This window comes from Paenibacillus sp. PastF-3, from assembly GCF_029893135.1.
GTDB lineage: Bacteria > Bacillota > Bacilli > Paenibacillales > Paenibacillaceae > Paenibacillus_AQ > Paenibacillus_AQ nitricinens.
Genome location: NZ_JARXWM010000001.1, coordinates 1 through 57,671, shown reverse-complemented (window position 1 = coordinate 57,671; position 57,671 = coordinate 1). Strand labels below are relative to the sequence as shown.

The 57,671-nt window shown below is 44.3% G+C and carries 48 protein-coding genes (1 of these 48 running past the window's edge); 7 read left to right on the top strand and 41 right to left on the bottom strand.

Features of this window, described 5'->3' with window-relative positions; translation table 11 throughout:
• Positions 1-979 carry the 5' portion of a copper amine oxidase N-terminal domain-containing protein gene (locus M2444_RS00240; protein ID WP_280785938.1) on the bottom strand. The gene continues 542 nt to the left of window position 1, outside the view, so 979 of the gene's 1,521 nt are visible here — the first part of the coding sequence; it begins with the start codon at positions 977-979; the stop codon falls past the left edge of the window.
• Between the two features lie 93 nt (positions 980-1,072).
• Positions 1,073-1,741 carry a TraX family protein gene (locus tag M2444_RS00235; RefSeq protein ID WP_280785937.1) on the bottom strand — a complete coding sequence of 223 codons (669 nt, stop codon included), beginning with the start codon at positions 1,739-1,741 and terminating at the stop codon, positions 1,073-1,075.
• 473 nt (positions 1,742-2,214) lie between these two features.
• On the opposite strand from M2444_RS00235, the gene thrS reads away from it, so the two are divergent.
• Entirely contained in the window at positions 2,215-4,128 is a 1,914-nt protein-coding gene (thrS, locus tag M2444_RS00230) for a threonine--tRNA ligase (RefSeq protein ID WP_280785936.1), read from the top strand.
• A 99-nt stretch (positions 4,129-4,227) separates the two neighbouring features.
• On the opposite strand, the gene M2444_RS00225 is transcribed toward thrS, so the two are convergent.
• The 12 genes from M2444_RS00225 to M2444_RS00170 all read right to left on the bottom strand — a co-directional run bounded on the left by M2444_RS00225 (position 4,228) and on the right by M2444_RS00170 (position 17,963).
• The gene (locus M2444_RS00225) at positions 4,228-5,217 is read right to left on the bottom strand and encodes an aldose 1-epimerase (protein WP_094868565.1); all 990 of its coding nucleotides are present in this window, start codon (positions 5,215-5,217) and stop codon (positions 4,228-4,230) included.
• 85 nt (positions 5,218-5,302) lie between these two features.
• Positions 5,303-6,019, bottom strand: coding sequence for an MgtC/SapB family protein (locus tag M2444_RS00220; protein ID WP_042126933.1), 717 nt, complete (start codon positions 6,017-6,019; stop codon positions 5,303-5,305).
• A 180-nt stretch (positions 6,020-6,199) separates the two neighbouring features.
• Entirely contained in the window at positions 6,200-6,991 is a 792-nt protein-coding gene (locus tag M2444_RS00215; protein WP_042187431.1) for an SDR family oxidoreductase, read from the bottom strand.
• A gap of 103 nt (positions 6,992-7,094) precedes the next feature.
• Positions 7,095-8,207, bottom strand: coding sequence for a rhamnogalacturonan acetylesterase (locus tag M2444_RS00210; protein ID WP_094875670.1), 1,113 nt, complete (start codon positions 8,205-8,207; stop codon positions 7,095-7,097).
• Positions 8,208-8,237: 30 nt separating this feature from the next.
• On the bottom strand, positions 8,238-9,077 hold the full coding sequence (locus tag M2444_RS00205; protein ID WP_094868562.1) for a carbohydrate ABC transporter permease: 840 nt from the start codon (positions 9,075-9,077) through the stop codon (positions 8,238-8,240).
• Positions 9,078-9,080: 3 nt separating this feature from the next.
• Positions 9,081-10,001 (bottom strand): carbohydrate ABC transporter permease, encoded by a 921-nt coding sequence (locus M2444_RS00200; RefSeq protein ID WP_280786327.1) that lies wholly within the window; start codon positions 9,999-10,001, stop codon positions 9,081-9,083.
• A gap of 142 nt (positions 10,002-10,143) precedes the next feature.
• On the bottom strand, positions 10,144-11,481 hold the full coding sequence (locus M2444_RS00195; RefSeq protein ID WP_094868561.1) for an extracellular solute-binding protein: 1,338 nt from the start codon (positions 11,479-11,481) through the stop codon (positions 10,144-10,146).
• Positions 11,482-11,601: 120 nt separating this feature from the next.
• Positions 11,602-13,170: a response regulator transcription factor gene (locus M2444_RS00190; protein WP_280785935.1), complete on the bottom strand. Its 1,569-nt coding sequence runs from the start codon at positions 13,168-13,170 to the stop codon at positions 11,602-11,604.
• Positions 13,163-14,938 carry a sensor histidine kinase gene (locus M2444_RS00185; RefSeq protein ID WP_280785934.1) on the bottom strand — a complete coding sequence of 592 codons (1,776 nt, stop codon included), beginning with the start codon at positions 14,936-14,938 and terminating at the stop codon, positions 13,163-13,165. Before M2444_RS00185 ends, M2444_RS00190 begins: the two co-directional genes overlap by 8 nt.
• A 182-nt stretch (positions 14,939-15,120) precedes the next feature.
• Complete coding sequence (locus M2444_RS00180) at positions 15,121-15,915, bottom strand: ABC transporter ATP-binding protein (RefSeq protein WP_042187421.1); 795 nt, start codon at positions 15,913-15,915, stop codon at positions 15,121-15,123.
• Positions 15,908-16,831 (bottom strand): ABC transporter permease, encoded by a 924-nt coding sequence (locus M2444_RS00175; RefSeq protein ID WP_094875664.1) that lies wholly within the window; start codon positions 16,829-16,831, stop codon positions 15,908-15,910. Before M2444_RS00175 ends, M2444_RS00180 begins: the two co-directional genes overlap by 8 nt.
• Positions 16,832-16,892: 61 nt before the next feature.
• Complete coding sequence (locus tag M2444_RS00170; RefSeq protein ID WP_280785933.1) at positions 16,893-17,963, bottom strand: ABC transporter substrate-binding protein; 1,071 nt, start codon at positions 17,961-17,963, stop codon at positions 16,893-16,895.
• 324 nt (positions 17,964-18,287) lie between these two features.
• On the opposite strand from M2444_RS00170, the gene M2444_RS00165 reads away from it, so the two are divergent.
• Complete coding sequence (locus M2444_RS00165) at positions 18,288-19,223, top strand: C40 family peptidase (RefSeq protein ID WP_094875662.1); 936 nt, start codon at positions 18,288-18,290, stop codon at positions 19,221-19,223.
• A gap of 94 nt (positions 19,224-19,317) precedes the next feature.
• Here the strand turns inward: M2444_RS00165 and M2444_RS00160 are convergent, their stop codons facing one another.
• Both M2444_RS00160 and M2444_RS00155 read right to left on the bottom strand, forming a co-directional pair.
• Complete coding sequence (locus M2444_RS00160) at positions 19,318-22,044, bottom strand: calcium-translocating P-type ATPase, SERCA-type (RefSeq protein ID WP_280785932.1); 2,727 nt, start codon at positions 22,042-22,044, stop codon at positions 19,318-19,320.
• 97 nt (positions 22,045-22,141) lie between these two features.
• On the bottom strand, positions 22,142-22,555 hold the full coding sequence (locus M2444_RS00155; RefSeq protein ID WP_280785931.1) for a DUF2500 domain-containing protein: 414 nt from the start codon (positions 22,553-22,555) through the stop codon (positions 22,142-22,144).
• A 185-nt stretch (positions 22,556-22,740) separates the two neighbouring features.
• On the opposite strand from M2444_RS00155, the gene M2444_RS00150 reads away from it, so the two are divergent.
• Both M2444_RS00150 and M2444_RS00145 read left to right on the top strand, forming a co-directional pair.
• Positions 22,741-23,136 (top strand): hypothetical protein, encoded by a 396-nt coding sequence (locus tag M2444_RS00150; protein ID WP_280785930.1) that lies wholly within the window; start codon positions 22,741-22,743, stop codon positions 23,134-23,136.
• Positions 23,137-23,257: 121 nt separating this feature from the next.
• Positions 23,258-24,118, top strand: a complete 861-nt coding sequence (locus M2444_RS00145; RefSeq protein WP_280785929.1) for a YitT family protein — start codon at positions 23,258-23,260, stop codon at positions 24,116-24,118.
• Positions 24,119-24,332: 214 nt separating this feature from the next.
• Here the strand turns inward: M2444_RS00145 and M2444_RS00140 are convergent, their stop codons facing one another.
• From M2444_RS00140 to M2444_RS00125, 4 genes are all read right to left on the bottom strand, one after another.
• Complete coding sequence (locus M2444_RS00140; RefSeq protein ID WP_042187408.1) at positions 24,333-24,620, bottom strand: stage VI sporulation protein F; 288 nt, start codon at positions 24,618-24,620, stop codon at positions 24,333-24,335.
• A gap of 66 nt (positions 24,621-24,686) precedes the next feature.
• On the bottom strand, positions 24,687-26,738 hold the full coding sequence (gene recG / locus M2444_RS00135) for an ATP-dependent DNA helicase RecG (RefSeq protein ID WP_149644193.1): 2,052 nt from the start codon (positions 26,736-26,738) through the stop codon (positions 24,687-24,689).
• Between the two features lie 9 nt (positions 26,739-26,747).
• The gene (locus tag M2444_RS00130) at positions 26,748-27,611 is read right to left on the bottom strand and encodes a DegV family protein (protein WP_094868551.1); all 864 of its coding nucleotides are present in this window, start codon (positions 27,609-27,611) and stop codon (positions 26,748-26,750) included.
• 84 nt (positions 27,612-27,695) lie between these two features.
• Positions 27,696-29,480, bottom strand: coding sequence for a DAK2 domain-containing protein (locus M2444_RS00125; protein WP_094868550.1), 1,785 nt, complete (start codon positions 29,478-29,480; stop codon positions 27,696-27,698).
• Between the two features lie 191 nt (positions 29,481-29,671).
• Here M2444_RS00125 and rpmB point away from each other — a divergent pair, with 191 nt between their 5' ends.
• Positions 29,672-29,860: a 50S ribosomal protein L28 gene (gene rpmB / locus M2444_RS00120; protein ID WP_042187400.1), complete on the top strand. Its 189-nt coding sequence runs from the start codon at positions 29,672-29,674 to the stop codon at positions 29,858-29,860.
• 108 nt (positions 29,861-29,968) lie between these two features.
• Here the strand turns inward: rpmB and spoVM are convergent, their stop codons facing one another.
• The 16 genes from spoVM to M2444_RS00040 all read right to left on the bottom strand — a co-directional run bounded on the left by spoVM (position 29,969) and on the right by M2444_RS00040 (position 47,004).
• A complete protein-coding gene (spoVM, locus tag M2444_RS00115; RefSeq protein WP_020431362.1) occupies positions 29,969-30,049 on the bottom strand; it encodes a stage V sporulation protein SpoVM in 81 nt (26 codons plus the stop codon).
• Positions 30,050-30,225: 176 nt separating this feature from the next.
• A complete protein-coding gene (rpe, locus tag M2444_RS00110; RefSeq protein WP_280785928.1) occupies positions 30,226-30,891 on the bottom strand; it encodes a ribulose-phosphate 3-epimerase in 666 nt (221 codons plus the stop codon).
• Between the two features lie 3 nt (positions 30,892-30,894).
• Positions 30,895-31,800, bottom strand: a complete 906-nt coding sequence (rsgA, locus tag M2444_RS00105; protein ID WP_094868548.1) for a ribosome small subunit-dependent GTPase A — start codon at positions 31,798-31,800, stop codon at positions 30,895-30,897.
• Between the two features lie 101 nt (positions 31,801-31,901).
• Positions 31,902-34,169, bottom strand: coding sequence for a Stk1 family PASTA domain-containing Ser/Thr kinase (gene pknB / locus M2444_RS00100; RefSeq protein WP_094875655.1), 2,268 nt, complete (start codon positions 34,167-34,169; stop codon positions 31,902-31,904).
• A complete protein-coding gene (locus M2444_RS00095) occupies positions 34,169-34,942 on the bottom strand; it encodes a Stp1/IreP family PP2C-type Ser/Thr phosphatase (RefSeq protein ID WP_094868546.1) in 774 nt (257 codons plus the stop codon). Before M2444_RS00095 ends, pknB begins: the two co-directional genes overlap by 1 nt.
• Positions 34,943-34,948: 6 nt before the next feature.
• Positions 34,949-35,989, bottom strand: a complete 1,041-nt coding sequence (gene rlmN / locus M2444_RS00090) for a dual-specificity RNA methyltransferase RlmN (protein WP_042187390.1) — start codon at positions 35,987-35,989, stop codon at positions 34,949-34,951.
• A gap of 151 nt (positions 35,990-36,140) precedes the next feature.
• Positions 36,141-37,541: a 16S rRNA (cytosine(967)-C(5))-methyltransferase RsmB gene (gene rsmB, locus M2444_RS00085; protein ID WP_280785927.1), complete on the bottom strand. Its 1,401-nt coding sequence runs from the start codon at positions 37,539-37,541 to the stop codon at positions 36,141-36,143.
• Positions 37,538-38,473, bottom strand: coding sequence for a methionyl-tRNA formyltransferase (gene fmt / locus M2444_RS00080; protein ID WP_280785926.1), 936 nt, complete (start codon positions 38,471-38,473; stop codon positions 37,538-37,540). The genes rsmB and fmt overlap by 4 nt, the downstream gene beginning before the upstream one ends.
• A gap of 4 nt (positions 38,474-38,477) precedes the next feature.
• Positions 38,478-38,963 carry a peptide deformylase gene (gene def, locus M2444_RS00075; RefSeq protein ID WP_094868543.1) on the bottom strand — a complete coding sequence of 162 codons (486 nt, stop codon included), beginning with the start codon at positions 38,961-38,963 and terminating at the stop codon, positions 38,478-38,480.
• An 84-nt stretch (positions 38,964-39,047) separates the two neighbouring features.
• Entirely contained in the window at positions 39,048-41,579 is a 2,532-nt protein-coding gene (gene priA, locus M2444_RS00070) for a primosomal protein N' (RefSeq protein ID WP_280785925.1), read from the bottom strand.
• Positions 41,579-42,814, bottom strand: a complete 1,236-nt coding sequence (gene coaBC, locus M2444_RS00065; protein ID WP_094868541.1) for a bifunctional phosphopantothenoylcysteine decarboxylase/phosphopantothenate--cysteine ligase CoaBC — start codon at positions 42,812-42,814, stop codon at positions 41,579-41,581. The genes priA and coaBC overlap by 1 nt, the downstream gene beginning before the upstream one ends.
• A 235-nt stretch (positions 42,815-43,049) precedes the next feature.
• Positions 43,050-43,250, bottom strand: coding sequence for a DNA-directed RNA polymerase subunit omega (gene rpoZ / locus M2444_RS00060; protein WP_094868540.1), 201 nt, complete (start codon positions 43,248-43,250; stop codon positions 43,050-43,052).
• 52 nt (positions 43,251-43,302) lie between these two features.
• Positions 43,303-43,872, bottom strand: coding sequence for a guanylate kinase (gene gmk, locus M2444_RS00055; protein ID WP_094868539.1), 570 nt, complete (start codon positions 43,870-43,872; stop codon positions 43,303-43,305).
• A 19-nt stretch (positions 43,873-43,891) separates the two neighbouring features.
• The gene (gene remA / locus M2444_RS00050) at positions 43,892-44,152 is read right to left on the bottom strand and encodes an extracellular matrix/biofilm regulator RemA (protein ID WP_006209218.1); all 261 of its coding nucleotides are present in this window, start codon (positions 44,150-44,152) and stop codon (positions 43,892-43,894) included.
• 48 nt (positions 44,153-44,200) lie between these two features.
• On the bottom strand, positions 44,201-45,094 hold the full coding sequence (locus M2444_RS00045; RefSeq protein WP_280785924.1) for a YicC/YloC family endoribonuclease: 894 nt from the start codon (positions 45,092-45,094) through the stop codon (positions 44,201-44,203).
• Between the two features lie 38 nt (positions 45,095-45,132).
• On the bottom strand, positions 45,133-47,004 hold the full coding sequence (locus tag M2444_RS00040; protein ID WP_280785923.1) for a bifunctional homocysteine S-methyltransferase/methylenetetrahydrofolate reductase: 1,872 nt from the start codon (positions 47,002-47,004) through the stop codon (positions 45,133-45,135).
• 177 nt (positions 47,005-47,181) lie between these two features.
• Here M2444_RS00040 and M2444_RS00035 point away from each other — a divergent pair, with 177 nt between their 5' ends.
• Complete coding sequence (locus tag M2444_RS00035; RefSeq protein ID WP_280785922.1) at positions 47,182-47,439, top strand: hypothetical protein; 258 nt, start codon at positions 47,182-47,184, stop codon at positions 47,437-47,439.
• Here M2444_RS00035 and M2444_RS00030 read toward each other — a convergent pair.
• The 5 genes from M2444_RS00030 to M2444_RS00010 all read right to left on the bottom strand — a co-directional run bounded on the left by M2444_RS00030 (position 47,412) and on the right by M2444_RS00010 (position 55,364).
• Positions 47,412-48,518 carry a GerAB/ArcD/ProY family transporter gene (locus M2444_RS00030; RefSeq protein WP_094868535.1) on the bottom strand — a complete coding sequence of 369 codons (1,107 nt, stop codon included), beginning with the start codon at positions 48,516-48,518 and terminating at the stop codon, positions 47,412-47,414. The genes M2444_RS00035 and M2444_RS00030 overlap by 28 nt on opposite strands.
• 26 nt (positions 48,519-48,544) lie before the next feature.
• Complete coding sequence (locus M2444_RS00025; protein ID WP_280785921.1) at positions 48,545-49,753, bottom strand: Ger(x)C family spore germination protein; 1,209 nt, start codon at positions 49,751-49,753, stop codon at positions 48,545-48,547.
• Positions 49,743-51,392, bottom strand: coding sequence for a spore germination protein (locus tag M2444_RS00020; RefSeq protein WP_280785920.1), 1,650 nt, complete (start codon positions 51,390-51,392; stop codon positions 49,743-49,745). Before M2444_RS00020 ends, M2444_RS00025 begins: the two co-directional genes overlap by 11 nt.
• Before the next feature lie 178 nt (positions 51,393-51,570).
• A complete protein-coding gene (dapF, locus tag M2444_RS00015) occupies positions 51,571-52,407 on the bottom strand; it encodes a diaminopimelate epimerase (RefSeq protein WP_280785919.1) in 837 nt (278 codons plus the stop codon).
• Between the two features lie 137 nt (positions 52,408-52,544).
• A complete protein-coding gene (locus tag M2444_RS00010; RefSeq protein WP_280785918.1) occupies positions 52,545-55,364 on the bottom strand; it encodes a calcium-translocating P-type ATPase, SERCA-type in 2,820 nt (939 codons plus the stop codon).
• Between the two features lie 293 nt (positions 55,365-55,657).
• Here M2444_RS00010 and M2444_RS00005 point away from each other — a divergent pair, with 293 nt between their 5' ends.
• The gene (locus M2444_RS00005; RefSeq protein ID WP_280785917.1) at positions 55,658-57,547 is read left to right on the top strand and encodes an Rqc2 family fibronectin-binding protein; all 1,890 of its coding nucleotides are present in this window, start codon (positions 55,658-55,660) and stop codon (positions 57,545-57,547) included.
• The last annotated feature ends 124 nt before the right edge of the window (positions 57,548-57,671 follow it).

The following is a 57,671-nucleotide window of genomic DNA, read 5'->3' as shown; positions in this document are numbered from 1 at the left end:
TATCTTCTGTACCTGGAAGCGCCACTTTCAGATCAACATTCTGTTTACGAACATGTAGTCCACTGTCTACAAAAATATCGACAGCAAGCTTCGTATCCTTACTCAGGACCGTCTTAAGCTCAGGGGTTGATTTATAAAGACTGTCTAGTTGATTGTCATAAACCAGTAGTAAAGCATCCACAGCCAATTTTGCTGCATCATGCAGTACGGTTACAACAGCTTCTTTATCACCCAGAGGAATGACTCCAATACCTGGAATTTCATAATCACCGGAGCCTTTTTCGTCCATAGCTTTGATTACTGGATACAGATAGTCATATAGACCACCAACTAATTCTGTAAAGCCTTCCGTATCTTTAGAGATCGATTTCAGGAATCCTTTTAACAATGCCGGAAGCTCATCACCCGTCACTTCGGTATGTAACTTCGTCATATTCACCTGCTGGCCATAAACAGCCTCACTAACTGGTGTTACGCTAATTGCACTTGGATTAGGAAGATTCTTCACCACAAACTTCGTTAGCAGCTTACTAAGATCTTCAGCTTTAGTCAGATCCAATCCAACTTCAGCTAAGACCTCATCATAGCCTTGAACCGGGAAGTAAAATGGTTGTTTTGCTCCTTCAACCGTAAAGACTAAAGTTTGTTTGTCCATAAACAATGAGAATGGAATATTCAATTGTTTATAGCCGATCGTTCCATCGGCAGATACATTACCATTCTCTTGCAACTTTGCATGGCTAATACTCAGGGAAAAAGAATTTATGAGATCTACCATTTCCTTATCTTCTGCGCTCAGTCCTTCTGCAGGCTCAGCGTTCATAGAAAACGTCATGCTGGATTCTGATGATTTAACATCGACATCCCCGATCAATGCCTTATTAACATCGAAACCTCCAACCGATTGACATCCGGCCAGAACAAGCAGCAGCGCGACAAAAGGAATAAACCATTTTGTTCTAGCTATCATTTTCCTCATAGCAAGTCTCCTTTTTAAGAATTTTTTAAAATCAATCCATTATCTCAGCAAAGGTAACATTTGTAAATCAAAGGATGAGTTATTGTAAAAATACTATAAATTCAACAAACTTCGCCATTCGATAGAAACCCATTCATTGTAAATCAAGCCTTTTAATACTGCCAAAATCAGTAAATGCGCAGGATAAAAAGACCACCAAACCCAGCGTTTCACCCGGTGACGCTCTAAATATCCCCAAAGTGCAGGTATCAAAGCAATCAACAATGTCGGTAAAATACTAAGCATTTGGACCACCCAATAGTTATAGAACATGTAAAACAAGTTTAATGCCAGATGTGCCATAACAAGCCAGTATGACCTCGTATAACGGAATATCAATACTAGCAGCAGGCCGTACGCATTATAATCTATCGGGAAGTAATCCATTAACGCGATAGCTGCAATGACAACAGGTATACCAAGCCATAGAGTAGGAAGTTTATCTAAAACAACTACTACAATTCCAGATAATAAAAGCGTAAACACCACATTCCATCCACCAGGATTAATCGCTAAATTGTATGGGATCTGAGCAATAATAGCGATTATAAGCAGTCGGAATAAATATTTCGGTCTGGATGATGTATGGATATGCCCCTGCACAAGCCCGTAACAGTAGATTGGAAAGGCTATTCTTCCTACATATCTCCAAGCGATATCCTCTGGAAAAAAGATATAGCCAATATGATCGATTAGCATCGTCAGCATAGCGAGAATCTGCATATCAAACCTCCATAAAATAGGTTGATATCATACATTCGCCAAAGCCTACTTCATCTCCTTCGCTAATACACAAATGATGACCGCAATAAAAGAGATCTGAATTTCTGGCTTCTCGCCTCTTGACTTTATGGGGTGCAATTGAGTACTATGAACGAGCAACATCATATGGCAATGATCAAAGACAAGATTTCCTATACGAACTGTCCAGAGAGAGAGGTCTAGGCTGAAAGCTTCTCCAGTAAACGATTGTGGAGTTACCCCTTTGTAGCTGTGGCGCTGAATCCGTAGATCTAAATTTTACGGTAGTATGTGGCACCGACTTATCCACGTTAAAGGATACCAATGAGGTCCTATCCTTGTGATAGGTCGAATTAGGGTGGAACCACGAGCTGAACGCACTCGTCCCTTTCTGGGAGAGATGCGTTTTTTTGCGTTCACCACTAACAATTTTTGAGAACTGGAGGCTAACAATCATGGAGATCAAGGTAACACTGCAAAACGGAACAATTAGAGAGGTACTACAAGGAACGACGATTAAAGAAGCAGCAGGTGTCATAAGTACCAGTCTGAAAAAAAGTGCTGTAGCTGGAATAATCGATGGAAGATCCGTTGACCTAAACCAAACGATCGATCATGATTGCCAGCTCGAAATTGTTACGTTGGATAGCAAAGAAGGCCTGGAAATTTATAGACACAGTACAGCACATATCATGGCACAGGCCATAAAACGTATATATGGAGATAAGGGTGTCCAGCTTGGCATAGGTCCAGTAATCGAAGATGGCTTTTATTATGACATTGATATTGAAACACCTCTATCCACGGATGATCTTGTAGCAATCGAACAAGAGATGGCGAGAATTATTCAAGAGAATCACCCGATTGTCCGCCGTGTCGTTCCCCGCGCTGAAGCAATCAAGCTTTATGAAGCGATGAATGAGCCCTTAAAGCTGGAGCTTATCCGTGATCTACCTGAAGACACAGTATTATCTATTTATGAACAAGGTGAATTCTCGGATCTCTGTCGAGGCCCGCATCTTCCCTCAACTGGATTGGTCAAGGCCTTTAAGCTGTTGAATGTAGCAGGTGCCTACTGGCGTGGAGATTCCAATAATAAAATGCTGCAACGTATCTACGGAACTGCTTTTCCTAAGAAAGCTCAACTTGAAGAGCACCTACTCTTTCTTGAAGAAGCAAAGAAGCGTGATCACCGTAAGCTTGGCAAGGAACTGGAATTGTTCATGTTCTCTGAAGAAGCTCCAGGCATGCCCTTCTATCTTCCAAAGGGAATGACTATCCGTACAGAGCTTGAGAATTTCGCACGTGAACTACAAAGACAGAGAGATTACGATGAAGTTCGTACACCGCTGATGATGAATAATCGGCTTTGGGAGCAATCCGGGCACTGGGATCACTATAAAGACAATATGTATTTCACCAATGTAGACGAAACAAAATTTGCACTCAAGCCGATGAACTGCCCAGGTCATATGATGATCTATAAAAATAATCTACATTCTTACCGAGAGTTGCCTATCCGTATTGCCGAATTTGGTCAAGTACATCGCCATGAATTCTCTGGGGCACTTAACGGGATGATGCGTGTTCGTACTTTCTGTCAGGATGATGCCCATCTCTTCGTATTACCAGAGCAGATTGAGGATGAAATAAACCGGGTAATCTCACTGATTGACCATATTTATCAAGTGTTTGGCTTTGAGTATAAGATTGAATTATCTACTCGCCCGGCAGATTATATGGGATCAAAAGAACTATGGGATCTAGCTGAACAATCTTTACAAAGTGTATTAGACAATCTCGGGATCGAGTATCGTGTGAATGAAGGTGATGGCGCGTTCTACGGACCAAAAATTGATTTCCATATCTTAGATGCGCTAAAACGAAGCTGGCAATGTGGAACCATCCAACTAGATTGGCAAATGCCAGAGAAATTCGATCTTACTTATATCGGGGAAGATAACCTTAAGCATCGCCCGGTCGTAATCCATCGCGCCGTTTATGGGTCAATTGATCGTTTTATGGGGATTATTACGGAGCATTATGCCGGCGCATTCCCGCTATGGCTAGCACCCGTTCAAGCGAAGTTATTGCCCGTCTCTGAGAACTACGTTGCTTATGCATTTCAGGTGAAACAATCCTTAGAACAAGCTGGCATTCGTGTAGAGGTTGATATCCGAAATGAGAAGCTAGGATACAAAATTCGTGAAGCTCAGCTGGAAAAAGCACCCTATATGCTCGTTCTCGGTGAGAATGAGAAAAACTCTGGCAGTGTATCTGTAAGAAAACGTGGTGAGGGGGATCTTGGTTCAAAGAGTATCCAAGAGATTATTGAACAGATTAATAAAGAAATAGTTAGTAAAAAATAAAGTTCTGCTCCTAATTAAACGTTAAAGGGCTGTCTATTCGTAGAAATCTACGAACAAGACAGCCCTTTCTTTGATCACATATTATTATTCAAATGAACACTATTTCACGTACAGACGACTGCTTTCTTCCCAATATTCGCCTGGTTTGAGGCTGAACAAGCCAATCTCATCAGCCGGTAGATCCACCATTGGTGCGTTAACCAAGTTAATTTGCGGTTCAGGACAGAAGAACTGTTCTGTAGCACCATTGTTCCAGATCATCCATTGTTTGTACGAAGTCCCTACATCGTATACCAAGGTTATTCCAGCTTTACTGTCAGTAAGCTCCATCCGATTGCGTCCGTTCTGAGGTACAGCGGTGTAGTGATTATCCATCGATGCAAAATATGGACTCACACCTTCATCACGAAGCTGAACTTCTCCTGGCTCCAGCGCTTGGAATTTACCTGTTGGCAGCATGCGGTCATCCAGTTCCCAACGCTCGCCGATAGTTGCTTTTACACGGTAATCTTGTGGAGAACTTTCCGGTGCGAATGGTGCATTAATCGCGGTATGGAATGCCAACAAGCAAGGCATCACATCATCACCATCATTATGCACTTGCACCTGTTGAGATAAGCCACCTTCACCAAGGGTGTAACGTAGTTTCATCGTATATTTATGTGGCAAGTATTGATAAGAAGGATGATTCTCATCCACTTTAATGAATACGGTTACGAAGCTTTCTGTCTTACCGCTACCGAACTCTTCCACTTCCCAAGCTGCCGTATGTAAAAAACCATGCAAATGGTTGCCCGTAGCGACTTCATTTACTGGGAATTGATAAGTTTGACCATTCCATGGGAATTTGCCATCCTCATAACGATTCGGAGGAAATAATACAGGAATTCCATGGATGCCTGGACTTGCCTTGAAGGCTTCCATTTCCTCAGCTCCCGGTTCATGCAAGAAACGGTAACCGTTTTCGGTATCACGGAAACAGATCAAGTTGCCACCGATACCCGGTAGTATAGCTGCCTCATAACGGCCAGCTTTTAACCAGATGGCTGCTTCTCCTTCATATTGTCCTTCATAGGCTGTGATAGACATAATAATATGTTCTCCCTTCCAGTGTCTGATAATTGTCTCTACTTGATAGATTACCACATCTGGTCATGACGTGACATGCCCTTTTTTACAGCTGTTCCACTTCAACGCTCATGACATGATCAATTTTCTTCACATCATAATAGATTTCTGTTGCGTAATCTTTATCCGGTGCTGAAATCACCATATCGATCATTTGCCTTCCATCTTCCAAATCCTTAATTTTCATTCTGCGGATCGCTCGGGAGGGGCTTCTAGTACTTCGTTGGGTACTAACCTGAGGCCGCTCGATTTTTTGGATCACTTCAGTAAGTACAAAATTAGCTTCCATGATGATTCTCACCGAAACTTCATGCTTGTTAAGCACCTCAGGGCCAATCGAACGAATTAAATGAGGAACCAAATTCACCGCAAACATCAAAAGAATAACTGCATACGCAGCTTCAATATAGAATCCTGCACCCACAGCTATCCCAATTCCAGAAGCTGTCCAGATGAGTGCTGCTGAGGTCAAACCTGATATCGCATCTCCACCTCTACGCAATATAACCCCGGCGCCCAAGAATCCTATTCCACTGACAATTTGAGCAGCGAGGCGCATCGGATCCATATTCGGATGCTCTGGACCCGCAAACTTATCAAAGGCATGAATGGACACTACGGTTACAAGACACGAGGCAATGCTTATGACCATACTGGTCCGAATCCCCAGCGGTTTCTGCTTGATCTGTCGGTCAATCCCGATGAACAGCCCGAACAGCATGGCCACTAGCAGCTTAATTAATGATTCAATATGAAAATCCATCATTCATTCTCCTTTCTCCAAGATACTCCATTATAACGGAAAACAGAGATAAAGATTAGCTTTATTTTACAGCAAAAAACGGCACTCCTATCCTCAATGTATATGCGCTCTAGATCAATTAGATCCCGCATAACAAAGAGGATAGAATCCGTTTTAAAGGAAGTGATTATTTACGAATATTTAACCATGAAGCAACGATTCAGCACCGTCACAATAAATCTCAGTTCCTGTAATATGATCGGAATCCTCGGAGGCCAGAAAAAGTGCCAGCTTCGCAACTTGATCAGGACGCCCGGGACCTTCTTCTAGCGGTTGATCCCCTTCCGGAAATTCAACAGGGATCTTTACCTCTTTCAGATCCTCGGATGGAAAAGTGTTGTCATCTATATTGGTCTTAATAGCTCCAGGACAGATCGCATTTACGCGAATTTGAAATTGAGCCAGTTCTAATGCTGCCATTTTCATAAAAGCAACCTGACCTGCCTTTGTCGTACTGTAAGCAGAAAAACCGATGTTAGAAAATACACGATTTCCGTTAATGGAGCTGTTAATCAGGATGCTGCCGCCGCTTTCTTTTAGATGCGGTATCGCATATTTAACCGTCGCGAAGGTTCCACGAAGATTGATGTGAATCGTCTGGTCCCAAGACTCAATATCCATCGTTTCAATGGGGGTCATGGCTCCATTAATCCCTGCATTAGCAAAAACAACATCAAGACGCCCCCATTTTGCGGCCGCCTTGTTTATAGCAGCTTCCACTTGCGGGGGTTCAGCAACATCGCATTCAATTACAAGTGCTTCTCCGCCTTCTTTCTCCACTTGTTTTCTAACCTTTTCTGCGTTCTCAACAGTTCTATCCAGCAACACAACTTTGGCCCCGTTACGGGCAAACTCAAGCACAGTTGCTCGTCCAATGCCGGAACCACCTCCTGTTACAATCGCTACCTTACCTTCCAGCTTCTTATCTGCCATGTTTAAGTATCCTCCTTCTTGTCATGCAAGCCTTTCCAGTTAAGTTCTTTCCTTAACCTTAACCTCGCATACAGAAGTTGAATCGGTAGATCTTTACTTATCCTTATTCGCCTTGTCGAAGATGAATAATAAGATCATTTAATCCGGCCTCACGGATACCTTCTACGATTAAATCAGCAAGCAGACGCGCTCCTAAAATCTGAAAATGTGTATTGTCCTGTACACCGACTGGATGCAAGATATATTCTCCAGGATAACTCCACATGAACAGATCCTTCGTTCCTTCCACACCGTATGCTTCAAATAGCTTACGACTCTTCTCCGCCAAATCGATCAGTGGGATTTGCTCATTCTCGGCCAGCTCCTTCATTGCCGTTAAATAATCACCATGGCTGTCTACTATAGCTTCTAGATGATCAAATCTTCGGCGATGTACAGGAGTTACAAGTACCGGATAGGCTCCCGCTTCCCTAGCGACTGTAATCATCTGTAGCAAATATTCTTTATATGTAGTGAAAGGTTCGGTATGTCTACCTTCATCCCCTTTCGAATCGTTATGTCCAAACTGTATGAAAATATAATCTTTTGGCCGAAGCGCAGTAGAAATATTGTCCAAATGCCCTTCCTCAATAAAGCTCTTGGAGCTTCGACCAGAAATGGCTCGATTGTCCACTACAAGACCTGCTTTGAAGCTGCGAGGCAGCAACTGGCCCCAGCCAGCATAGGGATAACCAGCTTCTCCTTGATCGGTCACCGTAGAATCACCAGCCAAATATAAGACGAGCGCTTCGTTGTCAGGCTCAATGTCGAGAGCATTTATTCGAGGCGCAATACCTGAGAAGGAGAGCTTTAGCTGACCATCCATGATTCGCATCGCAAATGATTCACGTACATACTGACCTGCCGGAACATTCAATATGTCTAAAACGTACTTCCCAGCGCCTGCTCGAATTACTGTACTCGTATCTGCTAAGGAATCACCAAGTACCAAAGAAATCCGGTAAATCCCATCAGGAATATCTAACAGGAAGACTGCCTTCTGCGGAATGCAGAAATCACTTCTTAATGTCTCTGATCCTCCCCTGGAACGCCCGAATACTGTCGAGTCTGAAGTAAAACCAAATCGCGTTTCCGGAGAGTATCGTGAGTCCGGCCGAATTTTGGTGTAGCCGGGCGCTGTATCTTTAATCCCAAAGTCAAAATGATAGCTATCCAAATTCAGTCGCACCTTTCTTCATTAGATATTTTATCCTTTCAAACCACTGGTGCTGATTCCTTCCACAATCTGCTTTTGAAAGAGAAAGAAAATAATCATGACAGGTGCCAAGCTAAGAACGGACATGGCGAACATGGGCCCCCAGTTGGACACGGACTCACTGTCGAGGAACATTTTCAGCCCCATAGAAACTGTATATTTAGATGGAGAGTTCAGGTACAACACTGGCCCAAGCAGATCTTCCCAGCGCCAATAGAAGGAAAAGATCGCTGCAGTAGCCATAGATGGACGGATGAGTGGGAGAATGATTCTGAAGTACAGACCAAATTTCCCGCACCCATCAATCGTAGCCGCTTCGTCAAGTTCAACAGGTATCGTCCGAATAAACTGCAGCATTAGGAAAATAAAGAACGGAACACCGAAGAACTGTGGAATCACGATCGGCTTGATACTATCGAGCCATTCCAATTTGGCATAGATAATATATTGCGGGACTAGTACTACATCTGAAGGAAGCATAAGCGTCATCATCATGATGCCGAACCATAAACCATGCCCTACAAACTTATTGCGTGCAAATCCGAAGGCCACTAGTGAAGAAGAGATCACTGCCCCAAGCGTTGCTACAACGACGATAATTAATGAATTCTTTATGAAGACACCAAAGGAATATCCGGCAATCCCTTCCCAGCCTTTAGCATAATTCCCCCACACCCATGGATCGGGAAGAAGCTGCTGAGCGGTAACAAATACAAGCCGGCTCTCTTTAAAAGAGCTCATGATCATCCACAAAATCGGATACAGCATAATGATAGCGAGGCCACCGATAAGAATGTGATACAGCGGCCATTTCAGTTTCATTTTCGCCATGGATTATTTTCCTCCTTCCGATTCGTAGAAGACCCACGATTTGGATGTCTTGAACAAAATTCCGGTCATGATGCCGACTAGCAATAACATCACCCACGCCATAGCTGAAGCATAACCCATATTATTAAACATAAAGGCCTGACGGAATAGATATAGAGAATACAACATCGTACCGTCCATTGGTCCGCCTTCACCTTTAGAGATAATATAAGCTGGAACAAAGGTCATAAATGCACTGATCGTCTGCATGACTAGATTGAATAGAATAACTGAGCTTAGGAGGGGCATTGTAATCTTAAAGAACTTTCTGAAAAAGCCTGCTCCATCTACACTAGCTGCCTCGTACATTTCACCAGGAATATTTTTTAGACCCGCCAGAAAGATCAACATGGATGAACCAAACTGCCACACGGATAAGGTGATCAACATTATAAGCGCAGCGCTCGGATTACCAAACCAACTTACTGGACCCAGGCCGAAAAAACCGAGCATGCCATTAATAATTCCAGTATCACTAAAAATATTACGCCACATGATGGATACCGCCACACTGCCACCTATAATAGAAGGTAAATAATAAGTTGTACGATAGGCTCCGATCATGCGCGATTTTGTATTTAGAATCATAGCTACAAATAATGCAAAGGTGAGACGTAAAGGCACACCAATAAATACGTAAAGCAGGGTCACCTTTAGTGAATGTAAATATTTCGGGTCATTCGAGAACATTTTGATGTAATTATCAAATCCGATCCATTTAGGGGGAGCGAACAAATTGTATTTGGTAAAAGAAAGATAAAGAGAAATGATCATCGGGATCAATGTGAAGCAAAGGAAACCAATGACGAATGGACTGATAAAGGCATATCCTGTAAGGTTGCTTCGTAAACTCCGGCCATATAGCTTTTTTTTCTTAAAAGCCAGCGGATTCGAAGGAAGGGGATTCGTGGATGCCAAGGGTCTCCAACTCCTTTTTATGTGAATAATAAGGGAAACGGACTGCCGCCTAACCAAATGGCATGCCGTTTCCCATGTTAGACGCAGTATAGTTATCTGTTACCTTCTATTACCGGCTGGAGAGAATAGCGTTCGCTTCTTTTCGGAACTGTGCAGCGGCGGCGGCGGGGTCAATTTTGCCGAAGTTCATTTGTTCAGCAAGGTCTGTAAGGAGTGCTACTACCTCTGGCGATCCAACTGGCGGACTCATTGGAGAAGTAGTTGGCTCCATGTCAGCTACGAATTTAAATACTTGCTTACCGGAATCCGTTAATTGTGAGGCTACAGATTCTTTGATTTTGCTTGAAATTGGCACACCACGTTCGCCTTTGATTAGGTTGTTGGCTTCGGGATCATTAATCCAGAAATCAACGAACTTCGCTGCTTCTTCCTTCACTTTTGAGTTAGAAGTAACCGACCAATACATACTTGGCTGCATGTAGAGTCCTTTTTCCATATCTGGGCCCGGCATTTGTGCCAGTGCCATAGGACGATTTACAGCAATTTGCAAAGCAACATATTGGTTCGACCATTGCCATACGCCGATACCTGTTCCTTTAACAATATCAGACTCTTCGATAACGCCTTTGTTTTGGCTCAGTTTGTCTTGGGATGGAACCGCTCCATCTTTAATTAAACCAGACAGCATTCCGAAAAAGTCAGCGAACAAGGCATCATCCTCATATCCAAGTGCTGAACCATCATTGTTATAAAGTGCCAGCCCTTTTGTACGCAGATAATAGTTGAAGAATACGTCAGCTGCCATAGAACCGTCGATATACAGTCCAGCCGATTTAGCTTTCGCAGCAAGTTCTTTGTACTGATCCCAAGTCCAGTTCTCAGGAATGGAATCCACCCCTGCCTTCTTTAGCAATTCTGGGTCATATTGAAAACCAAGTACGTTAACGCCTAGTGGAATTCCGAATTGCTTCTCATGAATTACCCCAGTACTAAGTACGTTCTCATTCACATCACCGACTTGTATCTGAGCGTTTAAATAAGGCTTCAAATCTTCGAGCTGTCCGTTAGATCCATATTGATTAATATAAGAAATATCCATTTGAACGATATCAGGAAGTCGATTCGCCGCTGCTTGAGGGGCAAGCTTCTTCCAGTAATCATCGAATGAAGCATATTCAGGCTCAATCGTTACATTCGGATATTTAGCTTCATACATATCAATTACTTGTTGTGTATAAGAATGTCGTGTGTCTCCACCCCACCAAGCAATACGCAGGGTTACCGGTTCTGCTGAGGTCGTAGCTGCAGGCTTCGTTTCCGAAGGAGCATTTGTAGCAGAATCCGTAGCGGCAGCACTGTTATTGTTGTTCCCTCCACCACAACCGGCTAACATGGATGACAGCAACAATGGTACGGCTAATAAAGCGAATCTCTTTTTCAAATTCATGTCCCCTTTTCCTATAATAGTGTAAAGGCTCTGATCCCTTCAGGTAGCGCTTTCATGTTTAAATCTTCTCAAATATTCAGTAATTGTTGAATACAAAAAACCGTCATGTTTGTTCAATAATCAGTTCGCTTGAGGAGGTTTCATGAAATCTGTGGGTGTCTGCCCAGTTACTTTTTTGAACACTTGACTAAAATACTGTGCATTCCCACCGAAGCCGAACATTTCAGCGAGTTCAAATACTCTTACATCACCACTATGCATAATATGTTCCGATGCTTTAGTAATCCGGTAGTTGGTAACGTAGTTAGAGAACTTCTCCCCTGTAATTTTCTTAAATATCTTCCCAAGATAATCAGGATTCATATATAACATTTCAGCAGCTACTGAGCTAAGTGACAGTTCTGCATTTTTATAATCGTCAGCAATAATCTTGAACATTTTATCTACGATTAACGATTGGCGACTCCGAAAATGACGATCATACATCGCTGTCAACCGAGCAGCAGCATCTTTTACATAGGTTTTAAGACCACTTAAAGTCCTGATCTCAGCCAGTTCCACCATACTTGAAGTAAAGTTATTTCTTTCATCAGGGACGGCTAGACGTATCATCGCAGAATACAATTGCAAAACATAAGAACGCGTTACATTAATATCCACACGCTGTTCAGCTAGCAGATTAAATAACCGTTCTAATTCAAATTCTACTGCACTTTGTTCGCCCGCCTTAATCAGCAGACAGAGTTGCTCTTCATCTAGTTCAATGTCATTTCTTCCGCTTAGTTCATCACTAGGAATATCACTTCCTGTGATTAGACCTCCCTCTTCCATATAAAAACAGTGGTTAAGACATTGCAGGGTCTGACGATACAATCTCCGTGAATGTATCATGAAGTCCGCGTCACTAATCGCAATGGTTACATCCACTTTATAAAATTTGTAGAACATTTTCCTTACATCAGAAATTCGCTCAAGCAGTGTACTATTCAGCGCAGTCTCTCCTTCGACCTCCATTAGTGTCAGAATAAATCCGCCTATCCTTGTACTAAGCAACGTTTCTTGTAGCATATCCTGTGCAATATTTTGCAAAGCAAATAGTTGCTCATATTCATAAGAACCTTCTAATCTGAACAAGATCATACGCACCACTTTGTCATTTAATTCGATGCCAAGCAGCTCCTGATAATACTCTAAATCTTGACTCCCGTATGTCTTGTTAGAGATCCATTCCTTCAAAAATTGTTCCTTCACATGCGGCAGAACTTTAGTAAAACGCTGCTTCATATCAATTACAAATTCCGTCCGGCCTTTTAGTTCATTCAGCTCTGCTACCAGTTCAACTAACGCATCATGAATTTGATTCTCGTTGCAAGGCTTAAGCAGATAATGCTTCACTCCATGCTGCATAGCGATACAGGCGTAGTCAAAATCCTTATACCCCGTCAACATAACGAACTTCACCTCAGGAAACCGTTCACTGCATTTCTGCACCAAGCCTAGTCCATCCAATCCGGGCATGGAAATATCAGTAATCACGATTTCAGGGCGAAGCTCCTCTATTTTCTCCAAGGCTTCTATCCCGTTTCGCGCAGTACCCACAAGTTCCGTTCCTGCCTGAGCCCAGTCCACTACCTGAGATATGCCTTCTAGTATCAACCGTTCATCGTCAACCAGCAGTAACTTAAACATTCTCTTGCACTCCTTTTAAATAAGGTATACGTACATGTATTGTCGTTCCTTGACCTGGCTCACTTTCAATCACTGTACCCCATGCTGGACCAAATACGATTTGAATACGCTCTGCGATGTTCGCTAACCCAATGCCTTCGCCACGTGTCTTAACTCTTCCCTGCTGTAAATCTTTGATGAACTCGGCACTCATCCCCGGCCCATTATCACTAACACGAATATCAAGGCCCTGTTCTTCCTCACTCACGGTTATAGAAATCGTGCAAGGCTCGATATTAGGCTCCAAAGCATATCGGATCGCATTCTCGATCAACGGCTGAAGCGTCAGCTTCGGGATTAAAGCGTCATGCAAATGTTCAGGAAACTCCATGCGGAAATCCAGTCTATCGTCAAATCGTGTCTTCTGGATAATGACATAATTACGTACAATGGTGAGCTCTTTTTCAATCGTAATCAAAGGGTCTTTAAGACCGATCGAACTCCGAAACAAGTAGCCGAGAGCTTCTACCATTTCTGAGATTTTAGCTTGTTTGTTCATCTTCGCTAACCAATTGATCGACTCAAGTGTATTGTACAAAAAATGCGGATTGATCTGTGCCTGCAGTGCTTTAAGCTCGGTCTCTCTAATAATGAGCTGCTTCGCATAATTCTCATCGATAAGTTCTCTGATTCTGCGGATCATCATTTTAAAGGTTCTGTTAAGCTGACTTACCTCGTCCTGCGCAGTCTGCGAAACGACACCAAGCGACTGTTCCTCCAAATTATCCAGATCTCCCTTTTCAATTTGTTTCATATTTTTGGTCAGCTTTGAAATCGGGCGTACAATACTTCGGGCTAATCGATAGCCTAAGAGTAATCCAATGAGTAAGATGAGCGCGAATATGATAACAACCAATTTTTTTACAAAAGTAATATGTTTGAACATCTCATTGAAGGGGGTCGCATTGATATACATCCATTCCATATAAGATGATTTAGTCTTCGTTATAAAGTATGTTCCTTCTTCATACTTAGCCGTACGATAAAGTTCGGAACGTTCTGTTTCCGCTTTAAGCTCATTTGGCAGCAACATCGGAGTTTGGGGATAAACCGCTAGCCCTGAAGTGGCATCTGCAACAATCAACTGATCGCCATCCGAAGTGTTACTAGTGCTATCTGCAATAATACGATCAATCCGAATTCGAATGACTAACGTCCCTAAATCGTCCAGCGTAAAGGTTGATCCGGTGTAAGATTTAATCTGCCGAACAGCCAGGAGTGAATTCTTATTACCTTGGGGATACCACACAATACTACCGCTAGCTTCCTTAGCCAGAGGCTTTAATTGATCCTGAAGATCCTGTGATACACCTTCCCGATTCCCCGCAGTCATGGCACCGCCATTCGTATCTAACAACATCATGGAATAGACGTATTTCTCTGCTCCTGCAAAGGCAACCAACCTGTTTATGATTTTATTATGTAGGACCTGCCGCTCATACGGTTGAGGATCATCCTGCAACTGGCGAAGACATTCCTGAATTTGCTCATCAGAGACCACTGTAAAAGAAAGTTGTTCCAGCTCTCTTAAAGTACTCTCTATACTGATAGATGACATCCCCAGCACTTCAGATGCCTTTTCATAGATTTGCTTGTCATAAATTCGATAAACATACTGCAGGACTGTTAAAGAGAACAGAAAGGACAGCAGCAGCAAAAATGAAATGATCAATATCATTTTATTAAAAATACCCGAACTCCTGTAAGCGCTACCATTCTTCCAAAACATAAGCATCCTCCAATTCACTCTAAATCCTTATTATGGTATTTAATATTTATCGTCACTATAACCTATCATAAATGATATTGAATCATTTGGGAAAACTTACAACAAAAAGGACTTAAAGTGAAATCCAGAGTCAGAATTCACTTTAAGCCCTTATCCTGAGCCTAAGACACTCCTATAGATGACTATCCAAGCATCATTCGATCATCCGCCAGTTTATGACCACTGATGGTCTCAAATTCTCCAAGCAGGCGTTCTACCGTAAGATCCTTTTTCCTTGTTTCATCAATATCTAGGATAATACGGCCCTTATCCATCATGATAAGACGATTGCCAAGACGTATAGCCTGTTCCATGTTATGGGTAACCATAAGCGTAGTCAGCTTCATCTCACGGACGATAGACTCTGTCAGTTTAGTAATCAGCTCCGCTCGTGAAGGATCAAGTGCCGCTGTATGTTCGTCTAATAACAAGATTTGCGGCTGGGTAAAGGTTGCCATTAGCAAACTCAGCGCTTGTCTCTCCCCACCAGATAATAATCCTACCTTAGCTCGCAGACGATTCTCAAGTCCGATCCCAAGACGGCTTAACTCCTCACGAAACATCGTCCGTCTCGCTGCATTTACACCAAACGATAATCCTCTACTCTTCCCTCTTTTAAAAGCCATCGCTAAATTTTCTTCAATCGTCATCCGTGGAGCCGTACCTGCCATCGGGTCCTGAAAAACCCGTCCGATCCAGCGACTGCGCTGATATTCTGCTAAATGGCTAATCGAATTCCCTTCAATACTCGCTGAACCAAGATCCGGCTTCATCACACCAGAAATAATGTTCATTAGTGTCGACTTACCAGCACCGTTACTTCCAATAATGGTGACAAAGTCACCGGGAAGAAGCTCCAAATCAATGCCAAGTAGCGCGATCTTCTCATCCGGTGTCCCAGGATTAAACAGCTTAGATACGTTATCCAGTTTAAGCATCGATGGTGCCTCCTCTCTTGCTGCTAAGCGCTTGTTCAGCTAATTCAAGCGAACGTTTACGCGCCATATTCTTCTGCTTCAAGAAACGCTGAATCGATGGGAATATAAGTGCGAAAATAACGATAATTGCCGTAATTAGCTTAAGATCCGAAGGTCTCAACCATGGTACATACAAGGCTAGTGCAACTACGATTCGGTAAACAATAGATCCCAGAACAACTGCCAACGTCGCACGGAATACATTTCCAGCACCGAAAATGGCTTCACCAATGATTACCGAAGCTAAGCCGATAACAATCATCCCTATACCCATGGAGGAATCCGCAAAAGTAGAATACTGAGTGATCAATGCACCTGAAAGTGCCACCATTCCGTTGGATAAGCTGACGCCGAGAATGGTCGTATTATCTGTGTTTACACCCAGACTACGGATCATTCTTGCATTATCTCCGGTAGCCCTTAAAGCAAGCCCAAGATCTGTACGTAAGAATAAATCCATTATAATTTTCACAAATAAAACAACAAAAGGAAGAACAAGAAGTGGATTGATGGACGAGAACAACGTGGTATCACCCATTAGTGACCAGTTAGGCTTGCCGCCAAAAATTCTCAGATTGATGGAGTAAAGTGCGATCATCATTAGAATACCGGATAACAATCCATTAATCTTGCCCTTCGTATGTAATAGACCCGTACACATTCCTGCCAGCATCCCACCTGCAATAGCAGCAAGCGTGGCTAACCAGGGAGCATAACCATTGGTAATCATAACGGCAGCAATTGCACCGCCAGTAGTAAAGCTTCCATCTACAGTCAAATCAGGAAAATCCAAAATGCGAAAAGTAATATACACCCCTAAAGCCATAAATGCATAGAGCAACCCCATCTCCACAGCCCCGAGCATAGAATCATACATAGAAGTCTTCTCCCTTCAAGCGTCAAGGGGCGCCCTCATGGAATCGCCCCTATATAATGTCTTATTGAATAATATTGTTAGCTTGATCGGCAACTTCTTTTTTCATCGCATCCGTCACTTCTATCCCTTGTGCGGCAGCGGCTTTAAGGTTAAGGATAAGATCGAGCTTTTCTTGCATCGTTACTTTCATATCTGCTGGCTTTTTACCATTCTTCAGAATGTCCACTGCCATTTGTCCAACTTGGTATCCATGATCGAAATATTTGAACCCAACGGTTGCAAATGCGCCTTTTTCAACGGTATCCCGGTCACTGGAGAAGAACGGAATTTTCTTATCATTAGCCGTTTGAATGATCGTATCCACAGCACTCACAACTGTGTTATCCAAAGTAATATAGAATGCATCTACACGACCAGCAAGTGATTCAGCAGCTTGCTTCACTTCAGAAGTATTCGTGATGGCTGCTTTCACAAGCTCAATGCCATGTTTATCCAGCTCTTTCTTAGCAATATCCGCCATAATTACAGCATTCGGTTCACCTTCATTGATAACAATGCCCAACTTCTTCACATTAGGAAATTGAGTAGCAATAAATTGCATTAATCGATTGATAGCTTCAGGATTCGTGTCAGATACACCAGAAACATTTCCCCCAGGATGCTCTAGATCAGTAACGATCTTTGCATCGATTGGATCAGTCACAGCTGCGAACAGAATCGGAGTATCCTTACTTGACTTACTAAGTGCTTGAACAACAGATTGAGCAGAAGGTGTCGCAATAGCTACTACCAAATCGTTGGTGTCTCCAGCAATCTTCTGAGCAATGGTCAAGTTATTCGCTGGGTCAGCTTGAGCATTCTCAAGGTCAACCTTCAGGTTTTCTCCTTCAACAAGCCCCGCATCCTTTAAAGCAGCAAGAATACCTTCGCGTGTAGCATCAAGTGATGGATGTTCTACGTATTGCGAAATTGCGATTCTGTACGTTTTGGAATCAGCAGTTCCAGCATTCGTTGGCGCATTACCAGTGTTTGTTGCGTTGCCTGAGTTTACAGCGGCGTTATTGTTGCCACAGCCAGCAGCTACTAACATGAAGCATAAGCTTAAACCCATTAAAATGTTTTTCTTTTTCATTAAAGTACCCCATTTCATTAGATTATTAACGCGTGCATCAAAGTGAGCGACTCAGCATTATCACTTTTATCGATAAAAGCATTAAAGCATAAGCTTACACGTACCTCACAATAATGATGGAAATCTATTAAACCTATATTATATGGAGGTTGTTTATCCGTCAATCACTTATCCTACTTCCATAGATTACAAATTTTATAGCGCATAACTCACCAATATAGGAAGGACTTGGTTATGTCTTACAGTGATTGCCTTGGTCCTCATTACATAAAAAAAAGCCCCCTGCACAAACTTAAACTACAGTTTGAACATGGAGCGTGTCATATGCCTAATAAACACAAAAAATTACTATCCACTGCTACTGTATTGCTCGCTGCCGTTTTATCAAGTACCGCATGCGGTTACTCTTCACAATCACAAAAACCCAAGGTAAACGCCGTAACTCCCGATGGCATGCAAGCCTCAAGTTATTATGAAAAGTCCGCCATCACCGATGCTCAAGGAAAGTACTGGATTCCACTCAAACCTGCGATCACTTCACTCGGCTATCGAATGAAAGATGATACTACTCATGGTGGATACACCAAAATTGGCTACAGTGATGTTATGTATATGCTGCGCCCTGGCTCTACTCAAGTCTTCTCCCTAGGTGAGAAAATCACACTACCGCAGGCACCTAGACGACAAGAAGGTCAAATCTATATCACACCGCTAGCTCTATCCAAATTTCTTCAAACAGAAGTGGGTTGGAATCCTCAGTCTGGTGAAATCAACATAGCCACACCGACCGACCATGAGGCTATTATAAAAACGCCATCTGCTAAATCACTAAATGAAGCTAAACCATTTCGCATTCAAAGTATTTCTGAAGCAGACAAGAAGGAATTAGTTACTTATGCCAAAAAATTCTTAGGCGTACCTTATGAATTCGGTACCGGGCCTTATGAAGAGACTAAGAAATTTGATTGTTCTTCTTTTACAAGGCATGTATTCAAACAATTCGGTGTAAACTTACCGCGTCTTGCCAAGGATCAAGATAATATAGGTTCTCGCGTACAACGCAATGCACTAGATGTCGGCGATCTTATATTCTTCACTGTCCCAGGTCGGTTTGAAAGTGATGCTATACCAGGGCATGTTGGTATTTACATTGGGGACGGCAAGTTCATTCACACCTGGGGTGATCCCGGCGTTCAGATCAGTGAACTCGACTCAGGGTATTGGAGCAACGTAATCCTGCATATGCAGCGCATTCTGTAACCACATTCACTGACTAAAGGCACCTCTAAAGAAAGCCTGAATCCTCCGCTTTGGAAGGGTTCAGGCTTCTTTGTTGCAGCATAAAGCGGTATTCTTAATCCCAGTTCTTGCCCTTGCCACTTAAACGTACAAACAGCTTTACAAACTCTACAATCACTATAATCGCCAGTGCTGCAGCAATTACAATTTCCCACTGTAACCCGCTTAAATGTGAGACACCAAACCAATCATTCAGTCCTGGGATGATGATCACCAGCACCAGCATAAGTGTTGAAATCAGTGATGCCCACAGCATATACCGATTGCTGAACCAGCCAATCTGGAACAACGATTTCGTATTGGATCTGACGTTAAACGCATGAGAAATTTGCAGTAATCCTAATGTGGCGAATGCCATCGTAACCGCAATTCCCTCATTGTAATGAGTATGTGCCCACTGGTATACAAACAGCGTAAGAGCAGCCTCTAATATACCCTGGTAGATGATCCCGATTCCCACGCCACCAGCAAAGATACTGCTACTGGCTTTGCGTGGTTTCTTGGACATCAAATCATCCCCCGCCTTCTCAAGCCCAAGAGCTAGTGCCGGTAGGGTATCGGTAACAAGATTAATCCATAGAATATGAATTGGCTCGAGGATACGCCAGCCGATCATGGTTGCAATGAATAGCGTGAGCACTTCCCCAAGATTGGCCGAGAGTAGGAACTGGATTGCTTTACGGATATTGCTGTAAACCTTCCGCCCTTCCTCAACAGCAACAACTATGGTCGTAAAGTTATCATCTGCTAGCACCATGTCTGAGACGCCCTTGGCTACATCCGTTCCTGTGATCCCCATCCCGACGCCGATATCTGATGATTTAAGCGCAGGAGCATCATTTACACCGTCACCCGTCATGGCAACAATTTTCCCTTTTTTCCTCCATGCCTTAACGATCCGAACTTTATGTTCAGGAGATACACGTGCATAAACCGAATAATTAGTGACTTTCTCAGCAAATTCCTCTTCACTGAATTTATCCAGCTCACTGCCGGTCAATACGCCCGTCTCATCTTCGATAATACCTAATCTTTTAGCAATGGCCGCTGCAGTATCTCGATGATCTCCTGTAATCATTACAGGTCTAATCCCCGCTTTACGACAGATAGCTACCGCATCTCTTACTTCCTCTCTTGGAGGATCAATCATACCAACTAAACCGATAAATACAAGTTCTTTCTCCGTAGCTTCCGGTGAAAGGTTAGTCGGTAGCTGCTGTTCATCTCTGAAAGCAAATGCCAACACTCGCAGTGCATCATTCGCAAGCATTGTATTACATTCCATGATATGTCGTGAATGTTCATCCTTAAAAGGAACAATCTCTCCATCCACGTAGATATGGCTGCATTTGGACAAAAGCACATCTGGTGCACCTTTCGTTAACACACGATAACGTCCGTTCTCAACTTCATGAATTGTCGTCATCAGCTTGCGGTCCGAGTCAAATGGCAGTTCATTTTTACGTGGGAATTTCTTTTCTAAATCCCTTTTGTCAGTACCTATACTGAGCGCGTAGTCCACTAACGCTGTTTCCGTAGGATCCCCGATAATCGCTTTACCACTCTTAGTTTGTGGGTCCTTAGCTCCTTCATTCCCTCCAGGTTCTTCAGAGGAATTCCCATCGTCAATGCTGGAATCATTACAAAGCGTCATAGCCTGAAGCAATAGTTCACCACCCGGTGTCCCTTCAAGACCTTCAGCAGCTTCTTTCGTAGTCCCATTGACATGCACTTTTTCGACAGTCATCTTGTTTAGAGTCAAAGTACCTGTCTTGTCAGAGCAAATAATTTCGGTGCTTCCGAGTGTCTCTACAGCGGGGAGTTTGCGAATAATCGCTTTTCGTTTAGCCATCCGCTGCACACCGAGTGCCAAGATAATCGTAACAATGGCTGGCAGCCCTTCAGGAATCGCTGCAACTGCAAGTGAGATCGAGGTGAGAAGCATATCCAGCAGCTCTCTACCCTCAAATATACCGACAGCAAAAATGACTACACAGACACCAAGAATAATAAAGGTGAAATATTTTCCTAGTTCATCCAGTTTCTTTTGCAGCGGTGTTACATCATTCTCTTCCTCCGAGATAAACCCAGCAATCCTGCCGACTTCAGTCTGCATTCCTGTAGCTGTGACTACACCAACCGCTCTACCGTAAGTTACATTGCTGCTCATATAAGCCATATTGGTGCGATCGCCGATAACAATATCGCTTCCCTCAAGCACACCTACCTTCTTTTCTGAAGGCAATGATTCTCCGGTTAATGCGGCTTCTTCCGTTTTCAATGAAGCAGCTTCTAATAGTCGAATATCCGCCGGAACTACATTTCCAGCTTCCAGCAATACGATATCCCCAGGTACAAGGTCTTCACTTTTAATTTCAGAGACCTGACCTCCACGTCGCACCCTGGCATGTGGAGAAGACATACTTTTCAGGGCATCTAGCGCCTGCTCTGCCTTATTTTCCTGAATAACGCCAAGTACCGCATTCAGGATGACTACCAACAAAATAATGACTGTATCTGTCCATTCTCCCAAAACCCCAGACAATACTGCCGCTACTAGCAAAATAAAGATCATTACATTTTTAAATTGTTCAATAAACTTTCCTAGCAGAGATTTGGTTTTTGCTTCTTGAAGTACGTTCTTCCCATACTGCTCCAGAAGTTTAGCGGCTTCACCGGAAGACAAACCATCTTTCCTTGTTTCCAGCCTTTTGAGCACTTCTTCCTCACTTAGTGTATGAAAAGGTACCTGCCCCTGCGATTTTGGATCCTTTGAGTTCAAGACAATAGCCTCCTTCCGGGATTGAGATTCTGGTAAAACCTCTCATATGAGTCTTACCCAAAAAAGGCATCGTGATTCTAGAACGTTATGTACAATTTTAGAAATTAAGCCGTTCAGTCTCCTTGACTCGATCAAAGCTCTTGAATCTAGTCCCTTGATAAAGGAGTTCTCCTCGATCCCCTTCTACAATCAGACCGTAATCCTGATCTCTAACCTGCAGTTCCAAACGTCCACCATCCTCAAACTCAAATGTCACATAATAGCTAGTATGTGCGCTCGATTCACCCGATCCACCCCATACCTCAGTCCTTTTCGTCACAGCTTTAGAGCTAGCTTTTATCAAGGGACTTGCGTTGTTGGACATCCAGCTTCTCACTGATTTATAAATTATAAAAACGAAAATACCTAGAATTAACAAAGCAAATAATTTAAAAAATAGGGGCATCTCATGAATGAAATTCCCGAAAAAGCTTCGTTCATCAAAACCGTTAAAATCCTGCCATTCGCTCAAATTTATTCCTCCTGACTGATAGAAGATAATAAAAGTCTTCTTTTCTACGAAATACGTCATTATTCCCGTTCGGTTTCATGTTTTCATCGTTTTCAAATGAATTTTTTTTCACAAAACCATTTGGAATCAAATGAAAAGGTATGGTATGCTTTTTATACTACATACGGTTGGGAGGTGTTATTTCGGTGCAATATATAGCGCGTTTGTCACTACATTGGTTTCTTCGTATAGTCCTAATTCTAGGAATGATGTTTTCTTTTCCGCCGGTTTGGTCTGGAGGATTACTCACTACGGAGCAAGAATCAACGACAACCGAAATTGAACGCTACGAGCGAAAGTTTATACCTCCCGTAAGGACGGCACCCCAAATAACTCCTCAAATAGGAGCCATCAAAATAACTGAACAGTGGGGAACTAAATCTATTACAGTAGCTGCAATACTCCCTGCACTTTCTTTAGTATTCCGTCCTGTGATCTATAAATTTTTGCTTCGACTGCGGCTGTACCTGCTAAAATTCACTTCTCACTTTCTAATATCAATACGCCATGCGAAGTTCATCTCTGCCTTAAATGAATGTTAGCTGAAAGGCATTTAGAACTTCCATTGATAAATATTCGAAGAAAGTGAAATGATTATAAGACACCTAAATGTAGGTAACGAAAATGAATAAAGTTGTTTCCCCTGCTAAAGGAGGAAAAACATTGCAGACTAAGACAACACAACATAAACAACTACGTAAAAATTCAGTATTCCGAGTTCTAACCGTTATTGCAGGAGCACTACTTGCCGCAGTAGGATTAGAGTTATTTCTCATACCACATGGGCTTGTAGTTGGTGGAATCACAGGTTTATCGGCATTATTCGCTCATACCACTGAAATGCGGCTGGGATTGTTTCTTTTCCTATTCAATCTGCCTTTTATATTCATGTCTCGAAAGCAAGTGAATCTTCGCTTTGCTCTGTATACCGTTCTAGGATTGACTTGCTTGACCATCGCTTCTCTTGCTCTACACCGTTTTCCTGCAGTGATTAGTGATCCTTTACCTGCTGCTATGGCAGGTGGCATCTGTTTAGGACTTGGTATCGGTATATCTGTCCGATTCGGTGGTGTGAACAAACATGCAAGTGATCAAGGATATTCACTTCTGAGTGGTGGACCGCCAAAGTCAACCGAAGTCGTCATCATGATTCTGAACTGTGCTATTTTGCTTATAGCAGGCACACTATTTGGCTGGGAGCAAGCCATGTACTCCATTATTGCTTACTTATTGGCCTTCGAAGGTGTGAGATTCTCACTCCGAGGCTTGTCCGATTCACGCGCTGCATGGATTACCAGCAATCGTTGTAAGGATGTCCAGGAAGCGCTCGAAAACTCACTACATCGAGAAGTCGGCCTTACTGAAGGCTCAGGGCAAAACGGAGAGCTTAGCACATTGTTTTGTCTCATCAACAAAATGGAGGAACATCAACTGCGGACCATCGTCCTTGATTGTGATCCCAACAGCCAAATTGTGCTCAAATCAGCTGCCAGTGATCAAAGATTGAGTAACCTGCCATCATAACTGACAATCAAGTGATGACCCCTCTTATTTACCCATTTCTTTCACTAGAACAGAGAATTTCTGCAAAAGTACAGGAATATCCTCAATTATCGCTCGTAAGCTTCTTCTGAGGCAAGAATTCCTGCAGATTTGCATAAATCAAAAATAGAAGCTGTCCCAAGTAGCATTCACTACTTTGGAGACAGCTTCTATTTTTTTGAGCTAGCACACTTTCCTAACGGAACATTCCCCATAAACGGATCAAGTGGAAGGTGTTGTTCGGATCAATTTTCTGAGCGATAATAAATTTCACAATTTGGTCTTCCTGCGTCGAGGTCAATTTCTCGTTCAGTACACCTGACGCATTCCGTACCAGCCTGCGAACAACCGCAGTGTCCTGTAATTCTTGTTTCGAGACGCCGTTAATCATATTTTTAATACGATCTTTGACAGTCGCGTTTTTCATCTTCAGCTTGATGCGTTCCACGAGCTGAGGGCTAATTCCGAATTGTTGATAACCCAAGTGTAGCACCTCCCGTCATATCCAATCTTTCACAGTATATGAGGCTTAGGTGCTGGATGTGCCTACTTAGTCAATTAATTCCCCTTGGAAAATTTGCTCGCCTTGTAAATAATGCCGAAGAGGTGCATATTCAGGAGATGTCCAGAACTTCTCATCCTTGAGCAGCTCTGCCACATCATCACGCGCCTGCTCCAGCACTTCAAAATCAGCGGTCATATCCGCCAAGCGGAACTCCGGTAACCCACTCTGCTTAGTTCCAAAAAAGTCACCTGGACCACGCAGCTCCAAATCTCTCCGCGAAATCTCAAATCCATCATCGGTGTCCGTCATGGCAGTCATTCGTTCACGCCCGATTTCAGATTTTGGATCAGCCACTAGTACACAATAAGAGGCATGCTGACCTCTACCAACCCGTCCACGAAGCTGGTGCAGCTGTGATAATCCGAACCGGTCTGCATCCATAATAATCATCAACGTGGCATTAGGAACGTCTACACCTACCTCTACAACCGTTGTGGATACTAAGAGTTGCAGTTCATTGTTGTAAAATGCTCGCATCACTTCATCTTTTTCAGCTGGAGACATCTTTCCATGCAAAAGCCCAACTTTATAGTTAGGAAAAGCTTGGCTCATCTGAATATGTAAATCTATAGCATTCTGTACATCCAATTTCTCCGATTCTTCAATGAGCGGACAGATCAGATAAGCCTGACGTCCCAGCTCTATTTCACGCTTAATGAGATTCAGGACACGATCCATGAGATCATGCTTGACCCAATAACTGGTTATAGGCACTCGGCCTTTCGGTCTTTCCGACAGCGTGGATACATCCATGTCTCCAAAAACAGAGATCGCGAGTGTTCGTGGAATAGGCGTTGCAGTCATTGTAAGTACATCCGGATTGTATCCTTTACGCCGCAATACACCTCGTTGGTTGACACCAAACCGATGCTGCTCGTCCGTAACAACAAGACCCAGATCACGGAAAAATACATCCTCCTGAATCAATGCATGCGTCCCTACAACAATATCGAGCATCCCCATTTGTAGTGAAGCTAACAATTCTTTACGTTTCCGTCCAGTTACACTCCCTGTTAACAGACCAACCGTAATTCCAAACGGCTCAAACATCTTCGTAAGTGAACGCATATGCTGCTCTGCTAAAATCTCAGTGGGCACCATAAGCGCACCCTGAAAACCAGATCGCACGGTAGCAAAAAGCGCGACGGCAGCTAGTACCGTTTTGCCGGAACCGACATCACCTTGAAGCAGCCGATTCATGCAATAGGGCGATCGCAGGTCATGTAAAATCTCCAGTTCCACTCGTTTCTGAGCATCTGTAAGCTCAAAAGGCAAGCTGCGAACAAACTGGCGAACGGTTGCGTTATCCACAGTATGAACTACACCATCCATCCTACCGCGATTGAGCACCCGGAATGCCTGCATCTTCAGTTGGAACAGAAACAACTCCTCATACACCATCCTGCGGCGTCCCTGCTGCCCTTCACGCGTATCCTCTGGCCTATGAATGGTAGCAATCGCCCGTTTGCGTGGCATAAAATCATATTGCCGCATAATAGAATGTGGTAGTATCTCGGGAATTAAATCTCCATATTGTTGAAGTGCCTGATTAATACTTTTCCTGATCCACGACTGCGTGATCTTTCCACCGATGGAATAAACCGGCTGTAGAGTCCCTGTCTTTCCTTCCCCACGATCGGGAAATTCAAAATCCGTCACTGTAATTTGATTTCGCTTCTGATCCCATTTACCTGTGAGTACAATTTCTCTTCCCACAGTAAGCTGCTCACGCACGTAATGACGATTAAACCATGTAGCTGTGAACATCCAAGGCTCCGCAACCATTTTACAACTAAGTCGTGACTTTCCTCCAAAACGCTGCAGCACAGGGATACCGATCACTTTAGCCTCTGTAGTCACTTTATCCCCATGTTTGGTTTCACTCAGCGAGCGCGGGCGATAATCCTCATAACGAAACGGATAATATTCTAACAAATCCTTTACTGTAAAGACGCCAAAGGCGTGAAGCTCGCTTTGCTTTTGAGCACTCACGCCAGTTATGTTTTTTACTTCAATTTGATTTAATGACAGTGTCATATTGATCCCTCATTTTGCAGGCCAAATGAATACAGCTAATGTACCGTTTCCGACATGACTGCCCACGACAGGGCCGACGTTCGTCAGCACTTTCTCTTCCAGTGTAAAATGTCCTGACAGCTCTTTCAGGAACTCTTCACCAGAAGACGGTTCAGCCGTATGACCCACGGCCACATTGATTTTGTCTACACCTTGAATATCCTTCTTAAATAATTCAATCATACGGGCAATAGCCTTCTTACGGCCTCTAACTTTCTCGACCGCATATATTATTCCTTCTGCATCAATAGAAAGGATCGGCTTAATATTAAGAAGCGTTCCCAGAATGGCCGAGGCCTTTCCGATTCTCCCGCCTTTTTGTAAATATTCAAGTGTATCTACCAAGAAGTAAAGCTTACGAGATTGGCGCAGACTTTCTACAGCTTCAAGAATCGCTTCGGGACTCTTATCTTCAGCAGCCAACCTGGCGGCTTCAACCACCATAAATCCAAAACCGTAAGAAGCGGAGAGAGAATCTACTACAGTGATCCCTTCTCCCTCTTCCTCCAACATCGATTTAGCCAATAGTGCTGATTGGTACGTACCGCTTAGTCCAGAAGAAATATGAAACGAAAGGATAGGACTTCCCGGGGAACGTTCCAGAATATCTCGATACACATTCATGTATTCAACCGGTGAAGGTTGAGAAGTAGTCGGCAACTGTGACGAGCGGGGAAGTCGCTCATAGAACTGCTCCGGCGTCATATCCAGATTGTCCCGGAAAGCCTCTTCGCCGAACATCAAGGTCAAAGGGACGACCTCAATGCCATACGTTTCCGCCATTGCTGGCGGGATATCAGATGTGCTGTCGGTGACGATAATGGTACGATTCATGGATTATCTCCCCCATACTATAATTTTGCCAACTACGTAATTAGCAAGTTGCTTCTGAACTGTTATAGAACCCTCAGCATCTATCTATGGCTCTACGGAGAAAAGATAATAATAAAGGGGTTGGCCACCCTCATGAATCTCTACTTCCACATTCGGGTAAGTCTCTTCCAGCCAATCTCTTAAGGAATCTGTGACCTCAGAATCAGTTTCTGCTCCAATAAGGATCGTAACGATTTCATCGCCATTCTCAAGCATGTTGGACAGCAGAGCCTGACTTGCAGCTAACAGATCATCTGCGGCAGCGACAATTTTGGAATTTGAAATTCCGATAAATTGCCCGGATTTAATCTCCAGATCATCAAAGCTTGTATCACGGACAGCATTTGTTACTTGTCCTGACTTGACCTGTGAGATTGCTTCTAGCATGTTCCCAGAATTAATTTCCACGGAATCCTCTTCTTGGAACGCAAAGGCTGCAGCGATTCCTTGAGGAATGCTTTTACTTGGAATAACCGTAATCTCACGTTCGCCCTCCAAGAGATCTTTAGCTTGCTGAGCGGCAAGAACAATATTGGAGTTATTCGGCAGAATATATACATGCTTCGCAGATATAGAAGAAATCGCGTTCACGAAATCCTCTGTACTAGGGTTCATAGTCTGACCTCCAGCTAGGACAACATCCACACCGAGACTTTTGAATATATCTGCAATCCCAGCCCCTGATGATACTGCGATGAATCCGTAAGGTGCCAAATCATCTGCTGGTGGTTCGGCTGGAGCTGATTGTACCCGGCTCTGTTCATCCGGCATATCAGCGAAAACATCTGGCATAGGTGCAATATCCATTCCTGCTGTTAGCAAGTCACGGTGTTGCTCACGCATATTGAGAATATGAATCTGCGTAATTTCCCCATAGAGGAGTGCCAGATTCAAAACTTCACCTGGAGCCTTGGAATGCACATGTACTTTAATGGTTTCATCATCCGAAATTACAATAATGGAATCTCCATTTACTGACAACGCTTTCCTAAAGGCTTCCTCATCAAAATCCGTTCTCACGTTACCGCCTAACTGGCGATTAATGAAGAACTCCATATCATATAGAAATTCTATGTCTTCTGTAGAAAGCTGTGATTGTGCAGAAGACTGTACAGAAGACAGTTCGCTTTCAGGTTTCTTTAACACCGGTACCGGTGTTGGCACGACTGGTGCCTGAGGTTGTCCTTTTACAGTTTCAGACACACCGGAGCTTCCGCTCGTCAGATGCTGGTGAAACCCTTCATAAATATAGACCAACCCTTGACCTCCAGAATCTACGACACCGACTTGCTTCAAGACAGGCAATTGTTCCGGTGTATAGGCTAAGGCTTCCTTTGCTTTGGCCAATACCTCTGTCATGAGCTCTGTAACATCTGTAGTTCGGCGAGCATAGTAGACAGCATGTCTCGCAGCCTCTTTAGCCACTGTAAGAATAGTTCCTTCTACAGGCTTCACAACTGCTTTATAGGCTGCGTCCACTCCGCTTTGCAGTGCAGCAGCAAATTGCTGTGTGTTTAGCTCATCATGCTGAGCTGCAGATCTGCTAAATCCTCTGAACAATTGAGATAAAATAACACCGGAGTTCCCCCGCGCGCCCATTAACAAGCCCTTAGAGAGTACACCTGCACATTGACCGACAGACATTGTATTATTTTTCTTCAATTCATTCGCACCTGCGGTCATCGTCAAATTCATGTTAGTTCCGGTATCTCCGTCTGGAACCGGAAAAACATTTAGGGAATTGACGTGTTCTGCATGCTGTTGCAGCTTATCCGCTCCAGCCAATACCATAGCGGTAAAATCTGTTCCGTTTATAGAACGCTTACTCAATTGAGAATTCCCCTTCCTAACTTCATGCCTAATCATTCTATGATTAACAGGACATAATGCACTAATTTACATTGTACTATAAGTATTAAAAGAAATAAATGTTTTTGAATCGGTTGACGTAGCAAAATTTGCTGTGATATTATAGATAAGTATTGTTTTATGCAGGTGTTAGGAATAAGGAGGTGTAATCTATGTCCCGCAAATGTGCAGTAACAGGCAAGAAACCGAGCAGCGGTAACAACGTGTCTCACGCCAATAACCGCAACCGTCGTACTTGGGGAGTTAACGTTCAGAAGGTCCGTATCCTCGTGAACGGTAAACCAAAACGCGTGTACGTCAGCACCCGTGCTTTGAAAGCCGGTAAAGTTGAACGCGTTTAGTCTTTTGCAATTTTAAAGACCGAGCGATCACTCATATGAAGCAAAAAGCACCCTTTACATTTGTAAGGTGCTTTTTTTCATGTTTTCTTTTCTGTTCCAAGCCCAAGATCAACTCTTCTGAAATGTGTTCAAAATCGCTTTAACAAAACCTCCCAAAAACCTTGGCAGCTTAAACGTGTAAAATTTCATGGTTTACCCTCCCATCAATTCATGCCGTACGCAGGAGACTTTCTTCTTGTTCTAACGGTAACGTACTGCAGTCCTCCCTGCCAAAACAAAAAAGGCTACATGAGATTTCTGCTCATGTAACCATATTTATGCGTCAAGGACTTGGCCTATACCTTTAGTCGTAATAGCCTATTTTTTTAACGAAGTGCCGCTTCCGCTGCTTCTCGAATTTCAAGGATCGCTGCAGCACGGTCACTCCGGCCAAAAACTGCATTTCCTGCAACCAAAACATCTGCCCCTGCACTAACAACCAATGACGCAGTGGCTTCCGAAACACCACCATCGACTTCAATAAGTAAATCGGGATTAACTTCATTCGCCCATTCTCTAATTTGAGTAATTTTACGCAAAGTGTTAGGAATGAATGCTTGACCTCCAAAGCCAGGATTAACAGTCATCACGAGAACCATATCCACATCCTCAAGCACCTCACGCACCGCTGATGCCGGAGTGCCCGGATTAATAGCTACTCCTGCCTTAAGACCCAATTCCTTGATCTGATGCACCACACGGTGTAAATGAACGCAAGCCTCAGCGTGAACAGTAATCACACTAGCGCCTGCAGCAGCAAAATCAGAAATATAACGTTCTGGAGACTCAATCATTAAGTGAACGTCTAGTGGAAGTTTGGTATGTAACGAGACTGCTTTTACGATTGGTGGACCAAGCGTTATATTCGGCACAAAATGCCCGTCCATTACATCCACATGGATCCAATCTCCACCACTGACCTCAGCTTCTGCAACTTCTGAACCTAAACTCGCGAAATCGGCAGACAATATAGATGGTGCTATTCGTATCATAACTTAGTACCTCCGCTTTTTATCTTTCATTTCATTAAAAAATAATTTGTAATGTTCATACCGGCTATCAGCAATAGTTCCGGCCTTCCATGCCTCGATAACTCGGCAGCCTGGTTCATGCTGATGACTACAACCACGGAATTTACAATCCCCAGCATAGTTTGCAAATTCACGGAAACAAGTAGAGAGCTCTTCAACCCCAAGCTCAAGAAAATCAAGCTGACTAAAACCAGGGGTATCCGCTACAAATCCCCCCCCGCCAATATCCATCAATTCTACATGGCGAGTAGTATGACGACCACGGCCCAGACGTAAGCTGATCTCACCTGTCTCCAGTTTAAGTCCTGGCACAATACGATTCAATAAGGTCGACTTTCCTACCCCAGATTGTCCGGCAAATACACTGATGCCACCCGTAAGCCGCTCTCTTAGTTCATCACTGCCAGCTCCTGTAATTGAGCTTGTAACCATCACTTCATAACCAATATCTTCATAGAGCTCTTTAACATACTTAGTGGCTTCACCGTTATCATTAGCCAAATCCTGTTTGGTCAGAACTATTAAGGGTTCCAGTCCCGAGTGTTCAATATGAACCAGGAACTTGTCCAATAGATTCAGGTTCATATCAGGTTCCCGCACAGAAAATAGTAGAACGGCAAGGCTTACATTCGCTACAGGTGGACGAATTAACTCAGATTCTCTAGGGAGAAGCTCATCCACCATCCCTTCACCATGCTCAGTCAGCATATACATCACACGGTCTCCTACAAGAGGAGCGATCCCCTTTTTCTTAAGTATGCCTCGGCCTCTGCATTGAACTGAATCTTCCTCTGTTGCAATTAATCCTTCACGAAGCGGTTTTACGTAATAATATCCGCTTAACGCCTTTACTATTATTCCTTCAGGCATACATAGTGAGCCTTCCTCTCCTGATTTTGCGAAAATGACCCAAGTTTGAAAATCCCCCGGGTCACTTCGCTGACACAACTATTCATGTACTTCTACCCTGATTAGTTATCGCTTTTATCTTTAGATTTGTCTTTGTTTTTATTATTATGCTTGTCATCATTTTTATTACTGTTCTTGTTGTTACCACTATTGCTCGATTCATTATTCACCGAATTGTTAGTAAGGAATCCCGTCTGATTGACTGATCCAGTATTAGTAGACCCATCGTTGTCTGAACTTGGAGGCAGAATCTCAGGTTCAATGGTCGGTTCAGCAGTAGGTGTAGGATCTGTCGGTGTCTGAGTCGGCTGCGGAGTCGGAACCGTCGGTGGTTCAGGTTCTTGCACCGTGCCATTCTTCGCATCAATATATGGGATCACATAAGTGTCTAACAGCACACCATCTCGGGTAACAATAACAGAGCCATCTTTATTCGGAGCAAGCACTAGATTAACGGACAGCACTTGGCTCTTTCCAATGGTACGCGTTCCCCAATCTTGTTTCTCACCATTATTGCGCGCATCAACGAACTCAATTCGAATCTTGCTCTTCTTTCCATCCTGTGCAGGAGCTACTGGTACATTAAAGGTATAATTCAGGGCTTCAGGTGGATAACCTGTACTTAAGTAAATCGTAATCGCTGTTCCAGGTGGAACAGAGGTACCTTTCTCAAAAGCCCAAGTTTTCGTTACCTTACCTTCATCAACTGTGAAGCTGGATTCTTCCTTTACATCTCCTAGCACCAGCTTGTATTGTTCCAAAAGCGCCTTAGCTTCACTCTCCGTCTTACCGATGAGGTCTGGCATCGTGACACTTTCTTCCCCTTTGCTAACGTAGAGGGTGACTGAAACCGTCTCAGGATCAAACTCGCTTTCAAAGGCCGGATCTGATTTTATAACCTTGCCCACCGCCGTATTTTCATCGAAGAGAGGATCATTCTTAATTTGATTCTGGGGTACACCCTTTGCCATCAGCGCTTTAACTGCTTCATCAAAGCTTAAATTTGTAACATCTGGCATCTTAGTTAATGGTTTTGCCGTATTCACAGTTAGAATTAGGGAGGCTCCCTTTTTCACTTTGGCGTCCTTTTCCCTACTTTGCTTCATAACCACATTCTCTTCGAAATTCGGACTGTAGTCATACAGTATAGGATCAGCAACCTCAAGTCCCAAATCCTCTAGTTCAGTCTTGGCTTGTTCCAGCTGTTTACCGACCACGTATGGCACCGATACCTCCGGAACAACTAATTGGGATTTAACGTACCACACGAGACTGGCCATGGCCAGCAATAACACTAAAGTTAGGCCAATCCATATCGCAGGCTTAGTCCATTGTTTTTTACCTTTTTTCACAGGTACCGGATCGTCATCGTCGTCTTCATCAGTATCCATCCGGTCGTGGCGATGATTACGATTGCCATTACTTCTTTGGATCGGTTTAATCGCTGGTATTACCCGCGTTCGATCCTCGTCTTCCTCATCGTTAAAAAGAACTTTTGCTTCACTACGCCGCTCAGGCAGCAAGCAGGTTTCTAAATCCTGCAGCATTTGCTTTGCAGACTGATAGCGCTCTTCCGGATTTTTACGCATCGATCTTAGAATTACATTCTCAACGCTTTGCGGAATAAGTGGGTTCAAGAGCCTTGGTTCTTCAAACTCTTCTTGCAGATGTTTTAGAGCTACGCTAATCGGACTCTCCCCTAAGAATGGAAGACTTCCGGTAAGCATTTGATAGAGTACAATCCCTAATGAATACAGGTCGGATTTCTCTCCTGTTGAGACACCTTTAGCATGCTCTGGTGAGAAATAATGAACGGAACCTACTACAGAGCCTGTCTGAGTAATGGTAGTAGATGTTACCGCACGAGCAATACCGAAATCCGTCACCTTCACCCGGCCATTGCGCCCGATCAATATATTATGTGGTTTAATATCCCGATGAATAATTTGATTCTGATGAGCGTGATCAAGTGCATCACAGATTTGTGAAGCGATCCTTACGGACTCGTCAACCTGTAATGGCGCTCGTTCTTTTATAATTTCATTAAGATTCTTGCCTTCAATATATTCCATAACAATATAATGAATTTCGTCTTCTTGCCCTACATCGTAAATACTAACCACATTCGGATGAGACAAAGATGCAGCTGATTGCGCCTCACGCCTAAAACGGCGGATAAATTCCTCGTCATGAACAAATTGATTACGCAATACTTTTATGGCGACGTTTCGGTTTAAAAGAATGTCATGTGCTCTATAGACGAGCGCCATTCCACCTCCGCCGATCCGTTCGATGACTTGGTAACGGCCGCCCAGTTCGTGACCGATCATCAATCCCACTCCTTTGTTTCGGGCACAGCGGCCTCTCCATGATGTTCTAACAAAGCGACGCTAATATTATCGCCGCCGCCAGCAAGCAGTGCCAACTGAAGTAAGCGGTCCGCTCTTTCCTCTAACGGTATCTCATGTATTCCCGCTACCTTGCCCAAATGCTCATTGTTAACAAAATTACTTAAACCATCACTGCACAGAAGCAAAAGTTCCCCAGGTAGCAGGGTAACAGGGGCTAAATCAACCAGCACCTCAGCATCTGTTCCAAGTGCTCTCGTCAGCACATTCCGTCTAGGATGATTATCTAATTCCTCCACACTGATCTGACCGTTCTTGAACAGCTCATTGACTAGCGTGTGATCTTCGGTTAATTGAACTGCTGCACTGTCCTTTATTAAATAGGCTCTGCTGTCTCCGATATGGCCAATATATCCGTTTGAACCATTCATCAGGGCAGCAACGACTGTAGTACCCATATTGTGGTACTTATCGTCGCTGGAAGCCTCCTTGAAGACAGTGCTGTTAGCTTCCAAAATAGCAGCTGATAACGCATCACGCAGTGCTTCGTCCTGAAGCTCAGGCAGGAGCCCGTCCAGGGTATTCCTCATCGTCTCCAAAGCAAGCCTGCTCGCGGTTTCACCAGCCTGATGTCCACCCATCCCATCGGCAATTATGCCGAGTGTATAACCGTGGCGCGTCGCGCCGATCCAGACCGAATCCTCATTGACAGAGCGCACTCGGCCAATATCGCTGGCATGAACTGTTCTGATCAAATATCCTCACCCCAACTCCATATGTTTGGCACGCAGCTGTCCGCATGCGGCCGCGATATCATGGCCTTGCTCACGGCGAATGGTAACATTCACGCCGTTGTCAGCCAAAATACGTTGAAACTCAAAGATATCATTGCGTGAAGTACGTACATATTTCCGCTCTGGCACGTGGTTTACTGGAATTAAATTGACGTGGCACAGCATGTTCTTAAGCACGCCTGCTAATTCCTCAGCATGCTCCGGCTGATCATTCACCCCGCCGATGAGTGCATACTCAAAGCTGACCCGTCGACCCGTCTTAGCTTGATAATAACGTAAAGATTCAATCACATCATCAAACGGAAAGCGGCGGTTAACTGGCATTAGCTTCGAACGCAGTTTGTCGTTAGGTGCATGAATCGAAATCGCTAAATTTATTTGTGTATCTTCTTCTGCAAATTTATAAATGCTCGGCACAATCCCGCTAGTGGAAACAGTAATATGCCGTTGTCCGATATTTAGACCTTTCTCATGAATCATAAGACGTAAGAATCTCATAGTTGCATCATAGTTCTCAAACGGCTCACCAGTACCCATGATAACAATACTGCTGACACGTTCACCCCGCTCATCCAAGATCTGTTGAGAGCGTACAACCTGAGCTACAATTTCACCTGCGGTCAAATCACGTTTTAATCCACCAAGCGTGGAGGCGCAGAAAGTACAGCCGATTCGGCAGCCTACTTGAGTAGTTACACAAACGCTATTTCCATAATTATGTTTCATGATAACTGTCTCGATCGCATGATCATCATGCAATCCAAACAGAAATTTTACTGTTCCATCTTTGGATTCCATTTTAGTAATCTCAGTAAGTGCTGCAATGGAGAATTGCTCGTTCAGCTTCTGACGAAGTCCTTTAGACAAATTGCTCATGGATTCGAAGTCACTTACACGTTTTACATACAACCAATCAAAAATCTGTCCACCACGAAAAGCAGGCTCACCGTTATCTTTCGCCCACTGCTGTAACTCTTCTAAAGAAAAATCATATATTAAAGGTTTCATTATTATTAGCACCTGTTCTTTCATAAGGATATGCGTATTATTTCTCATTCTTCCTATTTTAACACAAATTTCAGAGACGGTAAAAGAAATAGCCCGCCGTACGTTAGCCCGGCGGGCGGAAGATACAACAATTGTCAGTAGATCTGCTATATTACAAGACTCTTTGAAGTTTGGAGATATAGAACCCGTCACTGCCATAATGGTGCGGTAATATCTGAATTCCCTCACCTTCAGCCAGCGCAGTACCTTCCAATCTGTCCCACAACGGGGAAGCAAATGTTATAGAAGTGAACTCAGGATTTTGTTTCAAAAAGGAAGCTACTACTTCACTATTTTCCGCTTGTTCAGTCGTACAGGTACTATAAACCAGAACACCACCTGGTTTCAACAGTTTAGAGACTGATTGCAGTAATTGACCCTGCAGTGACGCTACACTGACAACATCCTCAGGCTGCTTACGCCATTTGAGATCTGGCTTACGGCGGATGACGCCAAGCCCTGAGCAAGGCGCGTCCAATAGAATTCTGTCGAAGGAATAATGCTCAAGTGTATGCTCCAGCTCCAGTGCATCTGCACTGCCTGTTACTACGCTTTCGAGACCTAACCGTGCAGCTTGATCCGAGATAAGCTTAGCTTTATGCGGATGCAAATCGTTAGCGAGAACAGATCCTTCATCTTTCATCAGCTCGCCTATATGGGCCGTTTTGCCCCCAGGCGCGGCGCAGCAATCAAGCACTCTCATTCCAGGCTCAGGTGCAACAGCTTCAGCTACAAGCATGGAGCTCTCATCCTGAATAGATAAATATCCATCCCGATACCAGGATGAAAGAGCAAGATTCCCGCCGCCTTTTACAACAATACCATAAGGACTTACATCAGAAGCAGAAGCTTGCAGACCTTGTTCAATCATCTGACTCAACAGCGCTTCACGGCTGATCATCGTAGTATTTACGCGTACACTGACAGCGGGTGGCTCATTGTTAGCAGCGCAAATAGCTTCCGCAGCGTCAACACCATACTCGGTAATCCAGCGCTTCACTAACCATATAGGATGGGAATACTGAATAGATATCCGCTTCGCAGGACTCAATCCATCAGGTATTACCGGCAGATCTCCAGCACGCAGCACACTACGAAGCACGCCATTAACCATACCCGAAATTCCTTGATGGCCCTTTTTCTTAGCTATATTAACAGCCTCGTTTACAGCTGCATGAGAGGGTATGCGATCCAGGTACAAAATTTGATATAAACTTAGACGCAGTAAGTTACGCACCCAGGACTGCAATTTAGCGGTCCCTTTGCTAACAAATTCCTCGAGCACATAATCAAGTGTATTCATCCGAGAGATGGTACCATAGACAAGCTCTGTAACTAATCCAGCATCTTCCCTGCTGAGTGCAGACTTCTGCAGACTGCTGTTCAGCAATAAGTTACTGTAAGCCCCTTGCTGTTCGACCTTAACCAGGATATCGAGAGCGATATCGCGGGCAGAAGCTGTAACAGCTTTACCTTTATTTCCCGTGCCGCCCTTATTACCACCCGCGCTCAACCTAGCACCGTCCCTGGTTTCATGACACCGCCACGGCTAAAGTCCGCAGCGCTCATCGCTTTTTTACCAGCAGGTTGAACCGTAGTTAGCAGCAGACTTCCGTCTCCAGTCTTAACCTCGACACCCTGCTCAGAGACCGAAAGTACCGTTCCTGGCACAGTATCCGTTGATTTCTGCTCAGCACGAATTTTTGAAGCCCATACTTTGAAGGTCTCTCCATTCCAAAGAGTAAACGCACCGGAAAAAGGTACTAATCCACGAATTCGATTATAGTTATCACGTGAGCCAGCGTTCCAATCCAAACGCTCATCCTCACGATTCAGGTTAGGAGCAAAGGTCGCTTGACTGTCGTCTTGCGGAGTCGCGTGAACAAGGCCGTTTACTAATCGCGGCATTTCAGACTTCAAGAGATCACGTCCAGCAAGGCTAAGCTTCTCGAACATCGTGCCGGAAGTATCCTCATCCTCGATAGCCACCTCGACGCGCGAGATCATATCTCCAGTGTCAAGTCCTTCAGCCATATACATCAAGGTAACACCGGTAACTTTCTCACCGTTAATGATGCTGCGTTGAATCGGTGCGCCACCCCGGTATTTAGGAAGCAGTGAACCATGAACATTCACACAACCATTACGCGGCAAATCCAATACAGCTTTTGGCAAAATCTGACCATATGCAGCGGTCACAATTAAATCAGGCTCATATGCAGCTAGCTCTGCGACAGCCTCAGGCTTGCGCATCCGTTCAGGCTGGAGCACAGGTAAACCGAGAGATAATGCGGCTTCCTTAACTGGTGAAGGAGCCAATATCTTTTTACGTCCTTGCGGTCGATCTGGTTGGGTGACGACGGCTACAACTTCATAGCCCTCATCCATCAGCATTTGCAAGCTTGGCACCGCAAAGGCTGGGGTTCCCATGAATACAATCTTCATATTCTCACTCCTCAGTCTCGCTCAGTTCAGCTGTCATCTCATATACTTTTTCTGCGATATCCGTGAACAATACTCCGTTCAGATGGTCAATCTCATGTTGAAAAGCCCGAGCAAGTAAACCACTGCCGGTAATGGTAATTTCTTTTCCTTCACGGTTAAGACCACGTACGGTAACTGTCTCTGCACGGCGTACATCACCATTCAATCCAGGAATACTAAGACATCCTTCAGGTCCAAGCTGTTCGCCTTCTGTACCGATGATTTCCGGATTAATCATTTTGATCAGCCCGTGCTCTTCATCTGCATCCACCACAATTAGGCGCTTCAAAATACCAACTTGCGGAGCCGCCAGCCCTACACCTTCAGCGTCATACATCGTATCAGCCATATCATCTAACAATTTCTTCACATTAGGTGTAACTACAGTTACTTCTTTTGCTATTTTGTGCAACACTTCATCCGGTTCCTTAACGATCATACGAATCGCCATTACAAACACCTTCCCGTTCTGTACATCTCTATATTTAGAGTTTATTGATCTAGCTCTTTTTTTACATTGTAACATGATAACGATTTACATCAACATTTGCGGATCAACATCAATGCTGATCTGGAGCCCTGTATCCCGTACAGAATCCTCCAACTCCTCAGCCACTTGCCGAACAAGCCCTATCACATCGATGGCGCCGCGCCATTTTATCATACATTGGAATCTATATCTACCCTTTAAGCGAGGGATTGGAGAAGCTACAGGACCTAACAGATCTAGTACATCCGTAGTTAGCTTATCTAGACTCCCGTACCATCTTAGATTTCTAGCCTTCCCCTGCAGATTCATAGCGTAATTCTCTGCCATCCGGAGGAGTAGCGGTAACTGCTCATGAGATAATGTAACGAGTATTAGTCTGCAATAAGGCGGATAATGCAGCCCTCTGCGATGCTTCAACTCTTCCCTTACAAAAGAGAGATAGTCATGCCCGCTAGCATGAATAATAGAATAATGCTCCGGTGTATAAGACTGAACAACTACCTCACCCGGTAGCTGATGCCGACCCGCTCTTCCCGCAACTTGTGTAAGCAATTGGAATGTCTTCTCCGCTGCTCGAAAATCGGGCAAGTTCAACGCGGAGTCTGCTGTAATTACACCTACTAGAGTTACGTCAGGAAAATCCAACCCCTTCGCTACCATCTGAGTGCCCAGCAGAACATCGGCTTTTTTGTCTCTGAATTGATTCAGCAGCTTCTCATGCGAACCCTTTTCAGTCGTTGTATCCACATCCATACGAATCACCCGTATTCCCGGGAACAACTTACCAAGCTCTTCTTCCACTCGCTGCGTCCCCGTTCCGAAGAAGCGGATATGCTCACTTCCACACTCTGGACAAAGTTTCGGTGCTGGCTCTGCATGACCACAATAATGACAACGCAAATTGTCACTACGGCTGTGGTACGTCAACGAAATATCACACTCTGGGCAGCCTGCTACATAACCACAACTCCGGCACATGACAAACGTTGAGAAACCTCTACGGTTAAGCAATAACACTGTCTGTTCTCCACGTTCCAGCCTTTCAGCCAATGCAGAATGAAGCTTCCGACTGAACATGGAGCGGTTCCCTTCTTTGAGCTCTTCCCGCATATCCACAACATTTACCTTGGGCAGCTCGTTGCCAAGCGCGCGCGTAGGCATCTCAAGAAGTACTGGTGAAAAATGAATATCACTCTGCGCTCTAGCAGCATGATAGCTTTCTAACGAAGGCGTGGCGGAGCCTAAAATCACGGCTGCCCCACACTGTTCGGCTCTGCGAATCGCAGCGTCACGAGCATGATATTTCGGATTTTCTTCCTGCTTATAGGAGGTCTCATGCTCCTCATCCATAATAATCAAACCTAGATTAGAGAACGGTGCAAACACCGCCGACCGGGCGCCAACGGCAACCGTAGCTTTTCCTTCACGGATTTTCCGCCACTCATCATAACGCTCACCGGCAGATAATCGGCTATGCATTACCGCCACACCACTCCCGAACCGCCCTTTAAAACGCTCCACCATCTGTGGTGTTAATGCGATTTCCGGGACAAGAACGACGGCCTGTCTCCCCTGATCCATACAACGTTTGATACATTGCAAATAGATCTCAGTTTTACCGCTCCCTGTAACGCCATGTAACAGAAATACTTCATGCATCTGGTCTTCTAGCGTTCGTGAAATACGATTGTATACAACCTCTTGCTCTGCTGTAAGTGGCAGAGGGGTAGTAGGCTTAAAATCACGTCCTTGATAAGGGTCGCGATAGACTTCAATTTCACTGATTTCGATAAAGCCTTTTTCCTCTAACCCCTTCACGGTACTTGCCGTGACTTGAAGCGCTGATAAGACTTCCTTAAGCGCCATGGGGAGTGTGGCTTCCCTTTCGATCAGAAAGCTTAGTACTTCCTTCTGTCGCGCCGATTTTTTCGGGAATTTGTGCAACGCTTCACGAGCAGCCGTAATTCCTATTGCAAGATCTACCGCTTTCAGTTTCTTCTTGCCCATCTTATCTTTGATCGATTGGCTCTCTACAAGCACTCCACGCCTTAGCATGAACTTCACCGTCTCCGCAGCCTCTGGAAATGCACGGGTAAGCTGCTTCATGGATACTTCGCCATTACGTCCAATAAATTCAGTAATTAGTCGTTCCTCATTCCCTGTATCGGCAAACATAGGGAATAATTCATCATCCGGAAAGGCTGTCTCTTCCTCCACATCTCCCAGCGAGATCAGTCGTTCTGCCTTCCCCTTTAGAGCGGTAGGCAGCATCGCCTGCAGGGCTGATATTCGTCTGCATGCATATCTTTTACTCATCCAGTCTGCTAGCTCAACTAATTCAGGAGATAAAGGCGGAAGCAAATCCAGCACTTCTTGAATAGGCTTAAGACCCGGATTCACTAGTGTTTCTCCTGACTCCAGTGAAACGACGAAACCTTGCACTGTGCGGTGTCCGAACGGGACCGCTACCCGGCTGCCCACTTCAATCCATAACTTTAGTGATTCAGGAATACTATAATCAAATGGCCGGTCAGTGCTGCGTACAGGCACATCCACAATGACCTTGGCAATATCCATTATAATGAAGCTCCAGTAATTCGCTCTGCCACGAGTGTCAGCAAACGACGAGCAACCTCATCCTTCGATAATTGAGGCAATTCGAGCACCAATCCATCTACATCGTATATCGATACAATATTCGTATCCGATCCGAATCCGGCTCCTGCAGCCGCTACATTGTTCGCAACAATGAGATCGCAGTTTTTACGGACCAGCTTGTCCTTTGCATAAAATTCTGTATTTCCTGTCTCCGCAGCAAAGCCGATCAAGAACTGCTTATCCTTGCTCTTACCTAACGTTTCCAAGATATCTGTTGTTTTTATAAGCTCAAGAGTTAGCGTATCTCCATTTTTTTTAATTTTGGATGTTTCACTATGCTTAGGTCGATAATCTGATACAGCCGCCGCCTTGATCATAATGTCGCAGTTGTCCCACAGCGCAGTAACCGCATCATACATTTCTTGTGCGGATTGAACACGAATAACGGAAAGATCCGGGTCTTGAGGAGGTTCTTCATCTGTTCGAGCAGCAATTAAAGTAACCTCAGCACCCATAGCACGTGCAGCACGCGCCAAAGCAAAACCCATTTTACCGGAGGAATCATTGGAGATATAGCGTACCGGATCAATCCGTTCTACTGTACCTCCTGCTGTGATGACGATCTTTTTACCCTTAAGCGGTTTAGACTTCACACTTTCTTGCAGCGCAAAAAACTCCTCAACATGACTTACAATCGTCTCCGGCTCCTCTAAACGACCTTTACCCACGTAACCACATGCCAGCAAACCTTCCCCTGGCTCAATAAACTGAATTCCTCGTTTAGCAAGGGTATCCAAATTGCTTAGTACAGCGGGATGCTGATACATATGGACATTCATAGCCGGTGCCACCATTATAGGTGCAGTAGTAGCGAGTAACGTAGTGGATAACATATCATCCGCAATGCCATGCGCCATTTTAGCAATAATATTCGCAGTTGCAGGTGCTACTATTACAAGATCGGCTGAATCAGCCAAATCAATATGTGAGATAGAGGATGGATCCCGTTCCTGGAATGTATCGCTGTATACTCGTTGCTTCGACAGTGACTGTAGAGTTAATTCTGTAATGAACTGCTTTGCCGAAGCTGTCATAATGACATGAACTTCAGCTCCTTTTTGGACAAGCTTACTGGTCAGGGCCGCTGCTTTGTAAGCAGCAATTCCTCCTGTAATCCCAAGTAAAATAGTCTTCCCCTTCAAGCTCTTCAACATGATCTCCCCCCTGTTCCCTACTCTTACAACGAATGATCTATTTCTTTACTACTTATATTTTATATTTTGAGAAAAAAATAACAACCTTCCGGTTGTCAGAAACAGCCCGGTCTTGGGCTATCATCATTCATTAAAGACCCATAAATGCTCCATAACCCAAGAAGAAACGGCATCGCCTAATTACAAATAGGCGGTATCCGTTTCTACAAAGGGTCTTATTTAAATAGGCTTGAGACTACTCTTCACCGCGGGTAAGAGTAATGCGATCTTCGTAAATTTCTTCAAGAGCAACACCGACAAATTTATGCGATTTAGGGTTCTTCACATCTGTCTTGCCACCTTCACGCAATTGTCTAGCACGACGTGCTGCCGCTACAACGAGTGAATACTTACTGTCAACCTTGGTCATCATTTCATCAATGGATGGATATAGCACAGGGACACCTCTTCATAGTTTACTGGTAATACAATTTGGCCTTCAGCATACATTATCTAACTTTACAATGTTCGGCGATAATAATGCTTTCTATTCTCTTACAGGCCAGATCAATCTCATCATTCACAACAGCATAGTCGTAATGCTGCATTAGATTAATCTCATCCTCCGCTACAGTCATGCGGTGATCGATTACATCTGGATGTTCCGTACCCCGTCCGCGTATGCGATCCTTCAACTCATCCATAGAAGGTGGAAGAAGGAACACAAAAATACCTTCAGGGAATTTTTCTTTGACTTTGAGAGCTCCCTGAACCTCAATTTCGAGAATAATATCTTTGCCGCTATTGAGAGTTCTCTCTACAAAATCACGTGGAGTACCGTAAAAATTACCTACGTACTCCGCATATTCAAGCAGTTGGTCAGCTTCTATCATTGCCGCAAACTGCTCTTTACTTTTGAAAAAATAATTCACACCGTCTTCTTCACCCGCACGCGGACTGCGGGTAGTAGCAGAAACTGAGTAGACAAGCCCGGGCATCTTCGGTCGCAGTGCAGTACATACAGTACCTTTACCAACGCCGGAAGGTCCGGATAATATGATGAGCAATCCTTTTGACATAATACACTCCATTTAGTTGTTATTCGTCGTTGTCGTCATCTTTACTGGATAAGCGATGTGCCACAGTCTCCGGCTGTACAGCCGACAGAATGACATGATCACTATCTGTAATGATTACGGCACGAGTCCGTCGGCCATAGGTGGCGTCGATCAGCATATGCCGATCTCGAGCCTCCTGGATAATACGTTTGATTGGTGCAGATTCCGGACTGACGATGGAAATAATGCGGTTGGCAGACACAATATTCCCAAAGCCAATGTTAATAAGTTTGATTGCCATGTTCCGGTAGTTCCCCCCATAAAGTTCTATGCTATTACCTGTTCCCGGTTACTCTATGTTTGCCGCTTGTTCACGAATCTTCTCCAGCTCCGCTTTCATGTCTAGCACAAGACCCACGAGAGTTAGATGATTACATTTCGATCCGATTGTATTCGTCTCCCGGTTCATCTCCTGAATGAGAAAATCCAGCTTGCGACCTACCGGTCCTTTCCCCTTCAGGAGGGTTCTGCATTGTTCGAAATGACTATACAACCGGGTCAATTCTTCATCAATATTACAGCGATCAGCAAAAATAGCGATTTCCATCCCGAATTTATGCTCATCAAAAGCGAACGTCCCATCATTTAACTCATTTAATCGATGACGAAGCTTGTCACGATATTCAATGATTACAACAGGTGCAAGTTCAACCATTTCAGCATGCATGGTCTCGAGATGATTGAGGCGCTGTACAAGATCTGCGGCTAGAAAACTGCCTTCACGGGCGCGCATCTCCAGCAGAGACTGCAAACTCTGCTCAAGTCCCGTCTCCAACATTTCAGAGTAGTCTTCTAAGGCCGCGGACACGGCACCCGCAGCCTCATCTTTGCTTTCCATAATACCGGGTATAGAAAGTATATCACGTAGAGTCAACTCACCGGACAAACCATACTCGTTCTTAAGCTGATCTGCCGCCTTAAGATAAGACATGACAGCAGAGCGATTCAGAACCGGTCCGGAAGACGACTCATCGTGCTCTCTATTGATGGTAACATCTATCCTTCCCCGTTTGACGTGCTGCTGAACCTTTCTTCTCAGCACATCCTCATAACCCGTCCAATCCCGGGGCATCCGCAGTACAACTTCGCAGTACCGGTGATTCACCGATTTCACTTCGAACATAATCTTGTAGCCGCCGAATTGCAGGGACGATTGACCGTATCCGGTCATGCTAAATGACAACGGAATCACATCCATTACACTATTGTAATTGATTATTACTAGCGAAACAAGGGGGACAATTTACGTCCTGATTTCTCCCATACATACTCCATCAGCTGTGCGCTCATATCATAGAACATGAACGGTGTCATCAAATAGATCCCATTGAAATGGGCTGTAGCAACATCTAGCAGCTCCTTAGCGATGGCAACCCCTTCAGCTCTTCCTGCTTCCCCTTCAAGTCCCTTCATGCGGTTCCGGACTTCATCCGTAAGCTGGATGCCTGGAACCTCATTATGAAGGAACTCTGCATTACGTCCACTAGCCAGTGGCATCACACCAATAAACACGGGGATTTCCAGATGTGCTGTGGCTTCAGCGATCTTCACGATCAGTTCCTGATCATAGACAGGCTGAGTCATAATATAATCTGCACCAGAGGCAATTTTCTTCTCTAGCCGCTGTACTGCCTTATCTAAATGTTTGACATTCGGGTTAAAAGCAGCACCAATTACAAAGTTTGCTTTCTGCTTCAAAGGTTTACCAGAGAAGGAGATGCCATCATTCAACTGCTTAATCATCCGAATAATCTCAAAGGAAGTTAAATCGTAAACCGAGCTTGAGCCAGGAAGATCCCCGAATTTTGCTGGGTCTCCAGTAACCGCCAGTACATGATCAATTCCAAGCGCATCAAAACCCATCAAATGCGATTGCGTACCGATCAAATTTCGGTCACGACAAGCAATATGTACCAGCGGGCGGAGTCCCGTTTTTGCGTACACCAAATGGCCCAAGGCCATATTGCTCATCCGTGTAACAGCTAGAGAGTTATCGGCGAGCGTAAGCGCATCTGCGCCTGCTCTTCTCAACGCTTCTGCACCCTTCATGAACTTACCAATATCCAAATCACGAGGCGGATCAAGCTCAACGATAACCGTATGACGTTCCTTTACTAGATCAACCAGATTCGGCTCTCTGCCATCGCTTCCCTCGTCTTCGCCAAAATGCTCCTGCAAAGATACACGCTCCACAGTCAGAAGCGTCGGTTCTGGAAGTGGCTGAGGTACGTAACCTTTCAATGCAGAGGAAATTTCAGCAATATGCTCCGGAGTCGTACCACAGCAGCCACCGATAATTCTGCAACCCATGTCAGCAAAAGTCACTGCCATCTGTCCAAAATATTCAGGTGAAGCCCCATACCGGTATTCACCGTCTACATAGTCCGCTACACCTGCATTTGGATAGACCGAGGTAGGTAAAACCAGATTACCCTGTACAGCTTTTAGCGCTCTCTTAATTCCATTTGGACCCGTATTACAGTTAAATCCGATGATATCGGCTCCGTCAGCTTCTAAAATGCGAAAAGCGTCTGGCAACGTCAATCCATCTAATGTACGTGCCGATTCATCCATAGCAAATTGACAAATGACGGGGAGAGTACTATGTTTACGGACTATTCTAAGCGCAAGATGCAATTCCTCGACATCGTAGAAGGTTTCTAGCATAATGCCGTCTACTTCTTCTTCTAACAATGCTGTAATCTGCTGTGTAAAATACTTCTTCAACTCTGTGGATGAGAGATTTGCACGCTTACCGGCGCGAATAGAGCCTACAGCACCTAATACATATCCAGTATCTCCAGCGGCTTTACGAGCGATGCTTACGCCGGCGCGATTAATTTCTTTAACCTTGGACTCCAAACCATATTTGGACAGCCTGTCAAAATTCGCAGAGAACGTGTTACTTTCTAGAAGCACTGCCCCTGCATCGATATAGCTGCGATGGACATCTTCAATAACCCCTGGAGAAGTCAAATTTAATTCTTCGTAGGAAATGCCGACAGGGAAGCCTTTCTGATATAAATAGGTACCCATCGCTCCGTCTCCGACCAATACGTTGTTTCCCCATGCGGAACGTAAATCCGGCTTCACTGCAAGATCCTCCCCTGACACAATAGTTTCATACTAATGTATCATAAATCGGTAGGGATGATAAGCTTTCACTATAAAAGAAAAGAACAACATTTATGCGCATTGCATGGTCACGGATTAAATACTACATACTAATAATAAATCTGTTATTTACGTAAAAAAGAAGGGATGAATCAGATGAAGAAAAAAAACAGGAAAGTGTTACTGCAAAAATATCTGATCTTAGTATTTCTGACCACGCTCTCTTTGCTTTATCTTTTTTTGGTGGACTGGATGTTCGGTTATGGCTTTGGGAACATTGGATATATTCTAAATTACTTACTGTATACTGCATCTGAAAAGACAACAGCCGTCTTCTTATTGCTCTGTCTGCTTGTTCCTGACATCATTTCTTGGATTCGAGGAAGTCAACCCGGTCGTGAAGCTGAAAAGTGACTTTTTATTGCGGCAATAATCACAAGTATAACCGGTATCAACACCATGAACAAAGGATAAACCGTGTATAATAATCTCCCCCCCTCATTAAGATGTTCAATAAAACTGCGAGCATTCAGCATAGAACTAAACAAAATAATTAAAGCTGTCGGATAGATCATTCTCCGATAAGGAATCTTAAATAACTCCGATATGCCTATAAGCGCTGCCGCGAAAAAAACAGACATTTTGAAAAACACACCTATAATTAATACCATGACAACTAGAATGTCAACGCGTTGGATGAAATCTGATATGGAGATTTTGCTGATTGTCGGCATCAGCGGCAGTGGTGAACGTTTAATAATATCTGACCCCAGTACCGATATATTCAAAACCATAGTAAGGCTGAGAAGTAACCCAGAAACGAAAATTGCCGCGGCAATCACCCAAGGTCCTTTTTTCGTATGGTTCAAATAAGGCATAAGCATAGTAAAACAGATCATTTCACCAAATGGAAACATATAACTCTGTTTGACTACAGAAGTTAATACAGGCTTAACACCATTCTCAAAAACGGGCTGCAGCTGTTGTAAATGAATAGACCCTGAAAACATCAGCATCATCGAGCAAAAGATACCGATCAAAATCACCAGAGCTGCAAAAACCAAAGAGGTTCTGGAGAGGACTTCTACACCTTTATGAAGCACATATGCACTGGATAATATCATCAGGGAAGAGACGATAAACAACGGCGTATGATGCATAGTAGCCATTACCAGCATAGAGCTTCCGTCCCTTAAATCACGACCCGCCAAATTGATAAACAGAATAATGTAAAGCACAGAGATCACCGAACCCAAATATTTTCCAACTAGTTTTCGGGTATACGCAGTTAGCGGCAGCTTCGGGAACTTTCTATATAAATAGGCATATCCAGCAAAAACTACAAGACCTATTACATTTCCAATCAATATTGAAATCCATGCATCTTTCCCCGCTTCCATTCCCAGATTCACCACTAACGCTGTCCCCATTTCGAACAATAATGTTAAGGTGAAGAATTGGAGCAAACCAATTTTTATACTGCCACTATGCATATACGCCCCTCCTTTTAGCTTCATTATTACTTATTGATCTGAAAAGAATCGCTACGCATGTCGGTGTGTCTGATTACAACATCCTCTTCCACTTTAATCTCGCATGTTGCAAATATATTCTCCCAATGATCTTTGACTTTTTTCCACCCTTGCGGATTTTCACGTTCTACTATTTCCCCGAAACCTATATAATCACTCTTTAATGCTCGGGACTTGGCTATTGCTTTCCATACTTGATCACGAATGTTTTTTTCCAGAAGCTCCGTAAGATCATTTACCACATCAGGCTTCGTCAACTCCAAAGGATTGGGCGATTCTTTTAACCCTGCTTGCTGTGTAATTTTTATCGTAAAGACTGGATGTTCAGTATCCTTAGCATCAACAACGATACGAGCCTGAGAAAGATAAATATTAAAAGACAAATACTTATTCTCTCCGATAGATACGAATGCGGGCATTTGTGTAATTTTATTTTTTAAAAGCGAGGTACCGATCGCATCTTCTCCTTGAAGCCAACCCACCAGCTTGTCCTCTTTAAAAACTGCGATTCCTGTTACCCTCAAAGTAGCTTTCGGTTTTATCGCTTTTAAATTATCGTTCGAGTCTCTCTGCTCGACATCTCCTATGACTTCAACGCCATTAATCATCGGTCCCCCGCTTGGCATCTGAATCCCACGGACTACATCATCCACCTCCATTCGATAATTGTAACCAAACTGTTTAGAGGTAGTTTCCAGCTTTTCCACCAGATCGTTAGCTGGGATCCTTCCGAACACGGTCATAGTCGTCATACTGTCACTTGCCGGTTGCCCTTTGGAAATAAAGAGAAGGCTCGTCAGACGAGTCTCACTTTCTCTTTCCAGCACATCCATAATATCCTTAATCCCCTCCCGGGCGAATTTCTCTGAAATCACTATTACTCGAATATGCCCTAATGACAAAAATCGCGCGGTTTGACGCGAAGCATCAGCTAAGGCTTCAAACATAGTGCGACCAGTCCCTTTATATATAGCAACAGGAGAAGTCCCCCTAGCGTTCTCACCTGAAATTTCGTCTGCAACAATAATTTGGAACGATAAAATATATTTATCTGCTTCCGCTGCCCCCCTATCAATCGCCACACCCGAGACAATCGCTCTTCTGTTTAGTTCAACACTATCCCAGCAGCCAGTAAGCATAAGGATCATCACTAAGGTTAAACCGCTTCTTATATACAATGATTGTTTATCCTTCATCAAGAGCTCCTTTCTTTTGCCTTCCTGTATCATCAGCCTTATCTCCGATGACAGGAGCAAGATTCTCTGGATGACTTGCGTTTATCTTCTCACCTTCCGGCGAATTTCTGCGCTTACCTTGAGTTGATGATTGATCCACACTGTGTGTCCACATAGGTAATCTTAAAAAGGTATCTTTTTGCCGCTTCACAGATAAAGGCACTATAGGTGACAAATAAGGAATACCAAATGAACGCAAGCTGTTCATATGCGCAACGAGTATAATAAGACCCAGTGTAATTCCATAAAATCCAAACATCCCGGCAAATATTAAAAAAGCAAAACGAATAAGCCTGCCCGCAATCGCCATGTTATACGAAGGAATAGCAAAGCTTGCGATGCCGGTCAGCGCTACCACAATAACCATAACCGGGGTGATAATTCCGGCCTCTACGACAGCCTGACCTAGAATCAGAGCACCTACAACAGATACGGTTTGCCCCACTGCGCGAGGCATCCGTACCCCAGCCTCTCTAATGATTTCGAACGCACCTTCCATCACTATTGCCTCCACGAAAGCAGGAAAGGGGACATTCTCACGTTGCGACAATAAATTAATCAGTAAGGTTGTCGGGATCATCTCATAGTGGAACGTAGTCAGTGCTATATAAACGGAAGGTCCAAGAATCAGAATAATAAAGCTGATATACCGGATGAACAGCATTAATATAGAAATATCAAACCTTTCAGCATAATCCGATGAAGACTGAAAGAATTGTGTGAATACCGCCGGCAAAATCAAGATAAAAGGGGTTCCGTCTATAACCAGCACTACTCTACCCTCTAACAGATTAGAAGCAGCGACATCTGGGCGCTCACTGTTATTAATGGTCGGAAAAGGAGTGAAGGTTTTATCCTGTATCAATTCTTCAATATACCCAGATTCCAAGATCGCATCGATTTGGATTCCATTCAGCCGTTCTCTAACCTCATTGACCAGCTTTTCATCAACGATGCCTTTAATGAACAGCATAGCCACATAGGTATGAGATACCTCACCAATTTTCATATACTCCAGTCTTAAATTCGGGGTCTTTAATCTCCGCCGGATTAAGGAAATATTCGTGGCTAGGGATTCTACAAAACTGTCTTTCGGACCACGGACAACAAGCTGAGAGGACGGTTCAGTGACTGAACGTGTTTCGCCACCTTGGGTGCCACACACAATGGCACTGGCATACCCGTCAATTAAAATCACTGTTTCTCCAGAAAGAATCGCAAGCAGAACCTCTTTCCACTCCTCTTGTATCTCCGCATCACCAATTTCTAAAGTGCGATTCAAAATAAATTCTATTAAACTTCCTGATGCAGGGACTTTTTCATTTATCATTTCGCTCGTCACCCCGACTAATGAACCCACGATGAATTCATCAACAGCGTCTGTCTGCACTAGACCACTGAGGTAAAGAGCCGCTACCGATACAGAAGAATCTCCCCCAACTTTTAAATGGCGTATTTTTAGATCGGGACTATCTCCTAGCTCGTTTATTATATGTTCTAACGTTTGTGTGAGATTGATCGATAATCTACCCAGCGATGGCGGAGAATCTTGTTGGCTTTTACCGGATTTATATCTTCTATTTAATCCTTTGATGTTCAACAAGATCCCTCCCTTTTGTTCTCAAGCTTGGAAGTATTATTCTCGGTTATGTCTTCCATTATTCCAATTCCAGTTCCAGCTCCAGTGTTTTCATTTATACAAAACAAAAAACGGCAATCCAAGAACGATCTCTTAGACTGCCGTTTATTCCAATGATATGATTCGAAAATAGAAATATTTAAAGAGCCACACTGCCTGTGAATACAACTTCAGCCGGTCCCGTCATATACACATGGTTATCCTCTTCATTCCATTCAATGTAGAGATCACCACCCTTTAGACTAATCCAAGCCGCTCGGTCTGTCAGACCGTTCAGCACAGAAGACACTAGAGTTGCGCAGGCTCCAGTCCCACAGGCTAAGGTTGGTCCAGCTCCACGTTCCCATACCCGCATATCTACTCTGCCTCGATCCAGAACCGTCGCGAACTCAACGTTAACCTTTCTCGGGAACATTGGATGCACTTCTAGCTTTGGCCCCCATGTCGCAAGATCAAAGGATACAGCATCCTCGACATAAATAACGCAATGAGGGTTACCCATAGACACTGCAGTAAACTTAAATTCGGTTCCGTCTGATTCAATCGGCTCTGAGAGCACTGGTTCTGCATCAATCGCTACCGGAATTTGAAGGCCAGACAATACAGGCTCACCCATATCCACCGTTACTGTCTCCACTACACCATCTTTCACATTCAAGGTAACCTTTTGTTCTCCGGCACCAATCGTTTCTATAACAATCTGCTCGGAGTTCACCAAGCCATGCTCGTAGACATATTTGGAGACACATCGGATGGCGTTTCCGCACTGCTCCGCTTCCGAACCATCAGAGTTCATAATGCGCATCATAAAATCGCCACGTTCAGACGGCAGGATGTAGACAAGTCCGTCCGCACCAATTCCGAAGAACCGATTGCATAGTGTTATAGCAAGTTCCGCTGCGTTTCTCGGAAGTTCTTGCTCACCAAAAACTACGATGAAGTCATTACCAAGGCCGTGCATTTTTGTGAATTCCATTAAACGTCCACTCCTAAAGGTTATGTTAAGTTAGCATTCGCTTAAGCTTAATGATCTGTGTAATGTAGCTCAGCGCACGTATACGAGCTGTTAACTGCAACAAGTATACCTTTAGGAATGGAGCATTAGTATTGACTTTATGCTGAAATTTTTGTACTTTTTATCATCGAATTACTCCCGCTACGTCCTTTGTTACGTTTACCACCCCAAACACTTCCGGCACCCATCAAGAAGGTCGGGATCCCCGCTGTCACAAATACTAGACACCATTCGCGGAAATTAAGCGGCACCGTTTTGAAGACAGGCTGGAGAAAGGGTACGTACATCACAGCCAGCATCAGAATTACGGATGACAATACTGCAAGCACCAGGTACTTATTCTGGAACGGATTTCGATGGAACACCGAACGGGAACTGCGGCAATCAAAGACGTGAATCAACTGAGCCATAACGAGTGTCGCAAAAGCTACGGACTGTGCTCGAATCAGCTGCGCTGGATTCTCTGGTGCCACCCGTAAGGTTAGCCAAAATGCACCTAACGTACATAAACCGATTAAAAAACCACGGCTTATGATCTTCCAGCCTAAACGGCGGGCAAAAATATTTTCCTTCGCACCACGCGGTTTATGCTCCATCAAATCCTTCTCGGGCTGGTCAACACCAAGCGCCATCGCTGGAAGTCCGTCTGTCACCAGATTGACCCATAAAATTTGAATAGGCACTAACGGCAGAGGCAGACCGAGCATCATCGCAAAGAACATGGTCAAGATCTCTCCTACATTCGATGCGAGCAGGTAACGAATGAACTTACGAATGTTCTCATAGATGTTTCTACCTTCTTCAATAGCGGCAACAATGGTTGAAAAGTTATCATCCCCTAGAACAAGTGAAGATGCTTCCTTGGTCACATCTGTACCGGTGATCCCCATAGAAATACCTATATCTGCTGCTTTAATCGCTGGCGCATCATTGACACCGTCTCCGGTCATAGCCACAACATGACCCCGGCGCTGCAAAGACTTCACGATACGAAGCTTATGCTCAGGAGATACGCGGGCGAATACAAACACATTATCCGATACTTTATCCAGCTCATCATCATCCATCCGAGTCAGTTGAGCCCCTGTCAGTACCGTGCCCCCACGTTGTAAAATTCCTAATTGATGCGCAATGGCCTCTGCAGTTGTTCCGTGGTCCCCGGTAATCATTACAGTCTTAATCCCTGCTCGGCGTGTGATGCTAATGGCATCACGAACTTCACGCCGCGGTGGATCAATCATTCCAGCCAATCCGATAAAGACGAGTTGGCTTTCTGCATCTTTTTCACTATTTACATGTTCACTTGGGCGCATATCACGATAAGCCATACCTAGTACACGAAGCGCGCCCGAGGCCATTTGCTCATTCGCTTCAAGCACCTTCTGCCGTAAAGTTGGCGTTAAAGGCACCACACCGCCCTCCCAGAGCATATAAGAACAGCGATTAAGCAGTACATCAGGCGCGCCTTTCGTACATACCATTCGTCCTCCGGGATGACCAATAATCACTGACATTAACTTCCGCTCGGAATCAAAAGGAAATTCCTTCTCCCGGGAGTAAGTGACGGCTAACGTCTGGGCGGTTAAACCCATCTTCCCTGAAAGTGCCACAAGCGCTCCTTCGGTTGGATCTCCCTTGAGTTCCCAGATGGACGAGATGTCAGATGACTTATCAACGACAATATCCTTATCCTTTCCTTTACGCTTACCCCTTACTTCGGCAGGAAAGGTCTCGATAATCTCCGCATTACTGCACAAAGCACCAACCTGTAGCATCCGTCGTAAACTTTGATCATTTTTGAGATCTACAGGCTTCCCTTTCTCCAGAACCTGTCCGTTCGGAGCATAACCTTCACCTGTTACATCAAGCCCACGTCCACCCGTCCACAATCGGGTCACCGTCATTTTGTTCTGAGTCAATGTTCCCGTCTTGTCCGAACAGATTACGGATGCACAGCCCAAGGTTTCGACCGAAGGCAATTTACGAACGATGGCCTTACGTTTTATCATCCTTTGAACGCCCAGCGCAAGTGCAATAGTTACAATGGCTGGAAGCCCTTCGGGAATCGCAGCGACTGCCAAGCTTACCCCAGCCAAGAACATAGCTGTGGCAGGCTGTCCATGTAAAATACCGGCGGCTACAACCACAATCGTTAAACCTAGTGATACATAGATCAAAATTTTCCCTAACTGTTCGAGCCGATGCTGAAGCGGGGTCTCCTGAGATTCCGTATTTTGGATCAGATCTGCAATCTTACCCATCTCTGTGTTCATGCCCGTTCGAACCACGATAGCTTTACCAGTCCCCCTGGTTACCATTGTGCCCATGAACCCGAGATTCTTTTGATCGCCAAGCGGAATCTCTTCTGCGTGGATCACATCCGAATGCTTCGAGACAGGCAATGATTCCCCAGTAAGCGCGGATTCCTCCACATATAAAGAACTGCAATCCAGCCATCGTATGTCCGCAGGAATTCGATCACCGCTCTCCAGCAAGACAATATCACCAGGGACTAACATCTTGGCTGGAATTACCTCGCTATTCCCCCCGCGCAGCACTTTGGCAGAAGGTGCGGAGAGCTGTTTTAAAGCTCTTAGCGAACGTTCGGCGCGAAACTCCTGGACAAACCCAAGGGCTCCGTTGAGAAGGATAATTGCGATGATCGTGATGGCATCCAAATATTCGCCAAGCAAGCCGGACACGAGCGTCGCACCCATGAGCACAAGCACCATGAAATCCTTAAACTGGTTCAACAGCAGGGTAAACGGGGATACCGTCTTTCCTTCGGACAGCTCGTTAAACCCATTTTGCTTCCGTCGCTCCGCGGCATCCTCTCCACTGAGGCCCGTCCTCGGATGGACATTGAACATTTTCTGCAGCTCTTCTGCACCGAGCCGGTGCCAACTGTTTTGTTCCATGACTTTTCTTTCCCTCCCGGTCGTTTCTTGACTTCCGGCGGCGCACAGCTTTTCCACCTGTTCATGACCAAGTGTATTCAAGGTCGTCCAATAATATCACCGCTTAACCAATTCCCCTTTTGCACGAATGTCCCAAAGTATGGCATCATAGAGAGGTAAGCTTTAACGACCTCGTCGTTCTTATAAGGACGATAAGGGTTTAAGCGAGAAATATAAGGGATAAAGTAATGTATGAAACTTATACTTTCTTATATTTCCAGAAATTCATTTCACGTCGACAGGAGAACTTTATCATGGCATTAGACGGCATTGTTACCCGAGCTATCGTGCACGAACTGCAATCATTCATCGGTGCGCGCATAGGCAAAATATATCAACCGAATAATCACGATCTAATCTTCAACCTGCGGGGTGCAGGCGGCGGTGGCAAGCTATTGCTCTCTGCTAATCCGACATATCCTCGTCTGCATCTTACAGAAAGAAGCAGCATAAACCCATCAGAAGCCCCTATGTTCTGCATGCTCATGCGTAAGCATTGTGAAGGTGGGGCTATCGAGAGTATCACTCAGGTAGGCATGGAACGAATTATTCACATAAACGTTAAGACTAGAGATGAGCTTGGAGACGTCTCCGCCAAAAAGATCATCATAGAGCTCATGGGACGTCACAGTAATATCATCCTTACAGATCTTAGCACTAGTACGATCATAGACGGCATTCATCATGTTACTCCATCGATCAGCAGCTACCGGATTGTAATGCCCGGCGTCGCTTACACAGAGCCTCCCCAGCAGCATAAGCTGAACCCTCTGGAAATTGACAAAGAGCAATTTCTCAATTTAATCTCGGCTGCTGAAGAAGCCGCTTTACTGGAAGATGATGCGAAGGAGAGCGAACCGGAAGAAATCATAGAAGGCGAACTGGCTAATCTGATTACAAAAGAAGAAGTTGAGCAAAAACCAGACGGCTCAGGTGGTCCCTCCCCATCGGCTGACCCTGTAGGCTGGATGGTGCACGCCTTCAGCGGAATGAGCCCACTTGTTGCCGGAGAGATTGCTCTGCGCCTCAGAAATGACCTGGCGGCAGGCGGTACACAGGGATCTACAGCAGAATTTCCAACAAAATTATGGGACAGCTTCCAATCTGTTATGGGACCCGTACATCGTTGCGAATTCTCTCCAGTTTCAGGTGCGAATGCGAAAGGAAAAATGATATTCTCCGCGATTCCTTTAACTCTATTGGGTGAAAATGCGAAGACATACAACTCGATCAGTGAGTGCATGGAGGACTATTACGGGGATAAAGCCGAACGTGATACGGTGAAACAACGGGTCAGTGATTTGATCCGATTCCTGAGCAACGAAAGAAGTAAAAATGTTAAGAAGCTTGCCAATCTGCAGAAGGATCTAGACGAAGCGCAGGACGCAGATCGCTATCGCATTTGGGGTGAGCTGCTGTTCGCGTCATTACATGTCGTGTCCAAAGGAGATAAAGAAGCCTCATTGGTCAATTATTATGACGAAAATCAGGCTGAAATGGTCATTCCACTCGATCCTTTATTAAGCCCATCGGATAACGCACAACGTTATTTTAAAAAGTACAACAAATATAAGAACAGCCTTCTAGTCATTAATGAGCAGTTGATTAAGACCCATGAGGAAATCACCTACATGGAAAGTTTACTTCAGCAGCTTGCTCATGCCTCATTGAATGATATTGAGGAGATCCGCGACGAGCTTGTAAGTCAAGGATATTTACGCGACAGAAGCAAAAAAGGAAAGAAGAAGAAAAAAGCAACCAGACCTACATTGCAAGTCTTCACCTCGTCTGAAGGCATCGACATTTATGTCGGAAAAAACAATTTACAGAACGAATACGTCACCAACCGACTGGCTTCACCCAATGACACTTGGCTGCATACCAAGGATATCCCTGGCTCTCATGTGGTCATCCGAAGTGAAGAGTTTGGGGATGCCACCCTGGAAGAAGCAGCCCAGATTGCGGCTTATTTCAGCCAGGCGAAGCAGTCAAGCAGTGTACCTGTAGACTGCACGCTGATCCGCCATGTCCGTAAACCAAGTGGCTCCAAACCCGGATTTGTGATCTATGATCATCAGAAGACGTTGTTTGTCACACCGGATGAGGATCGAATTAAGCAACTTCCCAATACTTTGAGAAGCTAAACAACAAAAAGAACCGGTTGTCGTCCTGGTGATATGCTCCCATCATAGTAGACAGTAGAAAAAACGAAAACTTCTACTGCTACAATGATGGGAGTTTTTCTAATGTCTAAAAGAAGTCCAGCAT

Coding starts and splice junctions, on each gene's coding strand:
- M2444_RS00235 (WP_280785937.1), bottom strand. CDS start 1,741: ATGCAGATTCTCGCTATGCTGACGATGCTAATCGATCATATTGGCTAT.
- thrS (WP_280785936.1), top strand. CDS start 2,215: ATGGAGATCAAGGTAACACTGCAAAACGGAACAATTAGAGAGGTACTA.
- M2444_RS00225 (WP_094868565.1), bottom strand. CDS start 5,217: ATGTCTATCACAGCCTATGAAGGACAATATGAAGGAGAAGCAGCCATC.
- M2444_RS00220 (WP_042126933.1), bottom strand. CDS start 6,019: ATGGATTTTCATATTGAATCATTAATTAAGCTGCTAGTGGCCATGCTG.
- M2444_RS00215 (WP_042187431.1), bottom strand. CDS start 6,991: ATGGCAGATAAGAAGCTGGAAGGTAAGGTAGCGATTGTAACAGGAGGT.
- M2444_RS00205 (WP_094868562.1), bottom strand. CDS start 9,077: ATGGCGAAAATGAAACTGAAATGGCCGCTGTATCACATTCTTATCGGT.
- M2444_RS00195 (WP_094868561.1), bottom strand. CDS start 11,481: ATGAATTTGAAAAAGAGATTCGCTTTATTAGCCGTACCATTGTTGCTG.
- M2444_RS00190 (WP_280785935.1), bottom strand. CDS start 13,170: ATGTTTAAGTTACTGCTGGTTGACGATGAACGGTTGATACTAGAAGGC.
- M2444_RS00185 (WP_280785934.1), bottom strand. CDS start 14,938: ATGTTTTGGAAGAATGGTAGCGCTTACAGGAGTTCGGGTATTTTTAAT.
- M2444_RS00180 (WP_042187421.1), bottom strand. CDS start 15,915: ATGCTTAAACTGGATAACGTATCTAAGCTGTTTAATCCTGGGACACCG.
- M2444_RS00175 (WP_094875664.1), bottom strand. CDS start 16,831: ATGTATGATTCTATGCTCGGGGCTGTGGAGATGGGGTTGCTCTATGCA.
- M2444_RS00170 (WP_280785933.1), bottom strand. CDS start 17,963: ATGAAAAAGAAAAACATTTTAATGGGTTTAAGCTTATGCTTCATGTTA.
- M2444_RS00165 (WP_094875662.1), top strand. CDS start 18,288: ATGCCTAATAAACACAAAAAATTACTATCCACTGCTACTGTATTGCTC.
- recG (WP_149644193.1), bottom strand. CDS start 26,738: ATGACACTGTCATTAAATCAAATTGAAGTAAAAAACATAACTGGCGTG.
- M2444_RS00130 (WP_094868551.1), bottom strand. CDS start 27,611: ATGAATCGTACCATTATCGTCACCGACAGCACATCTGATATCCCGCCA.
- rpmB (WP_042187400.1), top strand. CDS start 29,672: ATGTCCCGCAAATGTGCAGTAACAGGCAAGAAACCGAGCAGCGGTAAC.
- spoVM (WP_020431362.1), bottom strand. CDS start 30,049: ATGAAATTTTACACGTTTAAGCTGCCAAGGTTTTTGGGAGGTTTTGTT.
- rpe (WP_280785928.1), bottom strand. CDS start 30,891: ATGATACGAATAGCACCATCTATATTGTCTGCCGATTTCGCGAGTTTA.
- rsgA (WP_094868548.1), bottom strand. CDS start 31,800: ATGCCTGAAGGAATAATAGTAAAGGCGTTAAGCGGATATTATTACGTA.
- pknB (WP_094875655.1), bottom strand. CDS start 34,169: ATGATCGGTCACGAACTGGGCGGCCGTTACCAAGTCATCGAACGGATC.
- rlmN (WP_042187390.1), bottom strand. CDS start 35,989: ATGAAACCTTTAATATATGATTTTTCTTTAGAAGAGTTACAGCAGTGG.
- fmt (WP_280785926.1), bottom strand. CDS start 38,473: ATGAAGATTGTATTCATGGGAACCCCAGCCTTTGCGGTGCCAAGCTTG.
- def (WP_094868543.1), bottom strand. CDS start 38,963: ATGGCGATTCGTATGATCGTTAAGGAACCGGATGAAGTGTTGCACAAA.
- priA (WP_280785925.1), bottom strand. CDS start 41,579: ATGGATATTGCCAAGGTCATTGTGGATGTGCCTGTACGCAGCACTGAC.
- coaBC (WP_094868541.1), bottom strand. CDS start 42,814: ATGTTGAAGAGCTTGAAGGGGAAGACTATTTTACTTGGGATTACAGGA.
- gmk (WP_094868539.1), bottom strand. CDS start 43,872: ATGTCAAAAGGATTGCTCATCATATTATCCGGACCTTCCGGCGTTGGT.
- remA (WP_006209218.1), bottom strand. CDS start 44,152: ATGGCAATCAAACTTATTAACATTGGCTTTGGGAATATTGTGTCTGCC.
- M2444_RS00035 (WP_280785922.1), top strand. CDS start 47,182: ATGAAGAAAAAAAACAGGAAAGTGTTACTGCAAAAATATCTGATCTTA.
- M2444_RS00030 (WP_094868535.1), bottom strand. CDS start 48,518: ATGCATAGTGGCAGTATAAAAATTGGTTTGCTCCAATTCTTCACCTTA.
- M2444_RS00025 (WP_280785921.1), bottom strand. CDS start 49,753: ATGAAGGATAAACAATCATTGTATATAAGAAGCGGTTTAACCTTAGTG.
- dapF (WP_280785919.1), bottom strand. CDS start 52,407: ATGGAATTCACAAAAATGCACGGCCTTGGTAATGACTTCATCGTAGTT.
- M2444_RS00010 (WP_280785918.1), bottom strand. CDS start 55,364: ATGGAACAAAACAGTTGGCACCGGCTCGGTGCAGAAGAGCTGCAGAAA.
- M2444_RS00005 (WP_280785917.1), top strand. CDS start 55,658: ATGGCATTAGACGGCATTGTTACCCGAGCTATCGTGCACGAACTGCAA.